Below are 57,671 nucleotides of genomic sequence, written 5' to 3'. Positions count from 1 at the left end.
GTAAACGCGGCAGAAATCCTAAGCAAAGTTGAGCACGTACAAATCGTGGCATGTGGTACGTCTTACAACGCAGGTATGACAGCACGTTACTGGTTCGAAGACATTGCTGGCGTAAGCTGTGACGTAGAAATCGCTTCTGAATTCCGTTACCGCAAGTTTGTGACGCGTCCAAACAGCCTATTGATCACGCTTTCTCAATCTGGTGAAACCGCAGATACGCTAGCAGCACTTCGCCTAGCAAAAGAGAAAGGTTACATGGCGGCAATGACCATCTGTAACGTAGCGGGTTCTTCTTTGGTTCGTGAGTCTGATTTCGCATTTATGACCCGTGCAGGTGTGGAAATCGGCGTGGCATCAACTAAAGCGTTCACGACTCAGCTTTCAGCACTACTGATGCTGGTAACTGCTCTTGGTAAGCAACAAAACCGCATCAGCAAAGAGAAAGAAAAAGAGATCGTAGAAGCGCTTCACGCTCTGCCAAAACAAATCAATGCAGCGCTATCTTTCGAAAAAGAAATCGAAGCACTAGCACCAGACTTTGCAGATAAGCACCACACTTTATTCCTAGGTCGTGGTGAATTCTACCCAATCGCGATGGAAGCGTCTCTAAAACTGAAAGAGATCTCTTACATTCACGCAGAAGCGTACGCAGCGGGTGAACTGAAACACGGTCCTCTAGCGTTGATCGATGCAGATATGCCAGTTGTGGTTGTTGCACCAAGCAACGATCTTCTAGAGAAACTGAAATCAAACGTTGAAGAAGTACGTGCTCGTGGTGGCCTGCTTTACGTATTCGCAGATGCTGATGCAGGCTTCGAAGGCGATGAGACCATGAAGATCATCACTATGCCACACGTTAGTGAAATCACGGCGGCGATCTACTACACCATCCCAATGCAGCTACTGTCTTACTACGTAGCGTTGATCAAAGGTACGGACGTAGACCAACCTCGTAACCTAGCGAAAGCAGTAACGGTAGAGTAATTACGCTTAACAGCAAAAATCCAAGCGGCACATGCGAGAGTATGTGCCGCTTTTTTATTTAAGCCCACTTTAAGGGGGTGAGTTATTGACCCAGTTGATGAGCGGTTAGAATAGCAGAGTAGACATTTTCTGCCGTCACTGGGAATGGCATATTGTGGATGGTTTCTCCCTCGGCCGTTGAAGCTTCGGCGACCTCGCGCAACTTAGCGTGATTAAGCTCTTTAACGCCCATATCAAATAAGTTGGTTGGTAGACCCACAGAGCGGCAGAAGGCGAGAACCGTATTAATCTCTTCCATCGCTGCGTTTTCTAACACCAATTGAACAAGCGTGCCGAACGCGACTTTCTCACCATGATAGAGATGGTGACACTCTTCGAGCTTGGTTAGGCCGTTATGAATAGCGTGAGCGCCTGCTAGGCCACTGCTTTCAAAACCGATACCGCTTAGGTATGTATTGGCTTCAATAATATTTTCTACCGCTTTGGTGCTCACACCATTTTCTACCGCAGCTTTGGCTTTTACACCATCTTCAAGCAAGGTTTCATAGCAAAGTTTCGCAAGCGCTTGTGCTGAACGCGTCGCTAACCCACCAGCCATTGTTACCTTACCAGAAGTCATGTTGGCACGAGCTTCAAAGTAGGTGGAAAGCGCGTCGCCCATCCCCGATACCAGTAGGCGAACAGGGGCTTTGGCGATGACTGATGTATCCATGATGACCATGTCTGGGTTTTTAGGGATCATCAAATATTCTGCAAACTCACCTTCAGGTGTGTATATCACCGCAAGAGCTGATGTCGGCGCATCAGTCGAGGCAATCGTAGGAACCACCACGACAGGAATTTTGGTGTAAAACGCAACAGCCTTTGCTGTATCTAAGGTTTTACCGCCACCAATACCGACAATGACATCGTGTTTTTGAGTCGCACAAATGTCCGTGATGCGTTCAATCTCAACGCGCGAACATTCGCCACCAAAAATGTTCATAGTGAGTGGAAGCTTTTCGTCAGCAAAACTTTGTTTGACGTCATCACCAACCAGGTTAGTCACGAACTCATCGGCAATGACTAACGGACGTTCACCCAATGTTTTCACATAGTGAGCGATAGATGTAAGTACTTGTTCACCTTGGACGTATTTGCTTGGGCTGATAATAATTTTGTCCATAATTCAAACCTTTAACCTTTTTTATGTGTGTTTTGGACTGCAATGAAAATCCATTGTAGCGATAAGGTTTATATTAGGTTTGGTGAGGTAAGTGGTGAAGGATATCTCTGGTTTTGTTCCATGCTTTTATGACCTCTGTGTCAAACCGACTGTCAGAAGTAATAAGCATCACCATGCTTTATGGCGCCGATCACTATTCAAGCGAATTCGTCGTTTTTCGTTTCATATTGAAACGAAAATACCGAAGTCGTTGTTTCAATATGAAACGTATTGATTTTTGTTGAGCACGTTTTTTCTCTGTTTAAGATGAATTCATACCCTACATAAAAATATAAATGGAATGAGATAGAACGATGAAAAAGTTAATTAACCAAGTCGATGATGTTGTATTGCAGCAAATGGAGGGCCTGGCATTGTCCCGCCCTGAGCTAAAAGCTAACTACGAACCTCGTTACATGTGGCATGAGGAAACGCCGGGGCAAGTGGCATTGGTTTCTGGTGGCGGCTGTGGTCATGAACCTTTGCACGCAGGTTTTATTGGTAAAGGCATGCTGACAGGCGCCTGCCCTGGTGAGGTATTTACTTCACCTACGCCTGATCAAATGTACGAATGTGGTAACCAAGTGAATACTGGTGAGGGCGTGCTGTTTATCATTAAAAACTACACCGGCGACGTGTTGAACTTTGAAACGGCCGTGGAGCTCCTTCATACCGATGGCATTAAAGTTGGGTCGGTGTTGGTGGATGACGATGTTGCAGTCAAAGACAGCCTGTATACCGCTGGTCGCCGTGGCGTCGCTGGAACGGTATTGGTTGAGAAGTTAGTTGGGGCTGCCGCGAACAAAGGTTATTCGTTGGAGCAATGTGAAGCACTGGCTCGTCGCGTTAATAATCACTGTCGTTCATTTGGCGTGGCGCTTAATGCTTGTGTTGTGCCAGCGGCGGGTAAACCATCTTTTGTTCTGGAAGATGATGAAGTGGAGTTTGGTGTTGGTATCCATGGTGAACCAGGTATCAAGCGAGTGAAATACACCGACGTCGATACGTTAGTGGATGAAATGTTTGCTGAAGTTGCTGAAAACACACCTTATCAGCGCACTTTGCGTATTTGGAATCGTGACGAAGGTGAATGGGATGAAGTGGAATCCAGCATTGAGCCTTTTGCTGCTGAACACGACTACATTGTGATGGTGAATGGTATGGGCGGTACGCCAACTTCAGAGCTTTACGGAGTGTACCGCCGTCTTGCTCATAACTGTGAGCAAGCAGGGTTCCGTATCGTGCGTAATATGGTTGGTAACTTCTGTACATCACTCGATATGGAAGGCGTTTCAATTACGTTGCTGAAGGCAGATAAAGAGATGTTGGAGCTGTTTGATGCTCCTGTCGATACGGCCGCGATCAAGTGGTAACAGGGGGGAGCAAACATGCAAATTGAAAAACAACATATCGTTCACTGGTTAGAGCTATGTGCAAAAACGTATCAAGAGAATCAAGATTTTCTGACCGACCTTGATCGTGATATTGGTGACGCAGACCATGGTCTCAATATGAACCGAGGCTTTAAAAAAGTCGCGGAAAAACTGCCGCAATTTGCGGACCAAAATATCGGCAGCATTCTCAAGAATACGGGCATGACCTTGCTTTCTAGTGTCGGTGGGGCAAGTGGCCCGCTGTATGGCACGCTGTTTATTCGCACGGCTGCCGCTGTCGGAACTCGAGAGCAACTAACGTTTGAAGAGTTGGTTGATGCACTAAAAAGCGGTGTGGATGGCGTGGTGTCTCGTGGTAAAGCGGAACTGGGTGATAAAACCATGTGTGATGTTTGGTTACCCGTTTTAGTTAGCGTGAAGGCGTCGTTAGAAAATGGCATGAGCGCTGACCATTTATTGAATGAAATGGTTGAGCTAGCAGAAACGAACGCGGTTTCCACGATTGAAATGTTGGCGAAAAAAGGGCGAGCAAGCTATTTGGGTGAACGTAGTATTGGTCACCAAGACCCCGGCGCAACCTCTTCTTTGTTAATGATTAAAGCACTACTGCAGGCAATAGCAGGTAATTAAGATGGTGGGAATTGTAGTTGTATCTCATAGTCGTCGCCTTGCGGAAGGGGTGGCCGAACTTGCCACCCAAATGACGCAAGGCAAAGCCAAGCTTGCGATTGCGGCTGGGATTGATGATCCAGAGAACCCGATCGGAACCGATGCCATAGCCGTGATGGAAGCGATTGAGCAGGTACATGATCAACAAGGGGTTGTTGTGTTGATGGATCTTGGCAGCGCGTTGCTTAGCACGGAAATGGCTCTGGATCTGATTGATGATCATGTGAGGGAAAATGTCACCCTTATCTCGGCACCTATTGTTGAAGGAACCATGGCGGCGTCGGTGGCTGCCGCCGCCGGACTGCCTTTATCGACGGTAGTCGAAGAGGCACAGAATGCGTTAAGCGTAAAACAAGAGCACCTTGGTGATCAGCCACTAACATCCGCTGAGATAGCGCCAGTATCAGAAAACTTTGAGCAAGAACGGACATTTGATTGGGTAGTGCAAAATCCGCATGGATTACATGCTCGTCCCGCTGCGGCCATTGTTGGTGCACTCGCGCCTTTCGACTGCCAATTATGGTTGAAAAAAGGCGAGCGCCGTGTGAACGCGAAAAGCTTGAACAGCATTGCGAAACTTGGCGTTCGTAGTCAAGAGACGATCACCTTATGCGCACTTGGACCTCAATCCAGTGAAGCAATCAAGGCATTTGAAGCCTTAGCTTATGAGCACTTCGGAGAAAAAGAGGCGGTTGAGCAAGGCATTATCGAACCTGAAGAAAGTTCAGATACTCTGCTCGATGGCATGGCCTCAAATCAGATTGAAGGTGCTGTTGTTGGTATTCGAGTCAATGACGGTATCGCTACTGCTCCTGCTGTCCTTTTTACTCATGAAATGCCAGCAGTGCCTGAACGTGATTTCCAAAGTGAACAAGATGAAATTGAACGGGTTAAGCGTGCGATAGGCGTGGTTGTTCAACATTTGCAGGAGCAAGCGAAGCAGCCGAAAGGGGAAATATTTGCTGCTCATAGCATGATGCTCAGTGACCCAGAATTATGGGCATCGGTCGAGTCGCGAATTCAAACGGGCATGATAGCCGAGCAAGCTTGGGTAGAATCACTGCAAACGTTGGCCGAAGAGTTTCGCCAGGCAGAAAGTCAGTACATGCGGGAACGCGAAGCAGATGTACATGATATCGCACGCCAAGTTATGGTCGAAATGACAGGCGTAACGCCTAATGCCATCGACATTCAGGAACCGAGTATTTTGTTGGCCCGCGACCTGATGCCTTCTGATGTGGCCGGGCTTGATAAATCGAAAGTGCTTGGTATCTGTTTGAGTGAGGGAGGGAAAACCTCTCACAGTGCGATTCTTGCTCGTGCGATGGGGATTCCTGCCATCGTTAAAGCTCAGGGCTGCCTTGATGCTGTGCGTGCTGGTCAAGTGGTGACTATTGATGGCTTCCGAGGGCATTTATGGTTCTCTCCTTCAGATGCCGTACAGCAGGAATTAGAAGCTCAGCAAATTGAGTGGCAAAGCATCCGACAACGTGCATTAGCGAGTGCTCAGCAAGCCGCAGTCACCTGTGATGGTGTCCATACTCCAGTATTCGCCAATATTGGTGGACCGAAAGATATTGATGATGCACTAACATCAGGAGCTGAGGGCGTTGGTCTATTTCGGACTGAGTTTCTATTTCAAAACAGTGATGAGTTGCCAACTGAGGAAGCGCAATACCAAGTGTATCGTGATATTGCCGCCGCACTTGGTGATAAGCCACTTACGATTCGTAGTCTAGATGTTGGCGGTGATAAGCCTTTAGCCGCTTATCCTATGCCAGCGGAAGATAATCCATTTTTAGGTTTGAGAGGGGTGCGGTTGTGCCTTCAACATGAGTCATTGTTTACCGCTCAACTTCGAGCCATTCTGAGAGCCTTTCACGAGCAACCGAATATTCAATTGATGATACCGATGGTGGCTCAGGTTGAAGAAGTGAGAAAAGTAAAAGCGCTGTTGGCGCATCAAGCAAACCAACTCGGCTTGGATGCGACTCATTTGCCCGTTGGTATTATGATTGAGGTGCCAGCCGCGGTATTAAATGCTGATGCGTTAGCCCAAGAAGTCGACTTTTTCTCTATTGGCACCAATGATTTGACTCAATATGTTATGGCCGCCGATCGAGGTAACGCTGCTGTTGCTGAATTGGTGAACTACTTTGAACCATCGGTACTAAAAGCCATTGAGCTCACGTGTGCAGCAGGCGATCGCGCGGGCATACCGGTTAGTATGTGTGGTGAGATGGCTGGCGATCCAAATGCCACAGAAACATTGCTCCGCGTGGGGTTGCGAAAATTCAGCGCCAGTTCGAGCATGCTACCGGGACTAAAAGCGCAGATTCGTCAGTTGTCTGTCGATGTTTAATCGATACCTTATCGTTAGTACACCTGTACCGGCGTGCTTACGCCGGTTTTACTTTTGTTATAGGAACGCCAATTCACGACTTAATACAGCTTCATTTGCTCCTGCAGCCCAAACTTATTAATTTTTCTCCATAAGGTCGTGCGGCCAATTTGCAATGCTTTCGCCATATAATGCATTTTGCCATCACACTGATTCCAAGCCTGAACAATCGCTCTTCTCTCGGCTTCTTCTAACGTGATTACTGGCGTATTTTCTGCGGTATGGCGAGAATTCAGTTTAATGTCTTCAGGAATATCGTTCAGCTTGATTAAGTTGGAACTGCGGTTAAGCAAAATTCGCTCAGTTCGATTTCTTAATTCGGAGTTATTGCCTGACCAACGAAAATTCATCAACGCTTCCAGTGCGACTGGCTCTATCGAGATCGTCACATTGTGGCGGCGTTCGTAATGGCTGATAAGCTGCTGGACGAGAAATTCAATGTCTTCTTTACGCTTTCGTAGTGGTGGAATATGCAGCTCGTTCGAGGAGATTTCATAATAAAGTTGCCGACCAAATGAGCGCTGAGTGACATACTCGCTGATCTCTGAAGCGGTGCTGGTAATAAGTTGAAAATCTACGGGGATCAATCGCAAACTGTCGCTGCGGCTGACGAGCCCAGTTTTTAACAACTTAAGTAGCACGGCTTGTAAATCGGGCGACAGATATTCCACCTTTTCTAAAAAGAGCGTACCGCCATGGGCGAGCTCAAACTTTGAAGGCATGCCTTGCCCTTCGTCGTACCCCAGGGTTTCTTTGACCAGTTGCTCTGTATTGATGGAGCGGCAGTTGAGCGTAATGAATGGTCCTTCTTTGTAGGCGCTTTCGTTATGAATCGCCATGGCGAGAGTGGCTTTTCCTACGCCTTCTTCACCTGTAATTAGAATCGGTGATTTTGACTTTATGGCCCGTTTTGCCACGGTAATGACATGCTTCATTTTTCGTGAAATGACGGGCAAAGTGCTGAACGTATAGCGCGCACTGCCACCTATTTGTTGTTGAGCAAGTTCGCGAATTTTATCGATAGGGTGCAAGAACAATAAGTGTGTGCCGTCGTTGAGTGGACGCAAGGTGATGATCGCCTCAACAAACTCGCCACGAACCTCTACCGTTGTGAGTTTACGGTTTATGCTCGCACCTGACTCAATACTAGTAAGGACATTCGGTGGGAAGCGCAAAACAGAAAAGACTTCTTTATCCAAGATCTGACTGGCTTCAATGTTTAACAAGCGCTCGGACTGGTGATTTACCATGGTTATACGGCTTTCTTCATCCCAGGCCAGAAGGCCGTCATCCATGCATTCTAACGTTGCGTTGTGCGCACAAGTAAGGCGGTTCATGTTTTCTTGTTCCGACTGAATGTGGATTTGCAAGCTGACTTCTTTCGCGCTCGACGCGATGATGACTAAGTCTTCTTTCTTATAGCTTTCCGCTTTTCTGAAAAGGCATGTTGTACCGCGTAATTTGCCAAATTGGTCGAAAACAGGCGCCGCTACAGAGGCATAAGAGTGCAAGTGGCGATTGAAATGTTCGGCAGCAAAAACTTCACACGGGATATGAGTGTTGATACAGAGATTGACTGCATTTGTGCCTATCTTTCCTTCGGAGAGAAAACAGCCTTGTTTTATGCCGAGCGCTTGCATCTCTTGTCGCATAGAGTCGTGCCCGACGGTGGAGAGAATACAGCCGTTGCCATCGGTTACCATCAATACCAGGTCTTCGTCACCAAGCATATCGTACGTATCTTCAAGTACGGTCGTGGCGCATTCGATGAGATGTTCGTTGCGCTTCATTAGAGATGAGAAGGTAAATCCAGAGGCAATATGTGGTTTTGACCAGGTGTAAGGGCTGCATTGCTTTATGCAACGCTCCCACGACTCGAGGACGGGAGTGCGGGAAAATTCTGGAGATACCCAGTGGTGTTTCTGGAAAAACTCCCACTTAGTTTTAGTGTCTTCGATTGAAAGCATGCGATACCGTTTCAATACTAGCGATAGATTGGTCTGATGTTACAGAGACATCGGAATATGGACTGTGATGGCTTTCACGCACGTTGTATAGAAGAATGTGCAAAAAGAGGGGCGAGTTGAGGAGGCTTCCTTGCCAGTTTTTCGATTAAAAAGGGCTGTCTTTGCCGAGCTCATTGCAAATCTCGACAATGGCAAGTGAGAGCCCTGACTTAATGATTTGTTGTTGACGTTGCAGTTGTAGCTGATAAAACTCAAGGTCGATGTCGTCATCTGGTTCGCTGACTTCCAGTTGTACCATGCCCATTTTCTTCACCAAGTGCAGTTTCTTAATTGGTTCTAGAATATTCGGGTCAGTGAATTCGTAATCTGAAGCGTCACTATTGAGTTGGTTTTTGAGTTTGATGATGTCTTCGATGTCGTGGTAAATGTCATCGGGGAGCACCCCCAAGCCAAACAATAACTTCAAACGAACAGACAGATCGCCCAGCGGTCCAGAGTCTTGTAGCAGCGGACCGACAACCGATTGAACAGCGAAGTTATCTTTACGAAAGATTCTTTGCACCAACCCGTCGATCGAATCGTTAAAAACGTCGACTGCTGCAATGAAAAAGCCTCGTACCGATGGGGCGCTGTTTAATCGCTCAATGATCTCGGTTTCGTTGATGTTATCTGCCATATACTGAATACATTTCTAATTATTAGCTATCCCAACTCTTCAAGCAGAGAAGGGCATAGAAGGGGAGCCGAGCTCCCCTAGGTAAATCAAAGTTGGTTGTAAAGTGTCTCGATTTGAGCCACTTCAGCACTGTCTTCTGCAAGACCTGTGTATGTCGCTAGCGTCTTCTTCACACCCACTTCTTTTAATGAGTTTTGTAGCTCTACGGCTTGTGGGTCAGTGTCGTTAGTGTACTTCAACGCAGCGGCAATGCCTTTCAAAAGTGTTTGATTTTCAGTGCCATACTCAATTGTACCGAGTAAAGGCTTCACTAATCTATCGTTTGCACCCAATTTTCTAATTGGTTGACGACCTACGCGATCCACCTCATCCACTAAGTATGGGTTGGCAAAGCGTCCTAAAATCTTCTCGATGTAGGCGTTGTGCATGTCACGGTCGAAGCCGTAACGTTTGATAAGCACTTCACCACTCTCTTGCATCGCCTGTTTTACTTCAGCGTGAATGCTTGGGTCTTCAATTGCTTCACGAATGGTACGATGGCCTTTCAAGCAACCTAGGTAAGCGGTAATGCAGTGGCCTGTATTGAGAGTGAATAGCTTGCGTTCTACGAATGCCATTAGGTTGTTGGTTCTTTCCATGCCAGCTATGTCAGGGATTTCGCCCTTGAATTGCTGCTCATCCACAATCCATTCGCTAAAGCTCTCTACCGTCACTTCTAGTGGGTCATCGTTCGCTGCTTCTGCTGGTGGCACGATGCGGTCTACCGCTGAATCGACAAAGCCAACCAATTCGTCTGCTTTCGCGTGCAATGATTCATCCAAGTGTTTGTACACTTCACCTTTTAGGTGTGTGGTGCCACGAACCATGTTTTCACACGCGATGATGTTCAATGGCTTATCGTTACCTGCTGCAAAGCGCTTAGCAATGCCGGTAGCGATGGTTTTTGCAATGATGTCCAGTACGTTAGGGCCAACCGCTGTTGTGACCAAGTCGGTTTTTACAATGCGGTCAATGACATCTTCACTGGCTGAGTTTACCGCGGTGACGTGAGTTACTGTGTCGATTTGGCACTCAGTACCGACCACTTTTACTTTGTATTCTTGCTTGTGACTCAGTTGGTCGACGAGTGGAGCGTCAACGTCTGCAAATGTGACCTCGACTTCTGCATCTGCTAAGAGTTTTCCGATGAAGCCACGACCAATGTTACCTGCGCCAAAATGAACTGCGTTTTTCATAATTCTTACCTACCAATGTCTAAAATGTTGACTTACGAAACTAGGGGGAGGCCAACCGCATTGGGGGTGACAGCTGACCTCATTTGCCTCAGGAGCAAATTAAAGGGGTAATTAAGCCGCTTGTTGACCGCCAAGGATGTTTAGAATCTCTTCCACATCGTTGGTGCTGGTTAGCTTCTCAATTGCCTCCGGCTCATCGAGCGCGTTCGTAATGGTGGTAATCACCTGGATGTGCTCATCGTTCTTAGCGGCAATGCCGATAACCAGTTTCGCTACATCATCGTCGTCTTCAGTAAATTGGATACCCGATGGGTATTGGCAGATTACAATGCCGGTTTTCTTCACGCGGTCTTTCGCTTCTACCGTGCCGTGAGGCACTGCGATAGATTCGCCTAGGTAAGTTGGAACCAATGCTTCACGCTCAAACATCGCGTCTACGTATTCTGGTTCTGCGTAGCCAAGTTCGACCAACTTGTTGCCTGCGAAGCGAATCGCTTCTTCTTTGTTGGCAGCTTTCAAACCTAGGTGAATGTTTTCACGCTGGATTTGGAACACCGACGTTTGCTGTGGCTCGAAGTTGTCGTCGTTTGCTGCCACGAGCGAAACTTTTACCATTTGGTCGTCATTGGCTGCGGATTGGTTTTGCGCTGCTAGTAGTTTGGTGACTAGCTGGTTGTACATCTCGCTGTCTAGGAAGTTAGTCAATGAAATGTGGTGTGCGTTTGGAGCATGCTTACGAGCACGATCCGTTAAGTCTTTATGAGTAATCACGATATCTGCACTCTCTGGTAAGCTGTTAATGGCAAGGTTGGTTACGTGGATGTTCAGACCTGCGTCTTGAACCTTTTTGCGTAGCATGCTCGCGCCCATTGCACTCGAGCCCATGCCCGCATCACAAGCGACAATGATGCTTTGTACTGTCGCTAGGTCTACGTCACCTTTGCTTTGGCTGTTTACCACCGCATCGTTTTTAGATGCAGATTTCATGTCTTTCATTTGTGATGTTGCTTTTTCTAGTGCTGCTTCATCACCGTCTTCTTCTGTGGACGTTTGTGTCTTCATTAGTAGTGCTGCTACCGCGAATGACACACCTGTTGCTGCTGCGATAGACGCTAGAACACCAACGATTGAGCCTTTCTGAGTCATCAACAAGATTGCAAAGATTGAACCTGGTGATGCTGGAGAAACGATACCTGCGTTAAAGATAGTTAGAACGAATACGCCAGTCATACCACCTGCGATAGCCGCAAGGATTAGGCGAGGGTTCATTAGGATGTATGGGAAGTAAATCTCGTGGATACCGCCGAAGAAGTGGATGATTGATGCACCACCTGCAGTTTGACGAGCCGTACCTTTACCAAACACCATGTAAGCTAGCAGGATACCTAGACCAGGACCTGGGTTTGCTTCGATTAGGAAGAAGATCGACTGACCTGTTTCAGACGCTTGTTGGATACCCAGTGGAGAGAAAATACCGTGGTTGATCGCATTGTTTAGGAACAGGATCTTCGCAGGTTCAACGAAGATTGAAGTCAGTGGTAGTAGGTGAGCAGAAACTAGGAAGTTAACGCCAGCCGCCAAGCCACCAGAAAGAATTTTTACGAATGGACCGATAAAGATGAAGGCAAGGATCGCACATAGCATGCCGATGATGCCCGCAGAGAAGTTGTTAACCAACATCTCGAAGCCACTTTTTACTTTACCATCGATGTAGTTATCGAATTTCTTGATAGCCCAGCCGCCCATTGGGCCGACCATCATTGCCCCCATAAACATTGGGATGTCTGTGCCGACAATCACACCCATTGTTGTGATTGCACCGACTACCGCACCACGATCGCCGCCAACTAATTTACCACCGGTGTAACCGATAAGTAGTGGCAGCAAGTAGGTAATCATTGGGCCAACCATAGAGGCTAACGTTTCGTTTGGTAGCCATCCAGTTGGGATAAATAGAGCAGTGATAAAGCCCCACGCGATAAACGCGCCGATGTTTGGCATTACCATGTTTGACAGAAAACGACCAAAATTTTGTATCTTGATCTTGGCATCTGGTGATATCATAACAATTCCCCGTTCGATGTTCTGATGAATCTTGTTGTAGTAAACGGTTCGCCAAAACCGTTTGTTTGATTGCTTAGTACCCAATCAATTTACCACACATTTTCCAATTGGAACTGACAACGGGTTTTTCGTGATCTACGCCCGCATTTCTTAGGCTGAGAAACGGTTTTTAAGTGACCAAGTTCAACTTATTAACTTGTAACTTAATAACAAAAAGCCACTTTCAAATCTGTCAATAAAAATCTTAGTGATCAATCCGATCTTCTGACAAATTTAAAATTAAAATACTTTGTGACTTTGATCACTTTTGATTTTTTTTGAAATTCGAATTAAATACTTGCGATGATCAATGTCACGTTTTGCGTTGAGTTGTGGTGGATTTAAAGTGTGACTTGGATCTGTTTTTTGTTTTTTGTGAAAGTTTGTGACGGAATTGGTGAGATAAATGCTATCTAGATCTTTCGATAGATTGTATCTATAAGAGTCTTTTCGGCGCACTTCACGGAGCACGCCTAATTAGTTGATGAAAGGGTAAATAAAGTGAGTCGCCACACGGTTCTTCTTGTGATTCCCAACTCTCTACTTAATCACTGTTCTTAATCATCGTTGCTATTAGTATGATAGACGAGGTAGTCATGAGCTTGCTCGCGTCCCATATACCTTGCCAACGTCTTGTCTTGAACATCGCGCAAATCCACCATAATCAATCCATCTAGAGCGTTATTGAATGCAGGGTCGACGTTGAAGCATACCAGCTTGCCATTGAGGCTTAAGTACTGACGCAGCAAAACGGGCACTCCTTTCCCTTCATCGATTCTGGCAATGACACGTGACAATAGCTGTAAATCACCCAGAGCAGTGAGCATGCTGGTGTTCCAGTCACGGTGGTGCTCAGGAAGTGGGTTAGAAGGTGTGACGTACTCTGCGCAATTGTTGTCGTAGTGGTGCAGTGTCATTGATTGAGCCAGTAATTGACGTGCAGTATCGCTATAATCGTTGCTAATGCTTACCGGACCAAATAGGTGAGTGTAATCTGGGTTTTGATGAACGAACGTTGCGATGCCTTTCCACAGCAGCAGTAGCGCGCTCATGCTCTTTTGATATTGCTGCGCAATCACTGAGCGCCCCATCTCGATGGATTTACCCATTTGGTCGATAAAGCGTTGGTCATAGTTAAACAACGTTCGTGAATACAGACCTGCTACGCCGCGCTTTTCAATCAGTTGATCAACCAGACCTAAACGATACGCGCCCACCAAGCATTGGTTCTCTCTGTCCCACACAAACAGATGCAGGTAATCATGATCGAAATGGTCAATGTCTATTGCTAGTCCCGTCCCTTCGCCAACTTGTCGAAAATTGAGCTCACGTAGGCGACCAATTTCATGCAGTAGGGAAGGGATATTCTGCGACTCCGTGCAGTAGACATCGAACTCACCACTTGTTAGCAGCTTGGACTCTTTTGGTAAGCCGTTCAGCTCTTCAAGCAATTCGCCTACGGGTAACCCTGCCGCTATTGGAGAGAGCAGTTCTGATGAAGAAGAAGGCTTAACTGATTGGGTTTCACGATTGAGCAAGTAAGTGTTGAGCCGCAAATAGTTCACCACTTGATCATCGTTAAGTGTGTTGAGCTCTTTGAATTTAATCGCTTGGCCAAAAGACAAGTTGATGGTTTGTGCATGTTTGTTCAGTAGCTCCCGCCCGAGCATTAGGGTACGCAAAAGTGGATGGATTTTCCCTGCCATATAGAAGCGTTTCGAGTTCTGACCACTGATGAATACTGGAACTGTCGTTGCTTTGTTTTTGCGGATCAGGCTACTTACGCTTCGACTCCACGCTTTGTCTTCCAAGCGTTGTTGTTTGGCATCGACTAACTGGGACACTTCACCGGCAGGAAAGACAAGTAATAAGCCGCCACTTGCTAGGTGTTTATTAGCCGCTCTGAGGGCCTTCATATTCGATTTGACGGCGTCTTTTCCTTCAAACACATCGACACCAATGAAGAGCTGATCTAACTCCGGCACGGTTTTCAGGTATTGATTGGCTAGAATTTGGATATCGTCTCGTACCATCAACAAGAGTTCGGCCAAGATGACGCCTTCCACACAACCAAGCGGGTGGTTCGCCACAATGACGGTAGCACCTTGTTTAGGCACTGAGTCGAGTGAACCATGAGCAATGCGATAATCGATACCTAAGATATCCAGCGTGAAGCGGAGAAAAGTTTTGGTATCGGCATTAACGGGGCGTTGGGCGTAGAACTTATCAAGTTGGTTTAAACCGGTTGCCCATTCAGCAACGTTTTCACCAATGCCAAACGGCGTTTTACGAGGGAGACGAAAAGGGGTTGAACTATCCATATTTACCTCAGCGTACAAGTTGCTGATTGGATAGTAGAAATTACAGATGACAGTTCAGAGGCAAAAGCATGAGCCTTTGGTGACAAACTAATGAAGCTTTATTGACTAAAGAAAACGGTATATCACTGTGCTATGAATCAAAACTCGCGTTATGTCTCCCTCTTAAAACAAGAGATAGGCTATCTTATTTAGAACAAAGATTAAGCTAAGTTGATATTTATCAGGGGGAAATAATGGAACGAGTTTCCAATAAAGCAGCACTTTGGATTGGGCTAAGTTTGATACTTGGTCTTGGCATCCTTGGCTATTTTATGCAGCAGACGGCGGTGAAATACCGAGCCTATGAAAGAGTCGTGACAGTAAAAGGTTTGTCGGAGCGTGAGTATCCTGCTGATACGGTGATTTGGCCGATTCAATTTACTCTAGCGAGTAATGATATGGGGGCCATGTTTGATGAAATTGACCAGCAAACCCGTTTGATTTTGGACTTTCTAAGTGCCAAAGGGCTTCCTGAAACCAGCGTTTCCCTTTCTTCCCCAGCGGTCATTGACAGAAAAGCACAGCAATATGGGAGCGAGCAAGACATTGAGTATCGTTATTTGGCCTCGCGAACCGTTACGGTTTACAGCCAGAGTGTTGATGTTGTTCGAGCGGCAATCAATGAAATAGGTGAGCTAGGAAAACAAGGCGTTTTGCTTAACCAAGATCCTTATGCAAATCGTGTTGAGTACAGCTTTACTAAGCTGAATGATGTGAAGCCAGACATGATCGAAGAAGCGACTAAGAATGCGCGTGAAGTGGCTGAGAAATTTGCGAAAGACTCACAGAGTTCACTGGGTAAGATCAAACGTGCAACTCAAGGGCAGTTCTCGATTTATGACCGAGACAGCAACACGCCTTACATTAAGAAAGTACGAGTGGTATCGACGGTTCAATATTACTTATCTGATTAAAGTTGCGCTCATATAGCCAATAGTTGGTCGTTCCATCACCCTCTGTTTGTAGAGGTATCTATGCTCTGTGATAGGGAAATCAGTCTTCGCTGACGCTATATACAAGTACTTTTTTATAAAACTAAGTTCTTAACAGTGATGAGGTGAGTTTGATAATAATCAAGCTCACTTGTTTCTTATGAGCGTAAGTTAGTATGACTTATTGCTAGAAGGAATTAGTATCATGGCATACAAGCACTTTGTTAGAGAACTACTGGGTTTAGCGATTGTTGTCTCTGTCGTCTTTGGTGTATTAGGCGTGATGTTAGAGCTCTTTGCACTGACGGCACTTTGGGAGCATCAGCAAACGATAGCCGATGTTTTCTTCCATGAATCTCTCTACTTCATCGTATTTTTAATCCCACCATACTTCCTCTGGAAGTTGATTAACCGCCCTGAATTGGTTTCTGCTGACCAAGCTTATTTGGCAATGAAGTTAGAAGCTGAAAGTCGACAATGAGTCAATTTAGTGAGTAATGAAAAGAAGAGGCTATGAGAAAACATTAGCCTCTTTCCTATCTGATTAGTGAGCAAAGTATTCGTTGCTTTATTGATTAAAAAGCTGCTTCTATTGTGCCTTTGAACGTACGATCGAGGTAATCACGAATTGCTTGAGATTGGTAAATAGAAACGAACTTTTTATACGCTTCATTATTTTTGTCTGCGTCACGAGTAGCGATGACCATGACGGCCAGCGGTGCGTCTTTTGCTTCAAGATAGATACTTTGTTTCTTCGGATCTAAACCAGAAGACATTACGTAGTTCATTGTAATCGCAGCCGCGTCCACATCATCTAATGTTCTTGGTAGCTGAGCGGCATCTACCTCGACAAATTCAAATGATTTTGCGTTTTTTGTGATATCAGTTAGGGCGGCTTTATGGCCAACACCCTGTTTCAGCTCAATTAAACCTGCATCGGCGAGTAGCAACAGACCACGACCACCGTTGGTAGGGTCATTTGGAAGCGCTATACGTGCATTGTTTGGAAGCTCTTGCAGTGAGCGATACTTATTAGAATAAAGCCCCATACGCATAAGAATGGACTGACCAATTGATACTAATTGGGCGTTATGGCTACTGTTGAAGTTGTCTAAAAATGGCTGGTGCTGATAGCTATTAATATCGATGCTACCATCGCTAAGAGCGGCATTAGGTGTCACGTAGTCAGAAAACTCAATGACTTCGACATTCAAACCTTGCTTCGCAGCCTCCTTCGCTACCGCCTCGACTACTTGTGCATGTGGTCCAACTGTCGCGCCCACTTTAATGACAGAGTCATCTTTTTCTCCACAAGCGCTTAAGCCGACTACTGCCGTGAGAATCAAAGCTAGTTTCTTTAAGTGACCAATACTTTTCATTGTAGCTCCATTTTTGCTTTAGACGTCCATACGTTTATATGTCCATCCTATCAGAAGTTGTCTGAGGGTCAATGGTTTAAATCACGAGCAGACATTTTGTTTCTATTGCTCGTATAGAAAGCCAGATAATAGTTAAAGAAGAGGGGAAGAGGAAAAGCTATTACGAGGTTAGTGACGAGTTACCGCAACTGTACCCAAAGATATAAGATACAAAAAAGGCGTAGTAGGTATTAACCTGCTACGCCTTTCGAAATATGGTGGCCCCTCGCAGACTTGAACTGCGGACCAATCGATTATGAGTCGACTGCTCTAACCACTGAGCTAAGGGGCCTTGATAGGACAACGATTATAGGGGAAGCGTTGCAAGGTGTCTAGATACCAACTAGGGCAATTGCGCTTAGTTTTTATCCACTTAGAACAGTAGATAATAAAAAAGGTGACCTAAAGTCACCTTTTTTGATTTCTAAAAGCTTATATGCGCTGCGATTATTCGTCTAGGAAGCTGCGCAGAGTCTCTGAGCGGCTTGGGTGACGAAGTTTACGTAGTGCTTTTGCTTCGATCTGACGGATACGTTCACGAGTAACGTCGAACTGCTTACCAACTTCTTCTAGAGTATGGTCAGTGTTCATGTCGATACCAAAGCGCATACGAAGTACTTTCGCTTCACGTGGCGTTAGACCTGCAAGCACGTCTTTTGTTGCCACTTTAAGGCTAGTTGCTGTTGCAGAATCTAGCGGAAGTTCTAGCGTTGTATCTTCGATAAAATCACCTAGATGCGAATCTTCGTCGTCACCGATTGGTGTCTCCATTGAGATAGGCTCTTTAGCGATTTTTAGAACTTTACGAATCTTGTCTTCTGGCATTTGCATGCGCTCTGCCAGTTCTTCCGGTAGTGGCTCGCGACCCATCTCTTGCAACATTTGACGAGAAATACGGTTTAGCTTGTTGATCGTTTCGATCATGTGTACCGGGATACGAATCGTACGTGCTTGGTCCGCGATTGAACGAGTGATTGCCTGACGGATCCACCACGTTGCGTAAGTCGAGAACTTGTAACCACGACGATATTCGAACTTATCTACCGCTTTCATCAGACCGATGTTACCTTCCTGGATCAGATCCAAGAACTGTAGGCCACGGTTGGTGTATTTCTTCGCGATAGAAATTACAAGACGCAAGTTCGCTTCAACCATCTCTTTCTTCGCACGGCGAGCTTTTGCTTCACCGATAGACATACGACGGCTGATGTCTTTAATGTTCTGTACGTTTAGAGAAGTCTCTTCTTCAATCATTTTTAGCTTAGCGATTGAACGACGGATTTCTTCTTCGTTACGTTTGATCTTTTCAGCGTATGGCTTGTCTGAAGCAAGAACTTCATCCAGCCAAGCTTCACTTGATTCATTACCAGTGAACAGCGCGATGAATGATTTCTTCGGCATTTTGCCGTATTCAACCACTGACTTCATGATCAGACGCTCTTGTGTACGAACGCGATCCATAGCAGTACGCAGTTCATTCACTAGGTGATCAAACTGTTTAGGCGTTAGACGAAACTCGCGGAATACGTCTAGCATCATTTCATTAGCAACGGTTGCTTTCGGGCTGTTATAGCCGTACTCGTTGATTGCTAATTGAAGATTTTGATAGGTGCTGCGTAGTTGGTTGAATTTCTCTAGCGCTAATTCAGGATCGATACCTACATCTTCTTCAGAATCATCTGAATCGTCATCGCTATCTTCGTCGTCATCAACGTCTTCATCGTCTTCTTCTTCTAACTGAGATTCAGTCAGTTCAGAACCGATGTGTGTTGCCGTTGGTGCAGCGGTGTCGTCAGCATCTGGATCTACAAAACCTGAAATTAGGTCTGTAAGACGTAGTTCTTCAGCTTGAACTTTGTCAAATTGCTCAAGAATGTACGGAATTGTGCCTGGGTATTCAGCAACAGACGATTGAACTTGGTTAATACCTTCTTCAATACGTTTTGCGATGTCGATTTCGCCTTCGCGAGTTAGAAGTTCGACAGTACCCATCTCACGCATGTACATACGTACTGGGTCTGTTGTACGACCAATCTCACTCTCTACGCTAGAAAGTGCAGCGGCTGCAGCTTCGGCTGCATCTTCATCGGTAATATTTGTGTCATCGTTCAGTGCTAAATCATCAGCATCAGGAGCAGTTTCTACTACCTTAATGCCCATGTCGTTGATCATCTGAATGATGTCTTCTACCTGTTCTGAATCTACGATTTCAGCAGGTAGGTGGTCATTTACTTCGGCGTAGGTCAGATAGCCTTGTTCCTTGCCTTTAATAACAAGTGACTTTAGCTGTGACTGCGGATTGTGATCCATAGACGGTATCCAACTTCGTAATCTGGTGAAGGAATCAGTATGCGAAATGCAAACCACTTACTATAACAAATTAAATCGTTGCTGACTAATTAAACAGGGTTACGCTTTTAAATCTAGCATAAGTGCTAGCAGCTCCCTTTTCTCTTCGGCTGATAAACCGACACTTCTTGCTTTGGCCTGCAGGTTTTCAATTTGTTTTTCTACGCACTGGGCAATAATTTTATCCAGTGAGTCTAAAAAGATTTCTTCTTGGTTGTCCTCATCGAGTGGAATGTCCCAACTCGCGAGACGAGACAGAAGGGTCTCATTTTGGCTGTTTCGCCAATGCTCTAATAATTGGCCTGTGTTGATATGGGGATGCGCTTGGCATTTATCAAGTACATCAACAAATAAACTTAGACCAGGAATGGGCAAATCTCTAACGCTAGTTAGATCTGGCACCATACTTACGTATTGTGGGTTTTGAATCAGTAACGCGATCACTTCTCGCATCGGCGTTCGCTTGATTTCTTTATGAGGTTGAGGCCTTTTATCCTCTTTACCTTGTTTTGAAATTAGCTGCTGTAGTTGGCGTTCATCAACCAAACCCAAACGGCGGCCAAGCAATTCTCTCAAGTATAGTCTTAAAGTGCCGCCAGGGACTTTATCAATGAGAGGAACCGCAAGAGTACTCAGTTTTGCCATGCCTTCTTTCGTGCTCATATCGACCTGCTGAGTCAATGAGCTGAACATGAATTCAGACAAGGGCATCGCATTAGACACTTGCTGCTCAAATGCTTGTTTTCCGTTTTGTCGGATATAAGAGTCGGGATCTTCTCCATCCGGCAAAAACATGAATTTTAACTGGCGACCATCCGTTAGGTAAGGCAATGCATTTTCCATGGCACGCCACGCGGCTTCACGGCCTGCGCGGTCACCGTCATAACAACACACGACGGTGCTTGTTTGCCTGAATAACACTTGCAAGTGATCGCCCGTTGTCGAGGTTCCCAATGAGGCAACGGAATAATCTACGCCATATTGAGCAAGTGCGACAACATCCATATAGCCTTCAACCACTAAAATTTGTGGTGGCTCACGGTACGCTTGTAGTACTTCATAAAGGCCATACAACTCTTTACCTTTATGAAATATCGGGGTTTCGGGTGAGTTGAGATATTTTGGTGTCCCATCACCTAATACTCGACCACCAAAGCCTATTACTCGACCGCGTCTGTCTCGAATAGGAAACATCACTCGACCACGGAATCGGTCGTAGCGGTTGCCTTTATCGTTTTCAATCAACATGCCGCCAGTGACGAGCATGTCTTGGTTTTCTTTATTCTGGCCAAAGTTCTTACGAACTAAATCCCATTCATCAGCCACATAGCCGATGCCAAACTTCTGGACGATTTCACCAGACAGGCCACGATCTTTTAGATACTCAATCGCCACCTTACTTGCTGGCTGTTTGAGTTGGTTACGATAAAATTGAGCAATGCTGCCCATTAAGTCGTATAGGTTACGTTTTTCACTGCTGCTTGCTTGTGGGCCTGATTGAAACGAACCATTACCGCCGCTACGTTGTTCGCGAGGAACATCTAAACCCAAGTATGAAGCGAGTTCTTCAATGGCTTCGACGAATTCTAGTCGGTCGAATTCCATCAAAAAATCGATGGCATTTCCATGCGCGCCACAACCAAAACAATGGTAGAACTGCTTTTCTTGACTGACACTGAATGAGGGTGTCTTTTCGTTGTGGAACGGGCAGCATGCGCCGTAGTTTTTGCCTTTTTTCTTAAGTTTCACACGTGCGTCGATGATATCGACAATATCAAGTCGAGCTAGAAGGTCATCGATAAAACTGCGAGGGATGTGTCCAGCCATAAAACCTAACAAAAAAAGAAGATGATGAGTGGAGTGAATGCCTTCAAAGAATGAGCGTATTGCCCATTGATTTCATTCCATCCATCCAGATACAAACAAGCCGTGCGCTCCAAAGGATAGCACGGCTTGCTGCAATTGGGTGGGGTACCTTAAGCCAATTTAGCGCGAACTAAACCGCTTACTTTACCCATATCTGCACGCCCTTGAATTTGCGGTTTCAGAACGCCCATTACTTTGCCCATGTCTTGCATGCCAGCTGCGCCAGATTCAGCAATCGCGTTCTCGATGAGAGCTGCTACTTCTTCGTCTGTCAGTGGTTGAGGCATAAAGTCCTCAAGAACGGTAATTTCTGCTTGTTCCGCATCAGCAAGATCTTGACGACCCGCTGCTTCAAACTGCGCTACAGAATCGCGACGTTGTTTAACCATCTTGGTCAATACTGCAAGAATGTCGTCATCGTTCAGAGTAATCTGTTCGTCAACTTCACGTTGCTTGATTGCTGATAGGGCTAAACGAATAGTACCAAGGCGCAATTTGTCCTTGGCTTTCATCGCTAATTTTTGCTCTTCTTTGAGTTGATCAATCAGAGCCATAACTAAATTCCTTTTGGAGCTCAGTTATTAGTACAGGCGAACGCGACGAGCGTTTTCGCGAGCTAGCTTCTTAGCGTGACGCTTTTGAGCTGCTGCTTTAGCGCGTTTGCGAACTGTAGTTGGTTTTTCGTAGTGCTCACGACGACGCACTTCAGAAAGGATACCTGCTTTTTCGCAAGAGCGCTTAAAACGACGTAGAGCAACGTCGAACGGTTCGTTTTCACGTACTTTAACTACTGGCATATGCCTTTCACCTCAGGGGTTATTCGTTAACGCTGGTATTCAACAGACCAAATCACAATTGTTAGGTCTCTTACCAGCTTGATCAAAAATGGTGCGGAATTTTAATCCGATCACAACTACTTTGTAAAGCCTTTTGTCGATTATTGTCTGTACAAAATTTGTTTGCAGCACCAAGGCGAGGTAATATGACGCCCAAATTTCCTCTATACAGAAAGCATACTGAGAAAACCATGCGCATTATTGGTATTGAAACCTCTTGTGACGAGACTGGCATCGCAATTTATGACGATGAAAACGGTCTCTTGTCACACAAGCTATACAGCCAAGTAAAACTGCACGCAGATTACGGCGGTGTGGTGCCTGAGTTGGCTTCACGTGACCACGTAAAGAAAACCATTCCTCTTATTAAAGAGGCACTAAAAGAAGCGAACTTAACTTCAAAAGACATCGATGGTGTCGCGTATACCGCGGGGCCTGGTCTTGTTGGGGCGCTATTAGTGGGTGCGACTATCGGTCGCAGTATTGCTTATGCTTGGGGAGTGCCAGCGGTACCTGTTCATCATATGGAAGGTCACCTATTGGCCCCAATGTTGGAAGATAACCCTCCACCGTTCCCGTTTGTGGCGGTATTAGTATCGGGCGGTCACTCTATGATGGTGGAAGTGAGAGGCATCGGTGAGTACAAAATTCTAGGTGAGTCGATTGATGATGCGGCGGGCGAAGCGTTTGATAAAACAGCGAAGCTAATGGGTTTGGATTACCCAGGCGGTCCACTATTATCTAAACTGGCGGAAAAAGGTACACCGGGCCGCTTTAAGTTCCCGCGCCCAATGACGAATGTGCCAGGTTTGGACATGAGTTTCTCTGGTCTAAAAACCTTTACGGCTAACACGATTGCTGCAAACGGTGATGACGAGCAAACCCGCGCGGACATCGCATTGGCATTTGAAGAGGCTGTGTGTGCTACGTTGGCTATTAAATGTAAGCGCGCGCTTGAGCAAACAGGCATGAAACGCATTGTTATTGCTGGTGGTGTGAGTGCTAACCGTCGTTTGCGAGCTGAGTTAGAGAAGTTAGCGAAGAAAGTTGGCGGCGAAGTTTACTACCCACGTACTGAGTTCTGTACAGATAACGGTGCGATGATCGCTTACGCAGGCATGCAGCGCTTGAAGAATGGCGAAGTGGCTGATATGTCAGTAGAGGCTCGTCCACGTTGGCCAATTGATCAACTAACACCTGTCGCTTAGTCAAATTTATGCGGTAGGTTTGAAACCGGTTCTTTGTAATAAAGGTCTCTGCTCCTCAGAGGCCTTTATTTTTAATTATTCAATGAACCGCCTCGTTTTACATTCTGACTGATGCGATCAGTTCGCGATTGTTTCAGTGCTAGGATGACGTGGAAGAATAAGAAATGGATATAACAATGAATAAGTTTGAAATTGAAGGTCAGCAACTTGCTTATCTAGATAAAGGTGAGGGCCCTGTGCTTCTATTTGGTCATAGTTACCTTTGGGATAGCCAAATGTGGGCGCCACAAGTTGAGGTTTTAAGCCAGTCATTCCGTTGTATTGTGCCAGATCTTTGGGCACATGGTGAATCGGACGCTGCACCTGCATCGACACAGTCATTGGCCGACTATGCACAACATATGTTGGCATTGATGGATCATTTAGATATCGAAGAATTCTCGATAGTGGGCTTATCTGTTGGCGGCATGTGGGGAGCTGAGCTAACGGCTCAAGCGCCGCAACGTGTTAAGTCACTGGTATTGATGGATACCTTCATTGGCTGGGAGCCAGAAGTTACGTATAAAAAGTATTTTGCAATGCTTGATACCATCAGCCAAGTCCAAGCAGTGCCTGCGCCAATTATTGAAGCCGTTGTGCCGCTGTTCTTTGCCAACAACGTCAATCAGGATAACCCTAAACTTGTCGCTTCATTCAAACGCAGTTTAGAAGAGCTGAACGGTGAGCGTGCGGTGGAAGTAGCTCGCATGGGGCGCATGGTGTTTGGTCGCCGTGATGTGATTGAAGATTCGGAAAAATTCGCTCTGCCGACGTTAATTGCGGTGGGCTGTGAAGATAAGCCTCGCCCGGTTTTCGAATCGTATTTAATGAAAGACTGTATCACGGGCAGTGAGTTGGTAGAAATTCCGCAAGCGGGACACATCAGTTGTTTAGAACAGCCGGAGTTCGTCAACCAAATGTTGTTGAACTTCCTGAATCGAGTTCATGCGTAACCAATGCATCCCTCTTTAAACGAAAAACTCGGCATTAAGCCGAGTTTTTTTGTGTCAGTTTCTTCTCGCCGATTTTTGGCTCGTCGCCAGACAAAAGCCGACGAATATTTTGATGATGCTTAAATACGATTAAGCAACACAGCATAGCAACAGGTAACGTGTATTGCGGTTTAAACATCCAAGTATAAAACGGAGTGACCAAAACCGTGACGAGAGCCGCTAAGGATGAATAGCGGAATAGCGCGGCTACTGACAGCCAAGTTAACATCACCAATCCTGTTAAGTCCAAACCAATCGGAGCGATAGCGCCAAGCGCGGTTGCGACACCTTTTCCGCCTTTAAAGTGGAAAAAGATGGGGTACATGTGGCCAAGACAGGCAGCAATGGCGATGACGCCAAGAATGATAGGGTCGATACCAAGAAAGTATCCGCCCCACACGGGGATAGTGCCTTTGAGCATATCGCACAACAAGACTGAAACAGCGGCTCCTCGTCCGCCAATACGCAATACGTTCGTTGCTCCAGGATTGTTAGATCCCACACTGCGTGGGTCTGGCAGTTTTAAGAGTCGACAGATCAAAACCGCACTGGAAACCGAACCTAATAAATAGGCGGCCATTGTCATTATCAGTGCCAGTGCGTCCATAGAAGTCCTTGATGGATTGGAATTTAATGCTCGGTTCCCGCGTAGTTGCTATCATACCCCGAATTTACATAATGCAGAAATCCTCACTGTGATAGAGCTTGCATTATGTGATTTCTTGTATATAAAGATGCTTTCGCAGTTTATACCTAAGTAACATTGTGATGACCAAAGTAAATGTTACTTAGGTATAGAATACTACGATCAAATTACCCCTCACGGGTATCCGACCTCTGTAATAGAAGGACATAAGATGGCTCTGGATAAAGTTTTTATTGAACAGTTAGAAGTAATCACCACAATTGGCGTGTACGACTGGGAGCAACAAATCAAACAAAAGTTGGTTCTAGATATTGAAATGGCACACGATAATAAACCTGCGGGCAAAAGTGATGATGTGCAAGATGCACTGGATTATTCGCAGGTGAGTGAGGCGGTACTTAACCACATTGAAAATGGTCGTTTCTTACTGGTCGAGCGCGTGGCTGAAGAAGTAGCAGAGCTTATCATGCTGCGTTTCTCAGTGCCTTGGGTGAAAATCCGCCTAGCGAAGCCTGGCGCCGTGCCGCAAGCACGTGCTGTTGGTGTGGTAATTGAGCGAGGCCGAGCATGATCACCACCTATATCGGTGTTGGGACGAACGTAGAAAGAGAGCAACATGTGCTTGCTGCGTATCAGGAGCTGCAACGGCTTGGAGAAAATCTCCTCGTATCACCGATATATGAATGCGAACCTATTGGTTTTAGCAGCAAGAATTTCTACAACTTTGTCGTTGCAATGCGTACCGAGTTGTCATTAGAAGAGTTGAGCCATCAACTACGCGAGATTGAATTTAAGTGGGGACGCGAAGAAAACGCGCAAAAGTATCAGGATCGAACACTGGATCTCGATATAGTGTTGTTCGGTGAGCGCGTCTCCAAGAAAAAACCTGAGCTACCTCGCAGTGATATCTACAAATATCCTTTTGTCACAAAGCCGCTGTATGATCTCGAACCGCAATTAGTGATCCCAGGCGATGGACGCACAGTCGCAGACATTTGGCATGCTATGCAGCCAGTCGATTCGCTCAAACCCGTTTCCTTTCATTTTTAATTTGAGTTGTTTACATGAGTTATTTTGAAGCCTTTATTTTGGCTCTGATTCAGGGGCTGACAGAGTTTTTGCCTATCTCAAGCTCTGCCCATTTGATCCTGCCTTCCGCTATTTTAGGATGGGAAGATCAAGGTCTGGCCTTTGATGTTGCTGTTCACGTCGGTACATTAATGGCTGTCGTGATCTATTTTCGTCATGAAGTAATCACTTTGTTTCAAGCGTTATTTGCTTCGATCTTTAAAGGAGATCGCAGTAAAGAAGCTAAATTGGCTTGGATGATCGTGATTGCGACGATTCCAGCTTGTGTGTTCGGCTTATTGATGAAAGACATCATTGAAGTGTATCTACGTAGCGCTTACGTTATCGCGACTACTACGATCGTATTTGGCCTGTTGCTATGGTGGGTAGACAAAAACGCTAAACTCGTTGCCGATGAATACCAAACGGGTTGGAAGAAAGCTGTATTTATCGGTATTGCTCAAGCCTTAGCGATGATTCCTGGAACTTCACGTTCAGGGGCGACCATCACAGCAGCGCTTTACCTTGGCTTTACTCGAGAAGCGGCTGCCCGATTTTCGTTTTTAATGTCGATCCCAATCATTACATTAGCTGGTAGCTACTTAGGCATGAAGTTAGTGACCAGTGGTGAACCTGTCCATGTTGGTTTCTTAATGACTGGCATTATCACATCGTTTATCAGTGCGTACATCTGTATCCACTTCTTCTTGAAGATGATTTCACGAATGGGCATGACACCGTTTGTGATTTACCGTCTCATTTTGGGCGTCGGTTTGTTCGCTTTTCTATTAAGTGCATAATTGATGTTAACGAAAAACGCCCGCGAAATCCGCGGGCGTTTTTGTTTGTTCGTTACTTCTTAAGTGCTGCTTTCACTGCTTCAATACGTCGTTTTTCTTGCTCGTCACGAATCGCAGGGCCTTTAAAGCCCTCTTTGATAATGGCTTGAACGTCAACTGCCGCTGCTGCTTGGTAGGCTTGCCTAAAAATATCCGCCTGTGGATATGGTTGCGTTTCCAGTCCTTTACGACCAGCGTGATCCGCTTGGCAGCAAAGCAAGATATCTTGCAGACGTTCGGACTTACGCCACACATCAAGTTTATTGAGTATTTTAATTATGGTTTGTGGTTTAAGTTCAGCCGCGCGATGAATATTGGAGTGCTGTTCGCACACCATCAAGGCTAAATCACGAAACTCATTTGGTACCCGGACACGTTCGCACAGCTTTTTGATCAGTTTTAATCCTGTATGGCAATGCATTTTGTGGCTTGGCCATTCGCTCTCTGGCGTCACGCCCTTACCCAAGTCATGCACTTGGGCGGCAAACCTGACGGGGAGTGAGTTACTCAATTTTGCGGCTTGCTCTGCCACCATCAAAGTATGGATGCCAGTATCGATTTCTGGATGCCACTTCTCAGGTTGAGGTACGCCAAATAGTGCATCAATTTCAGGTAACACCACGGTTAATGCACCACAGTCTCGTAGAACCGATAAGAAAATATCAGGGCGAGGAGTAGAGAGAGATTTATGCCATTCTTGCCAAACACGCTCGGGAGTCAGTGTGCTCAGCTCTCCGGACTCTGCCATGTGACGCATTAACCGCATGGTTTCGTCGGCAACCGTAAAGTTTAGATCAGCAAGCTTCGCTGCGAAGCGAGCGACACGTAAAACGCGTAGAGGGTCTTCAATAAAGGCGTCTGATACATGGCGTAGCAGTTTATCGTTGAGATCTTGCTGGCCACCATATGGGTCATGGATCGTGCCATCACTCTCCATTGCCATCGCGTTAATGGTTAAATCACGACGTATCAAATCTTCTTCTAAGGTGACGTTTTGATCGAAGAAACATTCAAAACCAGTGTAACCAGAACCTGACTTTCTCTCTGCTCGTGCAAGGGCATATTCTTCTTTACTTTTGGGATGCAGAAATACAGGAAAGTCTTTACCAACGGCGGTGTATCCTTGGGACAGCATCATCTCGGGCGTCGCGCCTACGACCACCCAGTCGTTGTCATAACTATCAATTCCGAGCAATTTATCTCGAACTGCGCCACCTACTAAATAAACTTGCACGAATTACCTCTTAATTTATGGATATGCCGTTGGACATTGTAGCAAGCAATGGTACTTTTCTTTACTCCTAAGAATAGAAGAAGAGCGTTTATACCATGTCTGACTATTCCCAGGTGGTTTTTTAGCTGGAGAGCCTAATGTATAAGGACTTTTTTGGGTTTGTCGAACAACCATTTTCGATTGTTCCAAACTCACGTTATTTGTATTTAAGCCAACGTCACAAAGAGGCAATCACACATCTCCAAGCTGGGCTAGGCGATGGCGGTGGCTTTGCTATGCTTACTGGCGAAGTAGGTACAGGCAAAACGACCGTCGCAAAAGCGATGCTGGCGAATTTGGGTGATAACACCAAAGCGGGTCTTATTCTCAATCCCACGTTTTCGAGTAGAGACTTGCTCGAAGCCATTTGCGATGAGTTCAAAATCACCTATCCGCCAGATGCAAACCTCAAACAGCTAAACCAGGTTATCCATCAATATTTGCTGCGTAATTATCGTTCAGGCTGGCAGACATTGCTGGTCATTGATGAGGCTCAACACCTTGCCGCCGACGTTCTAGAGCAGTTGCGCTTGTTGACCAACTTGGAAACCGATACCAGAAAATTGCTCAAAGTGTTGTTGGTCGGGCAGCCTGAATTGCAGCGGTTATTACAAACAACACAACTACGCCAACTTGCCCAGCGTATTACCGGGCGTTATCACCTGTTGCCGTTGGATGAAAAAGAGACAGAAGATTACATCGCATTTCGACTACATACAGCAGGTGGCGACCAGCAACTGTTTAATCGTGCTTCTTGTAAACTTATAGCCAAATACAGTCACGGTATACCGCGGCTCATCAACCTTATCTGTGACAAATCCCTCAACATTAGTTATCACCAGGGTAATGTGGTGGTGGATAAGCAAACCGTTCAGCAGGCCTGTGAAGAGGTGATGCAGTTTCAGGCAGATATTTATCAGCAAGATAAAAAAGAGCGCCGGACTTTCCGTTGGCCTGCTTGGGGCTCTGTCACGGTAGGCCTTATTGCTGCATTAAGTACGGGGTGGGCGGTCGTGAATTATATGCCAGCTCAAGCGACGTCAGTGTTGACACAAGTGACGGAGCCAAGAGTAGAGCCAACACCAACCGTCGTCAGCCAACAGTTAACGGATGAGCAGCGTGCTTTATTGTTAACACAAAAACAGTCGAACCTCGCTGTAAATGATTTGTATCGTTTGTGGGGGTATCAAGCATCGGTTCGCGATAACCTTTGTTTGTCAGAACCGCAGTCGACTATGCGTTGTGAGCGTAAAATGGCGACTTGGCCGCTGTTGATGCAACAAAATCGCCCTGTGATCTTGGAGTTGAATTATCAAGGTGATGTTGGGTATGTCATTCTATATGCCGTCGGTAATGACCAAGCTGAAGTGCTCAATGGTAAGCAGCGTCTCCGTCTGCCAATTTCATGGTTAAAGCCGTTGTGGCAGGGCAATATTATCGAACTGTGGCATGCTCCGCTGAATGAAACATTACGTTTAGACATGGAAGGCCCTGCGATTGAAGTATTAGACCGATTATTAGCAGAAGCGGTGAGTGAGCCACTGCTTGAAACGTCTATTTTTGATGGTGCGATGAAAGAGCGAGTCGAGTTATTTCAACGCTGGCAAGGAATTGGTGTCGATGGTATTGCAGGTAAGCGAACGCTAGACCGACTTCAGCAAAATGTTCAGCCAGATGCGCCTCAACTGGCGAGAATAGAGAAGGAGGACGCATAATGTCAGCTGTGAAACATATAGGTCTGTTCTTGCTGCCAATCACTGCTTCTGCTATTGGAGTCGCTTGGTACTTAGATCTCTTTGCACCGAGTGTTGAAGTAGATACAACGTCCCCGATAGAAAAGGTCGAAGTGGTATCACCTTTCAAAGTATTAGACTATCCAGAGAACACCCAGTTGGCCCAATTGCCAAGAGAGTGGCCAAGTGCAGAGCTATCGCGTGATTTTGGTACATTTACCACCCCCGATGAATACACGAGCCATACACCAAGCAGAGATGAAACACGCAACTCAGCATCAACCCAAACGACTTCTCCTGCTGAAGAGGACCTCGGGTTGTCTTTGGATGATCTGGATTTATCCTCATTATCTCCTGATTTAGCTAGGAAGGTCGAAAATGCCTTATCCCGAGATGATGACAACTCTTCATCACAAACGGCACGCGTGAACGATTTAGAGCGCAACGCTCACCAGTGGCAAGGGCGTCTACCTGCGCTTAATTTGCAAACCCATATGTACGCTAGTGATGAAAATCGCCGTTGGGTGAAAATTAACAATGTTGAGTATCATCAAGGGGATGTCGTTGATGATCAGGTCACTCTAAGAGAAATACAACCGCAAGCTGTGATTGTTGAGTTCCAAGGTGAGCAAATTCGTATACCAGCGTTGTATGAGTGGAAAGGCTAACTCTTGTAGAAACACATCAAGCCAGCGAAATCATATCGCTGGCTTTTTATTTTTCAGAGCATCTTTTGCATCTATTCTGGTGATGATTTTTAGATACTCAAACAAGCAAAATATAGCTTTTCTCAGTCGTTTAAATAGCACCAATATCATTCATCTATTGATAGCGCGATTCCAGTCAGCGTTGTGTAAAAAGACACCATTTTCACGAACTTCGGAGTAATGACTTGGTCCACGTTAGACCCCATCACATAATAGGAGTCTAAACAGAGACACATGCGTATTCTGATTTTTTCTTTAAGCATTGTTGCATCGACAAGCTATGCAGCAAAGCCAGACCCATTCCCAGTTACACCAGATAGTCGCGGGCAAGATTTCATGGTCAGTGCGACGAATCCTTACGTGAGCAGTACCGGTTACTCAATATTGAAAGAAGGCGGTAACGCTGTTGATGCCATGGTCGCGATGCAGATGGTGATGTCTGTCGTTGAGCCAGATATGACCGGAATTGGCGGCGGGACTTTCGCGCTGTTTTATCAACATGACGAGAAAAAATTTCTGGCCCTTGATGGTCGAGATGAAGCGCCCTCTAGCGCGAACCCTGAAATGTTTGTTGAGAATGGGGAAGTACTCAGTCGCAACGAAATATTAGGCCCTCGTTCTGTTGCGGTTCCGGGCACGTTGCGGTTGCTTTACACCACTCATGAACAATACGGCAAGTTGCCATGGGCAGAGCTGATTAAGCCGGCGATTACATTGGCGAGCAATGGGTACGCGATGAACAGCTACACCTACGACATCGTAGTAAGAGAGCAAAGCCGACTTGAGCAAGATCCGGAAGTGAAAGCCTTGTATTGGCAAGGGGACGATATTAAGCCGACGGGAACCTTGATGAAGAACCCTAAGATGGCTGAGACGCTGAGGAAGATCGCGCAACAAGGCGATAGTTACCTTTATGGTGGTGAGCTTGGTCAGCACATCGTAGAGACGGTTAATAGTCGTATTGACGACCAACACGAGAAGTTGTCTTTAGAAGATTTTAAACATTACCAAGTGAAGCAGCGTGACATCATTGAGAGCGACTACCGTGGGAATAAAATCGTCTCTTTTGGTTACCCAGCTTCGGGCGGTGTGATGGTCGCTCAGAGTCTTGAACTGCTTGCACCCTATGACATTGCCCATATGGCGAAAACGGATGTGGAACCTTGGCGTCTCATGACTGAAGCGATGCGAATTGCAAAAGCCGATCGTATTGCGTATGCCGGAGATCCGGATTATGTGGAAGCGCCAGTTGAACAGTTGTTGTCTAAAGCCTATCTAGATCAGAGACGTGATTTAATCCCCGATAATGGCACTTCAAAAGAGGATCCAAAAGCAGGACAGATAACGCAAACTCAGTATGCGCAATATCAAGGCTTCGAGAGCAAAGATACAGGGCATATTTCTATCGTCGATAGAGATGGAAATGCAATAGCAATGACTAGTACGGTAGGAACGGGTATGGGCTCGGGTGTGATGGTCGATGGCGTTATCTTGAACGCGCAGATGGCTAACTTCTCACCTCTGCCAACGGTTAACGGCAAACCTACGCAAAACTCAATTGAAGCGGGCAAGCGTCCACGTTCGGCTATTACGCCATTAATGGTGATGGACAGTGATGATAATTTGCGTTTGGTGGTTGGGTCACCAGGTAGTTCACAAATCCCGGGGTATGTACTAAAAACCGTGGTTGGGGTGCTGGATTGGAACTTATCAGCGCAAGAGGCTATTGACTTACCAAACATCCAGTATGGCACTAAGATAGACCGCACCAAGTCTTATGACCCGACTGGTTTGCTGGTGGAAAAGAAAACGTTCGCAGAAATGTTGGTGCCTGAGTTTATGGAGCTTGGCTACCCAGTGCACGTTATTCCAGTGGTAAGCGGTTTGAATGCAATTGAGCTAAAAGATGGCAAGCTTTATGGCGCAACGGATCGTCGTCGAGCCTCTAGTTCAATGGGGGAGTAGTACTCACTTCTATCAAACGAAGCAAACTAAAAAGCCAGTCAATATCGACTGGCTTTTGCGTTCTTTTTAAAGATAAAAGCGTAAGGGTTTATGCCCAACCCGCAGGAGAGCGCTTTCTACGAGGCATGACATGCGGAAGAATCAAACCAAATAGTAAACCTAAACCTGCGACACCGCCGCCATAAGTGAAGTACTTAAGCAGCATGTCATCTTTTTGTGTATCCAGTTTTGCGCGTAGCTCGCGGTTTTCTGTTTCAACAGAAGTAAGCTGATCACTGATCTCAGAGTATTTATTTTCTAGATCTGAAATTTGTTGGTTACGTGTTTCGAGAGAGGTAACAAGACCGGCTTTCTCTGCATCAGAAGTTTGACGAGCATTAGCAAGCTGCTCTTTTACTTCGGCTAGCTCTTTCTCAATGCGAGGAAGGCGAATTGCCATGCTCTCTTGGTTTGTCACAAACTTGCTTTGTACCCAACCAGTGCGACCACGGTCATCACGAACTTGCGTATAGCCAGTATCTCGGTTGGTTTTAATCAGTTGTACTTTAGAACCGGCGTTAACACTACCGATAATACGGTAGGTGTTATTTGGACCTGAGTGCATAAAAGTGAAGAGGTCATCAGAAATATAACGGTCTGCTGCTAGGGCCGCTGGCGCTGCTAGCAAAGTAAACAAAACCGTGATGATTAGTTTTTTCACAGTAAATCCCTTAACGATTTTTCTTGGAGACAGCGTTGGCACCGAATGATTGGAGCCGGAAATAGACGAATAGTATGCAGTTTCAAACCTCGGTGCAACAAAGAAGGGAGGCAAAGCCTCCCTTTCTGTGCGTTTGAGTCAATAATGACAAAGCGCTTACATTCTATTGACGAGTGTCTTAAGCGAACATCGCTTGAAGTCCGTAGAAGAATACTACGGCCAATAACGCACCCGCTGGTAGTGTAACGATCCATGATGCCACGATGTTACGAACTACGCCTAGGTTCAGTGCTGCGATACCACGAGCAAAGCCAACACCGAGAACCGCACCAACCAATGTTTGAGTGGTTGAAATTGGCAGGCCTGTACCAGACGCTAGAACTACCGTACATGCTGTTGCTAGCTGTGCTGCAAAACCGCGGCTAGGCGTTAGCTCAGTGATGCCTGTACCAACGGTTGCCATTACTTTGTGACCCAGTGTTGCAAGACCGACCACGATACCAATACCACCAAGAGGTAGAATCCACCAAGCGATGGCGCTTTTCGTGCTGATTTCGCCCATGTGTTCAACAGTCGATACGACAGCAGACAGTGGACCAATGGCGTTTGCAACGTCGTTTGAACCGTGTGCAAATGCCATCGCACAAGCGGTGATAACCATCAGAACGCTGAAGATACCTTCCACGCCAGAAAAGCTGCGGTCCTCTTCGCGATTAGCGAATTTTTTCTGGATGTATACGTAGCCGCCAATCATCACAAGTGCTGAAACTGCTGCTGCCCACATCCAGGCTTCACCATTGGTCAGGTGAAGACCAACGTGTTTTAGACCTTTTTTGATGGTTACAAGTGCAATCACCATTGTTGTGATGAACATGTAAACAGGTACAAAACGTTTCGCGTTAAACAGAGGGTTCTCAGTATCAAAAATCAGGCGCTGTGCGCTGACAAAGATAACGTAAGCAAAGAAACCTGAAATCACTGGCGTAATAATCCAGCTACCAACAATGCCTTGAACGCTGCCCCAGTCAACCGCTTCAGTACCTACTGATACGCATGCAAAACCAATGATTGCACCGATGATTGAGTGAGTCGTTGATACTGGCCAGCCCATGTAAGAAGCAAGAAGCAGCCATGTACCTGCTGCTAAAAGCGCAGACATCATGCCGTAGACAAGAACATCTGGTTGACTAGCAAATAAAGAAGTTTCGATTACACCTTTACGGATAGTGTCGGTTACTTCACCGCCTGCAAGGTAAGCACCTGCAAATTCGAAGATCATCGCAATGATGATAGCTTGTTTTACAGTTAGCGCTTTTGAACCTACAGATGTACCCATCGCATTAGCAACGTCGTTCGCGCCAATACCAATCGCCATCATGAAACCAAAAATCGCTGCAACAATAATCAGGACAGTGCCGTAGTTCGCAAGGATATCCATCGTAATACCTAGTTGTTTTATAACAAGCGGAACAAAATTTTACGCGCGCCAAACCATAAGACGATGAAAATAGTCATCGTCCCTATGACACGTGTTAATTATGCTCTTCGTTATGTCGTTAACTTTATGTTTTAAGATCGAGATAGCATGACTTCCAAACGAGCACCTACGCGCTGCGCTTGGTCGGCAATACCACCTACCCATTCAAGAATCTTGTACAGGAACATGACATCGATAGGGTTCATGTCAGCTTCAATCACCATCAACTGTTGGCGAAGTTCAATCTGCATGGCATCGGTATCATCTTCGATAACGTCTAATTGATGAATCATTTCAGCGACGAGCGTCACTTCACGGCCTTTGAAGCCGGTTTCTAGCAATTCATCAAGTTCATTGATTACCTTTTGCGCCTGATCGGCAGCATCAAGACAACGTTGAACGTAAGCGAGGAAGTTTGGTTGGAGAGCCTCAGGGATGACAAGTTGACGACCATATACACGGCCAGCAATGTCTTTTGCCAGGTTTGCAAGTTTGTCCTGTTGAGTCAAAAGCTCAAGCATGTCAGTACGGTCGACTGGCATGAACAAACCGCGAGGCAGTTTTAGACGGATTTCACGTTTCAGCACATCCGCTTCTTTCTCTAGGTGAGAAATTTGTGCACGGATTTCTGCTGCTTTTTCCCAATCACCCTTTGAAGATACTTCAAAGAATTTCACCAAGTGTGAACAACATTCGTTGACACACACAACGTGGCGTTGCAAAGGCTTAATTGGGGACTTTGCAAATAACCCCATAATTGTATTTACTGGCATGGTCATTCAACCTAATAACTATAACCTTAAAAAAACATACACCATTTCTGAGTGCTTGGCGAAATGTTGAACGATGGCTATAAAGGCGCGCATGGTAACGCATTAAATCGCTCATTAAAACTGTTTTAGATCATCAATCCGGCGATATTTCTCTCTTGCCGTGTGAGAAATTACGCAATATCCTGTTTCTATCTGCTTTGAAAGGTATAGCTATGGAAACCGAAATAGAACTGAAGTTTTTTGTTTCTCCTGAATTTTCAGAAACTTTAAAAGAAAAAATTTCTGAGACAAAAGTACTTCAGCATAGTTGTCGTGACTTGGGTAACACCTATTTTGATACTGCCGATAAATGGCTTCGAAAGCACGACATTGGTTTAAGAATTCGCCGTTTTGATGATGTATTCGTCCAAACCGTAAAGACAGCAGGACGCGTCGTCGCAGGCTTACATCAAAGACCAGAATACAATGCTGAGCACACTAGCGACGAGCCTAATCTGTCGCTTCATCCTCTAGATATTTGGCCTCCAGGTAAAGATGCAGAAACGCTGCAATCCGAGCTTATGCCATTATTCTCGACCAACTTCACACGTGAACAATGGCTGATTGGCATGCCCGATGGCAGTCAGATTGAAGTTGCCTTTGACCAAGGCTTAGTTGTAGCCAAAGGTGAAGACGAAGAAGAGAAGCAAGAGCCGATTTGCGAAGTTGAACTGGAACTTAAGTCAGGCCAAACCGAAGCTTTATTCACGCTGGCACGCAGCTTTTGCGAGCAAGGCGGTATGCGTTTGGGTAACTTGAGCAAAGCGGCGAAAGGTTATCGACTTGCAAGCGGTTATGCGGGTGATGAAGTAAAATCATTGGCACTTGTGGACAGTAGTCCGACGGATACCGTTGAATTTTGCTTGATCAACTCTTTAGAGCACGCTTTGTCTCATTGGCATTATCACGAGCAAATTTATGCTGAGCGTGACAGCGTGGAAGCACTGCGTGAAATCAGTAATGCCATTCGTTTCATTCGTCAAACATTGACTATTTTTGGCGGGATTGTCCCTCGTCGCGCGAGTGCGATTCTGCGCCAAGAGCTTAAATGGTTGGAAGAAGAACTGAGTTGGTTAGATGAGCATGCACACCTTGAAGAGCTCTTAGATGACAAAGGCAATGTGCTGCGTAAGTTGGATGCGCGTAAGTTCTTAGTATCTGAGCTGACTCAGCAGTTACAAGAGTTGCCAAGCCGTGAAGAAGTGCTAGGGTTGCTCAATTCCGCGCGTTACACAGGGTTACTGCTGGATCTAAGCCGCTGGATCTTAGCACGCGGTTGGCAGCCATTTCTTGATGAAAAAGCACGTGAAAAAATGGCAAGTAACATCATGCCGTTTTCAGTTACTCAGCTCGATCGCACTTGGGCTGAGCTAATGGAAGCTTTCCCAGCAGAGCGCGATTTGACGGCGCAAGAGTACGTTGATCAGCGTTATCGCTTATTGCGTAACCTCTATACTGGTATTGGTTTCGCGAGTTTGTATAACTCGGATGAGCGTAACAGCTTCCGTTTACCATGGGCGGATCTAGTGCATGGTATCGATGATCTGCTAATGCTGAACCACTTACTCCCGTTGGTTGATATGCTGGAAGACGCAGAAAAAGAGCAGTTAGAACGCTGGTTGCACCGTCAAGAGCGCTCAATTTTGCATGCAATGGATCAAACCCGAGCGATCAGTGTGGAAGTTCAGCCTTATTGGCGTGAATGATCGTTCTGGTGATAAGAACAAAAAAATAGGACCGCATGGTCCTATTTTTTTGTCTCTGTTTTACGTTGTTGTAGCTCTTTTTCCATGAAATCGAGTCGTTCTAGTATTTGCGCTTGTTGGCTTAGGAGCTGCTCGAGCATACGTTCTTTATTGATTGAACTGTGCGTCTGTTGTTTCGTTGGGGCAGTAAGGATAGAGGTGATAAGACCCGAGATCATACCAAAGATACCCACCCCGCAAACAATGATGATGACAGCCAAAAACTTTCCTATGGAGGTCACTGGATAATGATCGCCGTAACCAACCGTTGAGATTGTTACAAATACCCACCACAAAGCATCGGCGCCAGTACGAATATTCGCTTCTGGGTTTTTCGCTTCGATAAACAGCATTGCACTAGAACCGAGTGTTATGAGGATAACCATCAATAGCAGTATAGAGGCGACCGTGGTTTCGCGGCGGTTTTCTTTGAGCTGATGCAAAATGAACTTTGACGAACGCAGTACTAATACCACTCGCATAATATGAAAAATACGAGCAAAGCGCAGGGGCTCTATCAATGGGATGCTCGCTACGAAATCTATCCAATGACGTTTAAGGAATAACCAGCGATCTGTGGACCGGATCAAATCAATGGTGAGCTGTAGTAGAAAAATACTACAGATTATGAAATCCAGACCGATAAGAACTTGACGGGTTTCGTGATCGATCGGGAAAAACAACAAGCCAGAGATCACAAATAGTGCCATAAAAGACAATATTAGTGACAACAGGCCCATCGGTCGTGTGCTGTCTTTGATATCATTGTTTTTCATACGAAGCTCAAAATAAATCGCGTAACCACGCAAAGCGCGAACATAACTATAAGTAATATAAAGATTATAGATAAAGACTATATAAGACTCGGTGGAGAACTGACAATGGAAAAGCTGGCATTTAAGCCATGGGAAAGGGTCATATCCGACATTCGACTGGTGCCTAAAATGGTCATGTTGATGGTCTTCAGTACTGTCCTGATCGTGGCAAAACAACTGTGGGACGCAAACACTTTTTACGACTCACTTTTAGCGGCGACACAAAACGCGCAAGTTGCCCAACAGCATTATGAAGCATATTTAACGCAAGTTGCTTGGCAAACCGCCTTATTGATTGTGGTTTTTGTCGTGCTCTTATTAGCGGCGGCTAGAGTGATGTTGCGTCAAACACAGTATCTGAGCGACGCGATCAAACTGATGGCGAGCAAGAACCTCTCTGTTCCATTTGGTATGGATTGTAAAGATGAATACGGAGACGTGGCACGTGAATTAGAAAAGACACGTCGACAATTGCACGATGTGATTCAAATGCAAATTAATGCGTCTGATGAATTATCAACGCTCACCGAAGTCATGACGCTGAGCATGTCGGAAACGAAGGAATCGGCGCAAGAAGAGTTTAACGAAATTGATCAACTTGCTACGGCGATGAGTGAAATGTCGTCGACGGTCCAAACGGTTGCGGAACATGCCCAGACGGCATCTTCTCTAACAGAGCAAGCTTCCGCACAAGCAATTTCTGGTCAGCAGTTCTTGCAAAGTACAATGGCGAAAATGAGTGAACTTTCGTCGGATATCGCTTCATCGGCACAAGCGGTTAACCAAGTTGAAGAACGTGTTGAAGCCATTGGTAGCGTTGTAGGGACGATTCAAGGCATTTCTGAACAAACCAACCTGCTTGCACTGAATGCGGCGATTGAAGCGGCGCGAGCTGGCGAGGCTGGGCGGGGTTTTGCTGTGGTTGCAGATGAAGTTCGTAACCTTGCCCAACGTACACAACAAGCGACGGTAGAAATTCAAGAGATGATCGCACAGCTGCAAACCAGTGCTGAATCTGCGGTAGAACTCATGGAAAAAAGCGTTGTAGAAGCGGCAGATGGAAACGAGCTGGTTTCTAATGCTGGATCTGAGCTCGATGGTATTGTTGGGCAAGTGACGCAAATCAATGACATGAACTTCCAGATCGCGACGGCGTCTGGTCAGCAAAGCAGTGTTGCAGAAGAGATGAGCCAAAACCTCACCAATGTACGTGAGTTGGTTGAAGCCTCAGTTGTTGTTGTTACCGAGCTGCTAGAAACCTCTGAAATGATGCAAAATAATGCAGGTGAGCTAGACAAGAAGATCAAATCTTTCCAAGTTTAATATTCGATCCCGAACTTTTGATAAAACGCCCACAAACCTTTTGTGGGCGTTTTTATTTGCTTTCAGTCTGGTATAAAGAATGAGTTACCGTGCTTTTCAAACAAGGAAGAAAAATGCAGCTGCCTTCGCCACTGATTTCTATCGCTGAATCTGCCGTACAAAACGCCCAAGACGCAGGTTATTTTCCCCTTTGGCCCGATGAGGTTGCGCAGCAATTTCGTTATGTGGCGGGCTTAAGCCAGTTTATAACTGAAGCCATTCATCGCGATGAAGTCCTAGCCCGTGAGTTGCCAAGTATGTTAGCGCAGCCAAGTCGTCAGGAGTCTTACCGCTCACGCCTTGCTGAACTGTTGGAACAATGTCCTGATGAGATGTCTGGTCATCGCGTATTGCGTCAGTTTCGCAATCGAGAAATGGTGTACATTGCGTGGAAGGATTTCACGCATGCATGGTCTCTAGAGACGTCTTTAAGCCACTTATCTGAGTTGGCAGAAGCGATGATTTTTGAAACCTATCAATGGCAATATCAAGTGTGTTGTCAGGAGTGGGGCACGCCAACAAGTGAGGACGGTGAAGTGCAGCCGATGTTAATTATCGGCATGGGGAAACTGGGTGGTGGCGAGCTAAACTTTTCTTCCGATATTGATCTAATTTTCACGTACCCAGAGAATGGCGAAACCCAAGGCGCACGCCGAAGCATTGCCAATGCCCAGTTCTTTACTCGTCTTGGTCAACGCATCATCAAAGCGCTCGACCAACAAACCTTCGATGGTTTTTGCTACCGCGTCGACATGCGACTTCGCCCATTTGGAGAAAGTGGCCCCTTGGTAATGAGCTATGCCGCACTTGAAGATTATTACCAAGAACAGGGGCGAGATTGGGAACGCTACGCGATGATCAAAGCTCGGGTGATGGGATGTGAGATGTACCCGCAGTATCAAGAGCTACGCCAAATGCTGCGCCCTTTTGTTTTTCGTCGTTATATTGATTTCAGTGCGATTCAATCTTTGCGACGAATGAAGTCGATGATCAGTAGCGAGGTTCGCCGCCGAGGGTTGAATAACAACATTAAGCTAGGTGCGGGTGGCATCCGAGAAATTGAATTTATCGCTCAAGTTTTTCAATTAATTCGAGGTGGTCGAGAGCCTTCTTTGCGTAATCGAGGGCTGTTGGAAACGCTGCAAGGCATTGAAGAGCTGGCATTGCTTACTCCACAAGAAGTCAGCGATCTAGAAGCCGCATACAAGTACTTGCGTCAATTAGAAAACTTGTTGCAAGCAATGGCGGATAAGCAAACCCAGACGCTGCCTGATTGCGAAACCGAACGCTTAAAGCTCGCCACCGCGATGAAAATGAGCTGTTGGGAGCAATTAATTGAGCAAACCCAGCAGCATATGGCAAATGTTCACCAAGTTTTTGAATCACTAATTGGTGATGATGAAGAAGACGAGGGGACTACCGTTGCTCGTCATTTTCATGAGCTATGGGATATGGCCGACAAACAAGACGTTCTTGAGCATATCTTGCAGCAGGATATTCAGATTGAAGACTTTGCTTCATGCGCGAAAACCATCATCAACTTTAAAACCGATCTGGCCAAAAAAACGTTAGGCCCACGTGGACGCGAAGTGCTCAATCGTTTGATGCCGAAAGTGTTTGATGCGGTCTTTGCCCATCCTGATGCACAGTTTGGTTTATCTCGTGTACTTCATTTGCTACACAACATCTGCACTCGCACAACTTACTTGGAATTATTGGATGAGCATCCAGCGGCTCTGGTGCAGCTCGTACGTTTGTGTACCGCAAGCCCAATGATTTCAGAGCAGCTGTCTCGTTATCCTATCTTGCTTGATGAGTTAATCGACCCTGCGCAGCTGTACAATCCCATTCCATTAGACAGTTACCGTACAGAGCTGCGTGATTATTTGGCGCGTATTCCTGAAGATGATATGGAACAGCAAATGGAAGCGTTGCGTCAGTTTAAGCAAATTTGTATTTTGCGTATTGCAGCGGCAGATATTGCTGGCGCATTGCCAGTGATGAAAGTGAGTGACCATTTAACTTATTTAGCGGAAGCTATCGTGGATGCGGTGATCTGTCAGGCTTGGTTGCAAGTATCTGAAAAGTATGGCGAGCCAACGCATGTGAAAGATCGTGAAGGCAAAGGCTTTGCTGTAATTGGCTATGGTAAAGTCGGAGGGTGGGAGCTCGGCTATAACTCCGACTTGGATATTGTCTTCATGCATGACTGCCCAGTCAATGTCTACACTGACGGCAAAAAAGAGATTGATGGTCGTCAGTTCTACCTTCGTTTAGCACAGCGTATCATTCATATTTTCTCCACTCGCACCGCTTCCGGTATTTTATACGAGGTCGATACCCGATTGCGTCCGTCCGGTGCATCGGGTTTGTTGGTTAGCCCAACGGACGCGTTCGACGACTATCAACATCAAGACGCGTGGACATGGGAGCATCAAGCACTTGTCCGCGCGCGCATGATTTATGGTGATGAACCACTGGCGATCGCATTTCACAATACGCGGCATGATGTGTTGTGCAAAGCACGCGATCAAGCTGAACTGAAAAAAGACGTTGTCGAAATGAGAGAAAAAATGCGCGGTCATCTTGGGGGGAAAAAGCCAGGCCGCTTTATGCTCAAGCAAGATGTGGGTGGGATTACCGATATCGAATTTCTCGCTCAGTACCTAGTGCTCAACTATAGTCACGATAAGCCGAAATTGACGCGTTGGTGTGATAATGTGCGCATCTTTGAAACGCTCATTGCGCAAAATGTCATGGACGAAGACCAAGCAATGCAGTTGATACGTGCTTACACGACAATGCGCAACGAAATACACCGACGAAATCTACTCAATTTAGACGCTGATGTGGTGGAAGACAAGTTTGTTGCCGAAAGGGAGTGGGTAAAACAGGCTTGGAATCAGTGGTTCAGTTAAGACCATATATTTAGCCTCGATAAGGGCTGTGATAAACTCACTTCGATTTAATTTTTGGAGACCAACAATGAAACCAATTCTACCTGATTACAACAGCGCTGGTGTGCTCATCATCGGTGATGTCATGCTAGATCGTTACTGGTATGGCCCAACCGGGCGCATTTCTCCTGAAGCGCCGGTTCCTGTTGTAAAAGTAGAAAACAATGAAGAGCGTCCTGGTGGTGCTGCGAACGTTGCGATGAACATCGCATCACTAGGTGGCCATGCTCACATTGTTGGTCTAACTGGGGAAGATGAGCCTGCAAAAGTGCTGACGGAGACGCTGAGCTCACTCGATGTGAAGTGCGATTTCGTTGCACTGCCTGATTACCCAACGATTACGAAGCTTCGCGTAATGAGCCGTGGACAACAGCTTATTCGTCTCGACTTCGAAGACAAGTTTGAAAACACAGATTCTGCACCTGTGCTATCACGTATGGATGCCGCACTGCCAAACGTTAAAGCCGTGATTATGTCTGACTACGCAAAAGGTTCGTTAGAGCATGTTCAGGCATACATTCAAAAAGCGCGCGCAGCAAATATTCCGGTTTTCATTGACCCGAAAGGTGCGGATTTTGAACGCTACCGTGGCGCAACACTTCTTACGCCAAACATGAAAGAGTTCGAAGACGTTGTAGGTAAAGTGAAATCTGACCAAGAGCTAGTAGAGAAAGCACTGGCTTTGGTTGAAGAGTTTGAATTTGAAGCGCTTTTAGTGACACGCAGCGAAAACGGAATGACCTTGATTCGTCGTGGCCAGGAACCGTTCCACCTTCCAACTCAAGCGAAAGAAGTGTACGACGTGACAGGTGCGGGCGACACGGTTATCTCTGTATTGGCAGCGTCTGTTGCCGCAGGCAAATCATTTGAAGAAGCGTGTGCACTAGCAAACGCAGCGGCAGGTGTTGTGGTTGGTAAACTAGGCACGTCAACGCTTTCTGAGATTGAATTAGCAGAAGCGGTACATGGCAGCCAAGACACGGATTACGGTGTTATTTCAGAAAAAGCACTGATCGAAGCGGTGAAAAAAGCACGTGCTCGTGGCGAGAAAGTCGTTATGACAAATGGCTGCTTTGATATTCTACACGCTGGCCATGTGTCTTACTTAAACCATGCTGCTGAACTGGGCGATCGCCTAATCGTTGCGGTAAATACCGATGAGTCAGTAAAACGCCTTAAAGGCCCTGGTCGTCCGGTAAACCCAACCGATCGCCGCATGGCGGTGTTGGCAGGTTTGGGCGCTGTGGATTGGGTTGTACCATTTAGTGAAGATACGCCGCAGCGTTTGATCTCAGAAGTTCTACCAAGCTTGCTAGTAAAAGGCGGTGACTACAAACCAGAAGATATTGCTGGTGGTAAAGAAGTCATTGCGGCGGGTGGTGAAGTTCGTGTATTGAACTTTGAAGATGGCTGCTCGACCAGTGAAATCATTAATGCAATCAAAGGCGGTAAGGGCTAAGCCTGCTGTTTGTTAGCATTGAAATGCTATTTGCTCATAAAGGTCGCTAAGTGCGGCCTTTATGATACTTGATGCTAAGAGACACTTTTAGGCTCTGAACTACAAGTAATAAAAAACGCCAGCTGATAACTCAACTGGCGTTTTTATTTATTAAGACCTGAAGTATTCAATTCGCGGTTATTTTGCCGCTTTCAAACCTGCATCAACGTCTAAGATGTCTTGTTCGCTTAGCGTACCAACTGCTTGGCGTAGCTGAAGAACACTTAAAATGTAGTCGTAACGAGCGTTCGATAGGTTTTTGTTCGCATCGTATAGACGACGAGTCGCGTCCAGTACATCAACGATAGTACGAGTACCTACATCAAAGCCAGCTTCTGTTGCTTCTAGTGCAGAGCGTGCAGAAATAACCGCTTGCTCATACGCACGTAATGCGCCGATAGAGGCGTTAATGTTGTTGTTTTGTGCGCGAACATCTTTGACTACGCTACGGTACTGTGCTTCAAGATCTTCGCTTGCTGCCACGTATGCGTATTCAGCTTGTTTGGTTTGAGAGGTTACGTTACCACCTGTATATAGCGGTACAGCAAGGTTCACACCGATATTGAAGTTGTCACTAGTACGGTCACTATTGGCATTGCGGTTTAGGCCACTATTGAATGTGTTGTCCGTTCCTGAGTAATCTCCGTAATTGTAACCACCATCTAGAGAGAGCGTTGGTAAGTGGCCAGAGCTTGCTAGTGAAATATTGTCACGCGCGATGTCTTGAAGAATACGTGAAGATAGCAAGGTCAGGTTTTTGGTTTTTGCTTCATCAATGAGTGATTCAGCTGGTACGGTCGATGGGCTAGCGGTGAAGCGGCCAGTATCCAAAATGTTGAGATCTTTGTGCTCTTGGCCTGTAATTTCACGCAGTGACTCGTAGCTATTAGTTAGCGCGTTTTCTGCCAACACTTCGTCCGCTAGCACTTGGTCGTACTGAGCTTGTGCGTCATGCACGTCAGTGATTGCAGACAAACCTACTTCAAAACGCTGTTTAGTTTGCTCTAATTGACGACCCACTGCGGCTTTTTCTGCTCGTACGAAAACAAGATTATCTTGCGCGCGTAGAACTTCAAAATATGCTTGTGACACGCGAAGGATCAGTGCCTGTTGCGTCGCTGCGTAAGTCGCGTCTGCTTGGCGAGCGCTTTTCTCAGCAGTATCTAGAGAGATCCAAGATGCGCGATTGTATAGAGTTTGTGAGAAACTTACCCCAGCAGTTAGAGCATCTTGATCATTCGATGATTTGCCCAGAGCGCCATCGTTATAATCGTTGTCACCACGAGTTAAATTGTAACCCGCAGTAAGGTTAATTTGTGGTAATAGAGCACTACGGCTTGAGGTGATTGCTTCGAAAGCTTGGTCACGTTGTGCTGCTACACTGAGCAATTGTGGATCATTTTGTTTTGCCAAGTCGTAGATTTCAGCCAAAGAGTCTGCGAACGCAGACGTACTCATGCTACCTAGCGCTGCACTGATAAATAGTGGAAGCAATTTTTTCATTTTCTATTCCCGCGGTCCATAGATTGGTTAATTCTCAGTAGTTTAACTCAATTTGCACGATATTTACTCTAAAGTTTGCACTTTTTTACACGTAATTATCCACTTGTGCAATAAATTTTTAGCAAAGACTTAAATTAATTTGTAACTATTATACAAAAAGTTGAGCCAAGTCCTTTGAGCAAGCGAATAACAATGAGTAAACTACAGGATTCACTCAGAGAGGTGTTGAATGCAACAGCGTGACAAACAACAACAAGATTTTACTTCGCGAGATGTAAAAGTCATCTCGAAAGAAACCTTATTTGAAGGTTTTTTCAAAATGGTGAAATACCGCTTTCAGCATAGGCTATTTGCTGGTGGTTGGAGTGGAGTTGTTGAACGAGAAATGTTCGAGCGTGGTCACGCAGCAGCGATGCTTCCTTATGATCCAAAGACGGACCAGGTCGTAATCATTGAACAGATTCGTATTGGCGCGTTGGAACATGAACACCCTTGGCAGCTAGAAATTGTCGCCGGTATGATTGACCGCGATGAATCTGCTGAAGCCGTAATTCGTCGAGAGGCTGTCGAAGAAGCGGGGATTCAGGTGGGGCGCGTTATACCTGTCACTTCTTATTATCCTTCGGCTGGTGGTTGCTCGGAAAAGCTAGACGTCTTTGTTGGTGAAGTGGATGCGTCTAAAGCGCACGGCATTCATGGTTTAGACTATGAGAATGAAGATATCCGCGTTCATGTCATGAGTCGTGAAACGGCGTATCAATGGGTGAAGGACGGAAAATTTGAAAATGGTGCGTCGATTATTGCGTTGCAATGGCTGCAATTACACCATCAAGAGTTAAAGTCAGAATGGGGACTATCCCAAACGGTGGAGAGTGAGTAATGGCACAATTGGCTGAAAAACAACAATATCATGTTGATTTAGCTGGTCTTATGAGAACGTATGAGACCAACTACGCTAAGTTGAACGCCTTATTGCCTGCTTCTGCCGAAGTTGGGGATGTACGTTGCTACCAAGCGGCGAACATGGTTTACCAATTGACCGTGAATGAAATCACAAAATACACCACAGTTGTTGAGATATGTCAGAGTGATGAAACGCCAGTGTTTCCTTTACCGACGATGTCTGTCAGGCTTTATCATGATGCGAGAGTAGCCGAAGTATGCTCAAGCGGAGAGTTCTCTCGCATAAAAGCTAAGTATGATTATCCCAATGACCAACTGATGCAGAAAGATGAAAAGCATCAATTAAACACATTCCTCGGTGAATGGCTGACGTTTTGTTTACGAAGTGGTATCAGTAGAACACCACTTGCCTTCAATTGATCGTCACGTCACTAAAGGAAAATAACAAATAACGATATAGTGGACGAATCAGGTTTTCATTTTGCAATCATCTAGTGACAGCATCAAACTTTTACAAATTACGGATACTCATCTGTTTGCTACCGATGAGGGAAGTTTGCTAAGCGTAAAAACAGTCGATAGCTTCAATGCTGTTGTTGCTGATGTTTTACGCCGCAACGTGGCGTTTGATTACATTTTAGCGACGGGCGATATTTCCCAAGACCATAGTGCAGAATCTTATCAGCGCTTTGCCAACGGCATTGAACCGCTAGAGAAAGACTGCTTTTGGCTACCTGGTAATCATGATTACAAGCCTAATATGGGCAGTGTTTTGCCTTCGCCACAAATCAAAGCCGCAGAGCATGTGTTGCTTGGCGAGCATTGGCAGTTAATTCTTTTAGACTCGCAAGTTGTTGGCGTTCCTCATGGGCGCTTGAGTGATCAGCAATTAACGCTACTCGAAGAAAAGCTAGCCGAACACCCAGAAAGACACACACTTGTTTTGTTGCATCATCACCCGTTACTGGTGGGAAGCGCGTGGCTTGATCAACATACTTTAAAAGATGCCGAAGCGTTTTGGCAGGTTGTCGAGCGTTTTGATAACGTGAAAGGCATTCTCTGTGGCCATGTTCATCAAGATATGAATGTGCTTCACAAGGGTATTCGAGTGATGGCAACACCCTCAACTTGTGTTCAGTTTAAGCCTAACTCGGATGATTTTGCCCTTGATACCACTTCGCCTGGTTGGCGGGAGCTGCAACTACACGCTTGTGGCGATATTACGACCCAAGTAGGTCGGCTTCCTGATGGCCAGTTCCAACCAGACTTCTCTTCTAACGGCTACTAACGCGCCCGAGCTCTCTGTTCGGGCTCGCTTTTTTGTGCGAGATATCTATGAGTAAACCTTCACTTCTTCTCTATATCCATGGCTTTAATAGCTCTCCACTCTCCATGAAAGCGAATGTGATGAGAGCCTACTGCGAGCAACATAGGCCTGATATTAAGGTGATTGTTCCCCAGTTACCTTGTTATCCTCAGCAAGCGGCGAAAATGTTGTTGGATATTATCGAGCAATATAAAGACGACTATAAAATTGGTCTAGTGGGCAGCTCATTAGGCGGTTTTATGTCAACGTGGCTAAATGACAAGTTTGGGTTTAAAGCGGTAGTGGTCAACCCCGCAGTCAAGCCTTATGAGTTGCTAGTAGATTATTTGGGTAAGCAAACTAACCCATATACGCATGAAACCTATACACTTGAAGCTTGTCATATTGACGAGTTAAAAGCTCTTGATGTACAAAGCATCGCGTCGCCACATTCTTTTTGGTTATTGCAACAAACAGAAGATGAGGTTTTAGACTATCGACAAGCGGTAGATAAGTTTGCAGACGCTAAGCAAACAGTAGAACAAGGCGGTGATCACAGTTTTGTAGGCTTTGAGCGTTATCCTGCACAGATTATCGAATTTCTAGAACTGTAATTCGAAAGCGATTGGAAAAGGCTCATAGTTTTTATTGATATATCCAACCGTTTCTTGACATGGGCGGTATGCTTTCCGACTATGTTTTGCCAAAAGATCTTAAGGGTCGAGGACCCTGGCTACTTTGTTATGCATCATGTTTACAAACTCTTAGTGATGTGAACAGGGTGGCTTTTTCGTTTCCTGAGTATGGGTACGCCCATTGGTGATACTCAGGCAACAAGTAAACTTTGAGAATAATTCCGTATTATGACTGAACAATATAATGCTGGTGCCATTGAAGTACTGAATGGCTTAGAGCCAGTACGTCGCCGACCAGGGATGTATACGGATACAGCGCGCCCAAACCATTTGGGCCAAGAAGTTATCGACAACAGTGTCGATGAAGCGCTAGCCGGACATGCCTCAAAAGTACAAGTCATCCTACATGCTGACCAATCACTCGAAGTGATCGATGATGGTCGAGGCATGCCTGTTGATATCCACCCAGAAGAGAAAGTATCAGGCGTAGAGCTAATTCTATGTAAGCTACATGCGGGTGGTAAGTTCTCTAACAAAAACTACCAATTCTCTGGTGGTTTGCACGGGGTAGGTATATCTGTAGTAAACGCGTTGTCAAAACGCGTTGAAGTAACAGTTCGTCGTGATGGTCAAGTGTATGAAATTGCATTTGAACACGGCGAGAAAGTGTCTGATCTGACCGTAACTGGCACATGTGGTCGTCGCAATCGCGGTACCAGCGTACATTTCTGGCCTGATGCGAAGTACTTCGATTCGGCTAACTTCTCTGTGACGCGCTTAGTCAACAACCTGCGCGCAAAAGCGGTTTTGTGTCCGGGCTTAGAAATCACATTAACCGACAAAGTTAATGGCAAAGACTATAAGTGGTACTACGAAGACGGTCTTAAAGACTATCTTGCGGAAGGTGTAAAAGGCTATCCAGTTATTCCTGAAGAACCATTTACTGGTGAGTTCTTGGCGGATACTGAAGCGGCAAACTGGGCGGTAATTTGGCAGCCAGAAGGCGGTGAAATGATCACCGAAAGCTACGTTAACCTAATCCCAACCGCTCAAGGTGGTACGCACGTTAATGGTTTACGCCAAGGCTTGTTGGAAGCGATGCGCGAATTCTGTGAGTTCCGTAATCTATTACCTCGTGGTGTGAAGCTAACGGGTGATGACGTTTTCGACCGCTGTTCTTACGTGCTGTCGGTTAAAATTCAAGATCCACAATTTGCAGGCCAGACCAAGGAACGTCTCTCTTCTCGTCAAACCGCGGCATTTGTCTCTGGCGTTGTAAAAGATGCGTTCAGTCTTTGGTTGAACGAAAAGCCTCAGCTCGCAGAGCAATTGGCAGAAGTCTGTATCGCTAACGCGCATCGTCGTATGCGAGCGGCGAAAAAAGTCGTACGTAAGAAAGTGGCTTCTGGCCCGGCACTGCCAGGTAAGTTGACCGACTGTTCTGCACAGGACTTAAGTCGCACGGAAATCTTCTTTGTGGAGGGTGACTCTGCGGGTGGCTCGGCAAAACAGGCACGTGACCGTGAATTCCAAGCCGTGATGCCACTGCGTGGTAAGATCTTGAACACTTGGGAAGTCTCTGCCGATCAAGTTCTTGCGTCTCAAGAAGTACACGATATCTCCGTTGCTTTGGGTATTGACCCAGATAGCGACAACCTCGAGAGTCTTCGTTACGGTAAGATCTGTATCCTTGCCGATGCGGACTCGGATGGTCTTCACATCGCAACGCTGCTTTGTGCTCTATTTACTCGTCACTTCCGCGCACTAGTGGAAGCGGGTCATATCTATGTGGCGATGCCGCCTCTGTATCGAATCGACTGCGGGAAAGAAGTGTTCTACGCCCTCGATGATGATGAAAAAGATGGCATTTTAGAGCGCTTGTCGAAGAAGAAAGCCAAAATCAACGTGCAACGATTCAAAGGTCTGGGTGAGATGAACCCACTTCAGTTGCGTGAAACCACCATGGATCCGAACACGCGTCGCTTAGTGCAGTTAACCATTGACGACTCTACGGCGACCATGGAAATGATGGACATGCTGCTAGGTAAAAAGCGTGCAGATGACCGTCGTTCTTGGCTACAAAACAACGGCGACTTGGCAGAGGTGTAACGGATGTCTACAGAAATTACCTACGATGGCGTCGAACAATTGCCAATGCGCAAGTTCACTGAAGACGCTTATCTGAACTACTCGATGTACGTAATCATGGACCGCGCCTTGCCATACATTGGTGATGGCTTAAAGCCGGTTCAACGACGCATCATTTATGCGATGTCAGAGCTTGGTCTCTCTGCATCAGCAAAATACAAAAAATCTGCACGTACCGTTGGTGACGTGCTAGGTAAATACCATCCGCACGGTGATTCAGCGTGTTACGAAGCGATGGTATTGATGGCTCAGCCATTCTCTTACCGCTATCCATTAGTGGATGGTCAAGGTAACTGGGGTGCGCCAGATGATCCGAAATCATTTGCGGCAATGCGTTATACCGAAGCAAAACTGTCTAAGTTTGCTGAAGTATTGCTTGGCGAACTTGGCCAGGGAACGGTTGAATGGCAACCTAACTTTGATGGCACAATGAAAGAGCCACAAATGTTGCCAGCACGTCTGCCTCACATCCTGCTCAACGGTGTAACCGGCATTGCCGTTGGTATGGCAACAGACATCCCACCGCACAACGTTCGTGAAATCGCAGATGCGACTATTCATTTGATCGACAACCCGAAAGCAGAACTGCCGGACGTGATGCAGTATGTCAAAGGTCCGGATTACCCAACAGAAGCAGAAATTATCTCGCCGCAAGCGGATATCGAGAAGATTTACCGCAACGGTCGTGGCAGCATCAAAATGCGCGCGGTTTGGCATAAAGAAGGTTCTGATATTGTTATCACTTCTTTGCCTCACCAAGTATCGGGTGCCAAACTGCTTGAGCAAATCGCTAACCAGATGCGTGCGAAGAAGCTGCCAATGGTTGACGATCTTCGCGATGAATCGGATCACGAGAACCCAACGCGTATCGTTGTGGTGCCTAAGTCAAACCGCGTCGATTGTGATTTGTTGATGAACCACTTGTTCGCATCAACGGATCTTGAGCGCAGTTACCGCGTTAACTTGAACATGATTGGTTTGGATAACCGTCCTCAAGTTAAAGGTCTGGTGCAAATTCTGTCTGAGTGGATCGAGTTCCGTCGTACGACTGTGCGTCGTCGTCTACAACACCGCCTAGACAAAGTCATGGCTCGTCTACACATCTTGGAAGGTTTGTTGGTTGCTTACCTCAACCTAGATGAAGTGATTGAGATCATCCGTACTGAAGACGATCCAAAAGCGGTGCTGATGGAACGCTTTGGTATTACCGATATCCAAGCGGATGCAATTTTAGATACCAAACTTCGTCATCTAGCAAAACTAGAAGAGATGAAGATCCGTGGTGAGCAAGATGAGCTAGAGAAAGAGCGTGAGAAGCTAGAACAGCTACTCGGTTCTGAGCGTCGTCTGAACACACTACTGAAAAAAGAAATCAAAGCAGACGCAGAGAAATACGGTGATGACCGTCGCTCTCCAATGGTTGAGCGTGCAGAAGCAAAAGCGCTGACTGAACGTGACCTCGTACCAAGTGAGCCAATCACGGTTGTGCTTTCTGAGAAAGGTTGGATTCGTCACGCGAAAGGCCATGACGTGGATGCCGAAGGCTTAAACTATAAGTCGGGTGATAAGTATTTAGCGCATGCTCGAGGTAAGAGTAATCAGCCTGCGGTATTCCTAGGTAGTGACGGTCGAAGTTACTCTCTGGAATCGCACTCACTGCCTTCTGCTCGTAGTCAAGGTGAGCCGATTACCGGTCGCTTGAATATTACGGCTGGTAGCAGTATTCGCCAAGTCATCATGAGTGAAGAAGATCAGCTGTGGCTGGTGGGCTCAGATGCAGGTTACGGCTTTGTATGTAAAGGCGCGGACTTGCTGTCTAAAAACCGCAGTGGTAAAGCGCTCGTCACTTTACCTGCCAACTCTGAGATCATGACGCCAAAAGAGATTGAAGATTTAGACTCTGATGAAATCTTAGCAATCACTAACCAAGGTCGCATGCTGCTGTTCCCAATCAAAGACTTGCCACAACTGGCGAAAGGTAAGGGGAATAAGATCATCAACATTCCTGCTGCTAAAGCAAAAGAGCGAGAAGAAGTACTATCTCACTTAATGTCTTTACCAAAAGGTGCATCGTTAACGCTGTACGCGGGTAAGCGAAAGTTGGGTCTTAAACCGTCTGACCTTGATAACTTCCGTGGCGAACGTGGTCGCCGAGGCGGGCTACTACCGAGAGGTTTGCAGCGAGTCACTCGCATTGAAGTTGAGCTAGATGATTCCGATACGACGGAAACACCGAGCGATAGCGAGTAACGCACAAATAAAAATCCCAGCCAATGGCTGGGATTTTTTATGCTTCTTGCTTGTCTTCGGCAATGGTGACTTTCAAGGTCATCTCTTTTCCTTTGCGAATGATACCGACGTCCACGGTGGTGCCAGGACGTAAATCGGTAACGATATCCATAACGCTCTGACGCCCTTGCACTTTATTGCCATCAATGCTGATAATGATGTCCTGCTTTTGGAAGCCTGCCGCATTGGCTGGACCATTTGGATCAATACCAAGTACGACAATACCACCTATGTGTTCATTTCCAAGTAGGCGAGCAGTGACCGCATTAATGTCTTGGCCGTCGATTCCAATATAACCACGAATCACGCGGCCATCAGCGATGATTTTCTGCATGATCTTACTGGCTAGCGGCGCAGGGATCGCAAAAGAAATACCGTAAGTTTCTAAGTCTGTCGCTTGCTGAAAAGAGGCGGTGTTAATGCCGACGAGCTCGCCTTGTGTGTTCACTAGGGCTCCACCAGAGTTACCTTCATTGATGGCGGCATCGGTTTGAATGAATGCTTGACGACCATCGCTAATAGATGAACGACCTGTGGCAGAAATAATGCCGAACGTTGTGGTTTGTCCAAGGTTGTATGGGTTACCGATGGCTAGTACTACATCGCCCACTTGTGGTTTGTAATTAGAGTTCAGAGGGATTACGGGCAAATTCGAACCTTCGACACGCAGCACGGCTATATCAGTACGTTTATCTGTCCCTACGAGCTGAGCCGCTGCGGCTCTGCCGTCTTGTAATGCCACAACAATTTGATCAGCTTGAGCAACCACATGATAGTTAGTAATGATGTAGCCTTTCTCACTAACAATGACACCTGACCCCAGACCTTGAGTCGAGAGTTTACTGCGATCATTCTCAACATACTTACGGCTGTAGATGTTTACCACTGCAGGCGCTGCTCTTCGGACCGCTTGATTAAACGTCAACTCGACTGATGCGATATTAACAGGTTGAGGATCAAGCGCGGCAGGAATTACGTTGTTGCGCAAAGATGGAACCGCCAGTAATACCACTGCGGCAGTAGCCAAGCCTAAAAAGACAGAACGTAATAAAAAGCTGAGCATATCCTCTCCATGCGTGAGCGCCAAAATGGCATCGAAGATGAAGAATAGCATTACATTGAAAAATAACAAAAGGGCAGCACGTCATCGCGCTGCCCTTTTCATTAGTTATTGAGCGATAAGGAAAAGTGATCGAGCCTTATCACTCAGCACTATGCATCGAAAACCTTATTTTCTATCACTTTGAAAGTGGTTAACGAATGACAAGATAAATAGTACGTTCACCACGTTGAATATTAAGAGCCAGTACACCTTTGTGTTTCTCTACGATTGTACGAAGCTCGGCAAGGTTTTTCACTCGTTGACGGTTCACACCGATAATAATGTCACCTTGTTGTAATTGATATTGAGCTGCTGGAGAGTTATCTGCAACGCTCGATACTTTAACACCTTGGATTACATCACTTGGTGTTGTATTGCTTAACTCCGCACCTTTGAGTCCCTCATGTAATGTCTCCGCTTTAGCTTTCATATTCGTAGATTCGCCAAGCGTTACATCAAAGGTTTTATTCTTACCATCTCGAACCACACCTAATGTGATTTCTTTACCTGCGCCCAGTGTTGCCACTTTTGCGCGGAGCTCTGAGAAAGTATTAATCGCTTTGCCGTTCACCGATACAATTACGTCACCGGCTTTTAACCCTGCTTTATCGGCTGCGCTGTCCGGTACGACTTGACCAATAAAGGCCCCTTTACTCGACTCGTAACCCAATGCATCAGCTAGCTCAGAGGTTACTTCGCCACCTTGCACACCCAACATGCCGCGTTTGACTTCACCAAACTCTAGAATTTGATCAGTGAGGTTTTTCATCATGTTTGATGGAATCGCAAAGCCAATACCCACATTACCGCCGTTAGGGCCTAAAATCGCAGTATTAATACCGATCAGCTCACCATTAAGGTTGACCAATGCACCACCAGAGTTACCGCTGTTAATTGCGGCATCGGTTTGGATGAAGTTTTCGAAGTTTTCAACGTTTAAGCCACTGCGGCCAAGGGCTGAAACAATACCCGAAGTTACGGTTTGACCGAGCCCAAATGGGTTACCAATCGCAACCGTAAAGTCACCGACACGCAGTTTGTCGGAATCCGCGACTTTAATCTGCGTTAAGTTTTTCGCTTTCTCTAATTTAAGTAACGCAACATCGGCCATTTCATCACCGCCAACGAGCGTAGCGTCATACTCGCGCCCGTCAAAGAGGCGAACTCGAATCTCATCTGCGCCCTTGATCACATGGTAGTTAGTGACAATATGGCCTTTCTTCGCATCAATAATGACACCAGACCCTAAACCTCTGAACGGGCGCTCTCGCCTTTGTTCCATAGGAAAATCTGGGCCAAAGAAAAATTGAAATTGCTCGGGAATGCGGCTGGTTTGTACTTGTTTACCTTCTACAGCAATACTCACAACAGCTGGGGTCACCTTCTCAAGCATTGGTGCCAAGCTAGGTAACTGTTGGCCATCCACATTCAAAGGTAATGCGGCAGTGGCTTGAACTGGGGCAATAATCGAACCCAAACTCAGAGATAGAACGGTGAGCGCAAGCAGTGGTTTTTTCATCCAATAACTCCTCTTGAAACATGTCTGCCAAAAAGAAATATCCGAACGGTTAGTTCACTTTGTTAATAACTAATATAGGGTCTAGTTCGGACAATCAAAAGGGGAGGCAGTGCACACCCAAGTTAGAGCGAAGGTGAGGGGAAAAAGTTCAAAAAAGGGCCGATACAAATGTATCGGCCCTAGATAGAAGTAAGAGAGGATTATGATGCTTTTGCGGTTACCGCTTCGGGAGCATTAATGATTTCTTTCTCTTGATCCTTCAAAAGACCGGTGGCGCCATTAGCGTAGTCTTTTGGTTGTTCGTTAAACTCTGGTTGATCTTCTGCAATGGTTTCAGACGACATTGCCGTTTTCTTATCAAACGGGTTGTCTTGTTCTGGTAAGTTTGGCAAAAGCTCAGAAGAGGTCTTGGCCATATGTTGGTATAGCTTGGTGTAATCTTTACCTAGGGTGTCCAACATTTCTGCGGTTTGTGCAAAGTGATCGACGAGCTCTTGACGTTGTTGCTCTAATTCAAACTTGGCCGCTTCAAGTTCTTTCTGCACAGACTTTTGTTTCTTGTATTCAGGGGTGGTTAGTCTACTAATGACTACGCCTACGATTGTACCGACCAGCAAACCCACAATGGCATAAATCCAAGGCATAACTGCTCCTTATAGTTGTTTTAACAAGTCTTTTACTACTTAGTTACACGCGGTGCTCGTCCATGTTACTATGGCTTGAACAGCCGATAAAGAAAAATAGCAGTATGTCTTCGGGGACTGATAACTACTTCTCTCTATTCTCAAAGTTGACCCCGAGGTAACCCTTTTCTCTATACCTCTATACGACTTAATACGATGACACCACTACAACAATATCAAAAAGACATAGCAGAACACGGGTTTCAGCGTGATGAAGCTCAGTATCAAGCGGTCGTTGCATTAGACAAGCTTTACCATGCTATCGTTGAATTTCAGTCAGCGCCTGTTCCTCAGCTTTCCAAATGGCAAAAGCTAATGGGGAAAAAAATCGACAAGCCTGAACCACCAAAAGGCCTTTACTTTTGGGGTGGGGTAGGTCGCGGTAAAACCTACCTTATGGATGCATTTTTTGATGCTTTACCGACCCAAAGAAAAATGCGCGTCCACTTCCATCGATTTATGTATCGAGTACATGATGAGTTGAAGCTGTTAGGTGATGTCGAAAATCCGCTATCAAAAGTGGCGGATAAATTTAAAGAAGAAGCCGATGTGGTTTGCTTTGATGAATTTTTTGTTTCCGACATTACTGATGCGATGATCCTTGCAACGCTACTTCAAGAAATGTTCAAGCGGCAGATGATCCTAGTCGCGACTTCAAACATTGAGCCGCAGAACTTATATCGTAACGGTTTGCAAAGAGCGCGCTTTTTGCCCGCGATCGATATGATTTTGGCACGTTGTGAAGTGTTGAATGTCGATAGTGGCGTTGATTATCGCTTAAGAACGTTAGAACAGGCTGAAATATACCATTACCCGCTTGATGAGCAGGCTAGCATAAACCTTAACAAATATTATCAGCAGCTGACTGGAGAGCGTCAGTTTGTTGCTCATCAAATCGAAGTTAACCACCGTCAACTAGCGGTGATTGAAGCAAGCGACGGGGTGCTGCATGCGTCGTTTGCTCAGTTGTGTCAAACTGCTCGCAGTCAAAATGACTACATTGAATTGTCTCGTATTTACCACACGGTATTACTGGCAGATGTTCAACAAATGAACCGAAAAATAGATGATGCGGCGAGACGCTTTATCGCGCTGGTCGATGAGTTTTACGAGCGCAATGTTAAGTTGATTATTTCTGCTGAAGTGCCAATGGCCGATTTATATACTGACGGGCAGTTAGAGTTCGAATTTAAGCGCTGTTTGTCTCGGCTTACTGAGATGCAAAGTCATGAGTATCTCGCGCGTGAACATTTGGCCTAGATCCAATGGGTTCTTAAAAAAGTGAAGAAAAAATTAGTGATTTGGCGCAAAAAAAGGTGATTTTTTCTTCGCTCTTCTCTATAATCCTGCGAC

The 57,671-nt window shown here is 46.0% G+C and carries 46 protein-coding genes and 1 tRNA gene (1 of these 47 running past the window's edge); 25 read left to right on the top strand and 22 right to left on the bottom strand.

Annotated elements, in window-relative coordinates; genetic code table 11:
* Window positions 1–984: the 3' portion of a glutamine--fructose-6-phosphate transaminase (isomerizing) gene (gene glmS / locus R8269_RS17820; protein WP_005437406.1), read on the top strand. Its footprint begins 849 nt before the window's first position; 984 of the gene's 1,833 nt are visible here — the last part of the coding sequence; its start codon lies off the left edge, out of view; it ends in the stop codon at window positions 982–984.
* A gap of 82 nt (window positions 985–1,066) precedes the next feature.
* Here the strand turns inward: glmS and R8269_RS17815 are convergent, their stop codons facing one another.
* On the bottom strand, window positions 1,067–2,149 hold the full coding sequence (locus R8269_RS17815; protein ID WP_318222603.1) for a glycerol dehydrogenase: 1,083 nt from the start codon (window positions 2,147–2,149) through the stop codon (window positions 1,067–1,069).
* Window positions 2,150–2,502: 353 nt separating this feature from the next.
* Here R8269_RS17815 and dhaK point away from each other — a divergent pair, with 353 nt between their 5' ends.
* From dhaK to ptsP, 3 genes are read left to right on the top strand one after another with little or no spacing between them, the layout of a single operon-like run.
* Window positions 2,503–3,561, top strand: coding sequence for a dihydroxyacetone kinase subunit DhaK (dhaK, locus tag R8269_RS17810; RefSeq protein ID WP_005383055.1), 1,059 nt, complete (start codon window positions 2,503–2,505; stop codon window positions 3,559–3,561).
* Window positions 3,562–3,576: 15 nt separating this feature from the next.
* Window positions 3,577–4,212, top strand: coding sequence for a dihydroxyacetone kinase subunit DhaL (gene dhaL, locus R8269_RS17805; protein WP_318222602.1), 636 nt, complete (start codon window positions 3,577–3,579; stop codon window positions 4,210–4,212).
* Between the two features lies 1 nt (window position 4,213).
* Window positions 4,214–6,613: a phosphoenolpyruvate--protein phosphotransferase gene (gene ptsP, locus R8269_RS17800; RefSeq protein WP_318222601.1), complete on the top strand. Its 2,400-nt coding sequence runs from the start codon at window positions 4,214–4,216 to the stop codon at window positions 6,611–6,613.
* A gap of 80 nt (window positions 6,614–6,693) precedes the next feature.
* Here ptsP and dhaR read toward each other — a convergent pair whose 3' ends face one another.
* The 5 genes from dhaR to R8269_RS17775 all read right to left on the bottom strand — a co-directional run bounded on the left by dhaR (window position 6,694) and on the right by R8269_RS17775 (window position 14,954).
* The gene (gene dhaR / locus R8269_RS17795) at window positions 6,694–8,619 is read right to left on the bottom strand and encodes a dihydroxyacetone kinase operon transcriptional regulator DhaR (RefSeq protein ID WP_215810557.1); all 1,926 of its coding nucleotides are present in this window, start codon (window positions 8,617–8,619) and stop codon (window positions 6,694–6,696) included.
* Window positions 8,620–8,764: 145 nt separating this feature from the next.
* On the bottom strand, window positions 8,765–9,295 hold the full coding sequence (locus tag R8269_RS17790) for an MltR family transcriptional regulator (protein WP_005379708.1): 531 nt from the start codon (window positions 9,293–9,295) through the stop codon (window positions 8,765–8,767).
* Between the two features lie 86 nt (window positions 9,296–9,381).
* A complete protein-coding gene (locus tag R8269_RS17785; RefSeq protein ID WP_062730758.1) occupies window positions 9,382–10,530 on the bottom strand; it encodes a mannitol-1-phosphate 5-dehydrogenase in 1,149 nt (382 codons plus the stop codon).
* 111 nt (window positions 10,531–10,641) lie between these two features.
* Window positions 10,642–12,594 carry a PTS mannitol transporter subunit IICBA gene (locus R8269_RS17780; protein ID WP_005379710.1) on the bottom strand — a complete coding sequence of 651 codons (1,953 nt, stop codon included), beginning with the start codon at window positions 12,592–12,594 and terminating at the stop codon, window positions 10,642–10,644.
* Between the two features lie 596 nt (window positions 12,595–13,190).
* Complete coding sequence (locus R8269_RS17775) at window positions 13,191–14,954, bottom strand: lysophospholipid acyltransferase family protein (RefSeq protein ID WP_213965511.1); 1,764 nt, start codon at window positions 14,952–14,954, stop codon at window positions 13,191–13,193.
* 233 nt (window positions 14,955–15,187) lie between these two features.
* On the opposite strand from R8269_RS17775, the gene R8269_RS17770 reads away from it, so the two are divergent.
* Together R8269_RS17770 and R8269_RS17765 are read left to right on the top strand one after the other, a co-directional pair.
* Window positions 15,188–15,907, top strand: coding sequence for an SIMPL domain-containing protein (locus R8269_RS17770; RefSeq protein ID WP_005379714.1), 720 nt, complete (start codon window positions 15,188–15,190; stop codon window positions 15,905–15,907).
* Between the two features lie 223 nt (window positions 15,908–16,130).
* Window positions 16,131–16,406 (top strand): hypothetical protein, encoded by a 276-nt coding sequence (locus R8269_RS17765; protein ID WP_005379716.1) that lies wholly within the window; start codon window positions 16,131–16,133, stop codon window positions 16,404–16,406.
* 94 nt (window positions 16,407–16,500) lie between these two features.
* Here R8269_RS17765 and R8269_RS17760 read toward each other — a convergent pair whose 3' ends face one another.
* From R8269_RS17760 to rpsU, 6 genes are all read right to left on the bottom strand, one after another.
* Window positions 16,501–17,304, bottom strand: coding sequence for a MetQ/NlpA family ABC transporter substrate-binding protein (locus R8269_RS17760; protein WP_017633488.1), 804 nt, complete (start codon window positions 17,302–17,304; stop codon window positions 16,501–16,503).
* Between the two features lie 255 nt (window positions 17,305–17,559).
* Window positions 17,560–17,635, bottom strand: a tRNA-Ile gene (locus R8269_RS17755).
* A 155-nt stretch (window positions 17,636–17,790) separates the two neighbouring features.
* The gene (rpoD, locus tag R8269_RS17750; RefSeq protein WP_005395986.1) at window positions 17,791–19,653 is read right to left on the bottom strand and encodes an RNA polymerase sigma factor RpoD; all 1,863 of its coding nucleotides are present in this window, start codon (window positions 19,651–19,653) and stop codon (window positions 17,791–17,793) included.
* Window positions 19,654–19,752: 99 nt separating this feature from the next.
* Window positions 19,753–21,519, bottom strand: a complete 1,767-nt coding sequence (dnaG, locus tag R8269_RS17745) for a DNA primase (RefSeq protein WP_005379719.1) — start codon at window positions 21,517–21,519, stop codon at window positions 19,753–19,755.
* A 149-nt stretch (window positions 21,520–21,668) separates the two neighbouring features.
* Window positions 21,669–22,112 carry a GatB/YqeY domain-containing protein gene (locus tag R8269_RS17740; protein ID WP_005379720.1) on the bottom strand — a complete coding sequence of 148 codons (444 nt, stop codon included), beginning with the start codon at window positions 22,110–22,112 and terminating at the stop codon, window positions 21,669–21,671.
* A gap of 27 nt (window positions 22,113–22,139) precedes the next feature.
* The gene (gene rpsU, locus R8269_RS17735) at window positions 22,140–22,355 is read right to left on the bottom strand and encodes a 30S ribosomal protein S21 (RefSeq protein WP_001145625.1); all 216 of its coding nucleotides are present in this window, start codon (window positions 22,353–22,355) and stop codon (window positions 22,140–22,142) included.
* 230 nt (window positions 22,356–22,585) lie between these two features.
* Between rpsU and tsaD the strand changes: the two genes are divergently transcribed.
* Both tsaD and R8269_RS17725 read left to right on the top strand, forming a co-directional pair.
* Complete coding sequence (gene tsaD / locus R8269_RS17730; RefSeq protein ID WP_005379854.1) at window positions 22,586–23,602, top strand: tRNA (adenosine(37)-N6)-threonylcarbamoyltransferase complex transferase subunit TsaD; 1,017 nt, start codon at window positions 22,586–22,588, stop codon at window positions 23,600–23,602.
* Between the two features lie 176 nt (window positions 23,603–23,778).
* Complete coding sequence (locus tag R8269_RS17725) at window positions 23,779–24,594, top strand: alpha/beta fold hydrolase (RefSeq protein ID WP_005379855.1); 816 nt, start codon at window positions 23,779–23,781, stop codon at window positions 24,592–24,594.
* Between the two features lie 34 nt (window positions 24,595–24,628).
* On the opposite strand, the gene plsY is transcribed toward R8269_RS17725, so the two are convergent.
* On the bottom strand, window positions 24,629–25,240 hold the full coding sequence (gene plsY, locus R8269_RS17720) for a glycerol-3-phosphate 1-O-acyltransferase PlsY (protein ID WP_005379857.1): 612 nt from the start codon (window positions 25,238–25,240) through the stop codon (window positions 24,629–24,631).
* A 250-nt stretch (window positions 25,241–25,490) separates the two neighbouring features.
* Here plsY and folB point away from each other — a divergent pair, with 250 nt between their 5' ends.
* Genes folB through R8269_RS17705 form a run of 3 tightly spaced genes read left to right on the top strand, consistent with a single transcriptional unit; the run spans window position 25,491 to window position 27,147 of the window.
* Window positions 25,491–25,850, top strand: coding sequence for a bifunctional dihydroneopterin aldolase/7,8-dihydroneopterin epimerase (gene folB / locus R8269_RS17715; protein WP_005379859.1), 360 nt, complete (start codon window positions 25,491–25,493; stop codon window positions 25,848–25,850).
* Entirely contained in the window at window positions 25,847–26,329 is a 483-nt protein-coding gene (gene folK / locus R8269_RS17710; protein WP_005387457.1) for a 2-amino-4-hydroxy-6-hydroxymethyldihydropteridine diphosphokinase, read from the top strand. Before folB ends, folK begins: the two co-directional genes overlap by 4 nt.
* A gap of 14 nt (window positions 26,330–26,343) precedes the next feature.
* Window positions 26,344–27,147, top strand: coding sequence for an undecaprenyl-diphosphate phosphatase (locus tag R8269_RS17705; protein WP_017820255.1), 804 nt, complete (start codon window positions 26,344–26,346; stop codon window positions 27,145–27,147).
* Between the two features lie 52 nt (window positions 27,148–27,199).
* Here R8269_RS17705 and R8269_RS17700 read toward each other — a convergent pair whose 3' ends face one another.
* Window positions 27,200–28,420, bottom strand: coding sequence for a multifunctional CCA addition/repair protein (locus tag R8269_RS17700; protein ID WP_258476716.1), 1,221 nt, complete (start codon window positions 28,418–28,420; stop codon window positions 27,200–27,202).
* Between the two features lie 137 nt (window positions 28,421–28,557).
* Here R8269_RS17700 and R8269_RS17695 point away from each other — a divergent pair, with 137 nt between their 5' ends.
* From R8269_RS17695 to ggt, 3 genes are all read left to right on the top strand, one after another.
* The gene (locus R8269_RS17695; protein ID WP_017820254.1) at window positions 28,558–30,174 is read left to right on the top strand and encodes an ExeA family protein; all 1,617 of its coding nucleotides are present in this window, start codon (window positions 28,558–28,560) and stop codon (window positions 30,172–30,174) included.
* Window positions 30,174–30,860, top strand: a complete 687-nt coding sequence (locus R8269_RS17690) for a general secretion pathway protein GspB (RefSeq protein ID WP_017820253.1) — start codon at window positions 30,174–30,176, stop codon at window positions 30,858–30,860. The genes R8269_RS17695 and R8269_RS17690 overlap by 1 nt, the downstream gene beginning before the upstream one ends.
* A 273-nt stretch (window positions 30,861–31,133) precedes the next feature.
* Window positions 31,134–32,864, top strand: a complete 1,731-nt coding sequence (gene ggt, locus R8269_RS17685) for a gamma-glutamyltransferase (RefSeq protein WP_203345692.1) — start codon at window positions 31,134–31,136, stop codon at window positions 32,862–32,864.
* Between the two features lie 88 nt (window positions 32,865–32,952).
* On the opposite strand, the gene R8269_RS17680 is transcribed toward ggt, so the two are convergent.
* The 3 genes from R8269_RS17680 to R8269_RS17670 all read right to left on the bottom strand — a co-directional run bounded on the left by R8269_RS17680 (window position 32,953) and on the right by R8269_RS17670 (window position 35,814).
* Window positions 32,953–33,564: a TIGR04211 family SH3 domain-containing protein gene (locus R8269_RS17680; protein ID WP_005379900.1), complete on the bottom strand. Its 612-nt coding sequence runs from the start codon at window positions 33,562–33,564 to the stop codon at window positions 32,953–32,955.
* Window positions 33,565–33,742: 178 nt separating this feature from the next.
* Entirely contained in the window at window positions 33,743–35,002 is a 1,260-nt protein-coding gene (locus R8269_RS17675; RefSeq protein WP_017820251.1) for an inorganic phosphate transporter, read from the bottom strand.
* A 131-nt stretch (window positions 35,003–35,133) separates the two neighbouring features.
* Window positions 35,134–35,814, bottom strand: a complete 681-nt coding sequence (locus R8269_RS17670; protein WP_005379896.1) for a TIGR00153 family protein — start codon at window positions 35,812–35,814, stop codon at window positions 35,134–35,136.
* A gap of 212 nt (window positions 35,815–36,026) precedes the next feature.
* On the opposite strand from R8269_RS17670, the gene R8269_RS17665 reads away from it, so the two are divergent.
* Window positions 36,027–37,559, top strand: a complete 1,533-nt coding sequence (locus tag R8269_RS17665) for an inorganic triphosphatase (protein ID WP_005379894.1) — start codon at window positions 36,027–36,029, stop codon at window positions 37,557–37,559.
* A 41-nt stretch (window positions 37,560–37,600) separates the two neighbouring features.
* Here R8269_RS17665 and R8269_RS17660 read toward each other — a convergent pair whose 3' ends face one another.
* Window positions 37,601–38,374, bottom strand: coding sequence for a potassium channel family protein (locus R8269_RS17660; protein WP_005387432.1), 774 nt, complete (start codon window positions 38,372–38,374; stop codon window positions 37,601–37,603).
* A gap of 105 nt (window positions 38,375–38,479) precedes the next feature.
* On the opposite strand from R8269_RS17660, the gene R8269_RS17655 reads away from it, so the two are divergent.
* From R8269_RS17655 to hldE, 3 genes are all read left to right on the top strand, one after another.
* Window positions 38,480–39,736, top strand: coding sequence for a methyl-accepting chemotaxis protein (locus R8269_RS17655; protein WP_005379890.1), 1,257 nt, complete (start codon window positions 38,480–38,482; stop codon window positions 39,734–39,736).
* Between the two features lie 113 nt (window positions 39,737–39,849).
* Window positions 39,850–42,693 carry a bifunctional [glutamate--ammonia ligase]-adenylyl-L-tyrosine phosphorylase/[glutamate--ammonia-ligase] adenylyltransferase gene (gene glnE / locus R8269_RS17650; protein WP_149192029.1) on the top strand — a complete coding sequence of 948 codons (2,844 nt, stop codon included), beginning with the start codon at window positions 39,850–39,852 and terminating at the stop codon, window positions 42,691–42,693.
* 67 nt (window positions 42,694–42,760) lie between these two features.
* Complete coding sequence (gene hldE / locus R8269_RS17645; protein ID WP_258476713.1) at window positions 42,761–44,191, top strand: bifunctional D-glycero-beta-D-manno-heptose-7-phosphate kinase/D-glycero-beta-D-manno-heptose 1-phosphate adenylyltransferase HldE; 1,431 nt, start codon at window positions 42,761–42,763, stop codon at window positions 44,189–44,191.
* 177 nt (window positions 44,192–44,368) lie between these two features.
* On the opposite strand, the gene tolC is transcribed toward hldE, so the two are convergent.
* The gene (gene tolC, locus R8269_RS17640; RefSeq protein WP_017820248.1) at window positions 44,369–45,733 is read right to left on the bottom strand and encodes an outer membrane channel protein TolC; all 1,365 of its coding nucleotides are present in this window, start codon (window positions 45,731–45,733) and stop codon (window positions 44,369–44,371) included.
* A 229-nt stretch (window positions 45,734–45,962) separates the two neighbouring features.
* Between tolC and nudF the strand changes: the two genes are divergently transcribed.
* The 6 genes from nudF (at window position 45,963) to parC (ending at window position 52,975) form a co-directional block, all read left to right on the top strand.
* The gene (nudF, locus tag R8269_RS17635) at window positions 45,963–46,613 is read left to right on the top strand and encodes an ADP-ribose diphosphatase (protein ID WP_005379881.1); all 651 of its coding nucleotides are present in this window, start codon (window positions 45,963–45,965) and stop codon (window positions 46,611–46,613) included.
* On the top strand, window positions 46,613–47,056 hold the full coding sequence (locus R8269_RS17630) for a DUF1249 family protein (RefSeq protein ID WP_017633603.1): 444 nt from the start codon (window positions 46,613–46,615) through the stop codon (window positions 47,054–47,056). Before nudF ends, R8269_RS17630 begins: the two co-directional genes overlap by 1 nt.
* Window positions 47,057–47,117: 61 nt before the next feature.
* Window positions 47,118–47,924, top strand: a complete 807-nt coding sequence (cpdA, locus tag R8269_RS17625) for a 3',5'-cyclic-AMP phosphodiesterase (RefSeq protein ID WP_167415010.1) — start codon at window positions 47,118–47,120, stop codon at window positions 47,922–47,924.
* Between the two features lie 47 nt (window positions 47,925–47,971).
* Window positions 47,972–48,556: an esterase YqiA gene (gene yqiA, locus R8269_RS17620; RefSeq protein ID WP_017820245.1), complete on the top strand. Its 585-nt coding sequence runs from the start codon at window positions 47,972–47,974 to the stop codon at window positions 48,554–48,556.
* A 249-nt stretch (window positions 48,557–48,805) separates the two neighbouring features.
* Window positions 48,806–50,686 (top strand): DNA topoisomerase IV subunit B, encoded by a 1,881-nt coding sequence (parE, locus tag R8269_RS17615; RefSeq protein ID WP_005387417.1) that lies wholly within the window; start codon window positions 48,806–48,808, stop codon window positions 50,684–50,686.
* 3 nt (window positions 50,687–50,689) lie between these two features.
* Window positions 50,690–52,975, top strand: coding sequence for a DNA topoisomerase IV subunit A (gene parC / locus R8269_RS17610; RefSeq protein ID WP_017633605.1), 2,286 nt, complete (start codon window positions 50,690–50,692; stop codon window positions 52,973–52,975).
* 37 nt (window positions 52,976–53,012) lie between these two features.
* On the opposite strand, the gene degS is transcribed toward parC, so the two are convergent.
* The 3 genes from degS to zapG all read right to left on the bottom strand — a co-directional run bounded on the left by degS (window position 53,013) and on the right by zapG (window position 56,279).
* Complete coding sequence (degS, locus tag R8269_RS17605; protein ID WP_017633606.1) at window positions 53,013–54,077, bottom strand: outer membrane-stress sensor serine endopeptidase DegS; 1,065 nt, start codon at window positions 54,075–54,077, stop codon at window positions 53,013–53,015.
* Between the two features lie 190 nt (window positions 54,078–54,267).
* Window positions 54,268–55,635, bottom strand: coding sequence for a Do family serine endopeptidase (locus R8269_RS17600; RefSeq protein ID WP_025768400.1), 1,368 nt, complete (start codon window positions 55,633–55,635; stop codon window positions 54,268–54,270).
* Window positions 55,636–55,835: 200 nt separating this feature from the next.
* Window positions 55,836–56,279: a Z-ring associated protein ZapG gene (gene zapG / locus R8269_RS17595; protein ID WP_005379861.1), complete on the bottom strand. Its 444-nt coding sequence runs from the start codon at window positions 56,277–56,279 to the stop codon at window positions 55,836–55,838.
* A 195-nt stretch (window positions 56,280–56,474) separates the two neighbouring features.
* On the opposite strand from zapG, the gene zapE reads away from it, so the two are divergent.
* Complete coding sequence (gene zapE / locus R8269_RS17590) at window positions 56,475–57,578, top strand: cell division protein ZapE (RefSeq protein ID WP_005387411.1); 1,104 nt, start codon at window positions 56,475–56,477, stop codon at window positions 57,576–57,578.
* Window positions 57,579–57,671: the final 93 nt, after the last annotated feature.

The organism is Vibrio sp. Vb0667 (assembly GCF_033391095.1).
The sequence above is the reverse complement of the archived record's forward strand: the minus strand, read 5'-3'. Positions and strand labels throughout refer to the sequence as shown.

Coding starts and splice junctions, on each gene's coding strand:
- ptsP (WP_318222601.1), top strand. CDS start 4,214: ATGGTGGGAATTGTAGTTGTATCTCATAGTCGTCGCCTTGCGGAAGGG.
- R8269_RS17785 (WP_062730758.1), bottom strand. CDS start 10,530: ATGAAAAACGCAGTTCATTTTGGCGCAGGTAACATTGGTCGTGGCTTC.
- degS (WP_017633606.1), bottom strand. CDS start 54,077: ATGCTCAGCTTTTTATTACGTTCTGTCTTTTTAGGCTTGGCTACTGCC.
- parE (WP_005387417.1), top strand. CDS start 48,806: ATGACTGAACAATATAATGCTGGTGCCATTGAAGTACTGAATGGCTTA.
- R8269_RS17740 (WP_005379720.1), bottom strand. CDS start 22,112: ATGGCTCTGATTGATCAACTCAAAGAAGAGCAAAAATTAGCGATGAAA.
- folB (WP_005379859.1), top strand. CDS start 25,491: ATGGCTCTGGATAAAGTTTTTATTGAACAGTTAGAAGTAATCACCACA.
- R8269_RS17630 (WP_017633603.1), top strand. CDS start 46,613: ATGGCACAATTGGCTGAAAAACAACAATATCATGTTGATTTAGCTGGT.
- tsaD (WP_005379854.1), top strand. CDS start 22,586: ATGCGCATTATTGGTATTGAAACCTCTTGTGACGAGACTGGCATCGCA.
- folK (WP_005387457.1), top strand. CDS start 25,847: ATGATCACCACCTATATCGGTGTTGGGACGAACGTAGAAAGAGAGCAA.
- glnE (WP_149192029.1), top strand. CDS start 39,850: ATGCAGCTGCCTTCGCCACTGATTTCTATCGCTGAATCTGCCGTACAA.
- dnaG (WP_005379719.1), bottom strand. CDS start 21,519: ATGGCTGGACACATCCCTCGCAGTTTTATCGATGACCTTCTAGCTCGA.
- dhaL (WP_318222602.1), top strand. CDS start 3,577: ATGCAAATTGAAAAACAACATATCGTTCACTGGTTAGAGCTATGTGCA.
- R8269_RS17670 (WP_005379896.1), bottom strand. CDS start 35,814: ATGCCAGTAAATACAATTATGGGGTTATTTGCAAAGTCCCCAATTAAG.
- yqiA (WP_017820245.1), top strand. CDS start 47,972: ATGAGTAAACCTTCACTTCTTCTCTATATCCATGGCTTTAATAGCTCT.
- R8269_RS17775 (WP_213965511.1), bottom strand. CDS start 14,954: ATGGATAGTTCAACCCCTTTTCGTCTCCCTCGTAAAACGCCGTTTGGC.
- ggt (WP_203345692.1), top strand. CDS start 31,134: ATGCGTATTCTGATTTTTTCTTTAAGCATTGTTGCATCGACAAGCTAT.
- R8269_RS17725 (WP_005379855.1), top strand. CDS start 23,779: ATGAATAAGTTTGAAATTGAAGGTCAGCAACTTGCTTATCTAGATAAA.
- hldE (WP_258476713.1), top strand. CDS start 42,761: ATGAAACCAATTCTACCTGATTACAACAGCGCTGGTGTGCTCATCATC.
- dhaR (WP_215810557.1), bottom strand. CDS start 8,619: ATGCTTTCAATCGAAGACACTAAAACTAAGTGGGAGTTTTTCCAGAAA.
- rpsU (WP_001145625.1), bottom strand. CDS start 22,355: ATGCCAGTAGTTAAAGTACGTGAAAACGAACCGTTCGACGTTGCTCTA.
- nudF (WP_005379881.1), top strand. CDS start 45,963: ATGCAACAGCGTGACAAACAACAACAAGATTTTACTTCGCGAGATGTA.
- R8269_RS17815 (WP_318222603.1), bottom strand. CDS start 2,149: ATGGACAAAATTATTATCAGCCCAAGCAAATACGTCCAAGGTGAACAA.
- R8269_RS17655 (WP_005379890.1), top strand. CDS start 38,480: ATGGAAAAGCTGGCATTTAAGCCATGGGAAAGGGTCATATCCGACATT.
- R8269_RS17705 (WP_017820255.1), top strand. CDS start 26,344: ATGAGTTATTTTGAAGCCTTTATTTTGGCTCTGATTCAGGGGCTGACA.
- plsY (WP_005379857.1), bottom strand. CDS start 25,240: ATGGACGCACTGGCACTGATAATGACAATGGCCGCCTATTTATTAGGT.
- R8269_RS17690 (WP_017820253.1), top strand. CDS start 30,174: ATGTCAGCTGTGAAACATATAGGTCTGTTCTTGCTGCCAATCACTGCT.
- R8269_RS17760 (WP_017633488.1), bottom strand. CDS start 17,304: ATGAAAAGTATTGGTCACTTAAAGAAACTAGCTTTGATTCTCACGGCA.
- tolC (WP_017820248.1), bottom strand. CDS start 45,733: ATGAAAAAATTGCTTCCACTATTTATCAGTGCAGCGCTAGGTAGCATG.
- parC (WP_017633605.1), top strand. CDS start 50,690: ATGTCTACAGAAATTACCTACGATGGCGTCGAACAATTGCCAATGCGC.
- zapE (WP_005387411.1), top strand. CDS start 56,475: ATGACACCACTACAACAATATCAAAAAGACATAGCAGAACACGGGTTT.
- R8269_RS17770 (WP_005379714.1), top strand. CDS start 15,188: ATGGAACGAGTTTCCAATAAAGCAGCACTTTGGATTGGGCTAAGTTTG.
- R8269_RS17665 (WP_005379894.1), top strand. CDS start 36,027: ATGGAAACCGAAATAGAACTGAAGTTTTTTGTTTCTCCTGAATTTTCA.
- rpoD (WP_005395986.1), bottom strand. CDS start 19,653: ATGGATCACAATCCGCAGTCACAGCTAAAGTCACTTGTTATTAAAGGC.
- R8269_RS17780 (WP_005379710.1), bottom strand. CDS start 12,594: ATGATATCACCAGATGCCAAGATCAAGATACAAAATTTTGGTCGTTTT.
- R8269_RS17675 (WP_017820251.1), bottom strand. CDS start 35,002: ATGGATATCCTTGCGAACTACGGCACTGTCCTGATTATTGTTGCAGCG.
- R8269_RS17765 (WP_005379716.1), top strand. CDS start 16,131: ATGGCATACAAGCACTTTGTTAGAGAACTACTGGGTTTAGCGATTGTT.
- R8269_RS17600 (WP_025768400.1), bottom strand. CDS start 55,635: ATGAAAAAACCACTGCTTGCGCTCACCGTTCTATCTCTGAGTTTGGGT.
- R8269_RS17695 (WP_017820254.1), top strand. CDS start 28,558: ATGTATAAGGACTTTTTTGGGTTTGTCGAACAACCATTTTCGATTGTT.
- R8269_RS17660 (WP_005387432.1), bottom strand. CDS start 38,374: ATGAAAAACAATGATATCAAAGACAGCACACGACCGATGGGCCTGTTG.
- zapG (WP_005379861.1), bottom strand. CDS start 56,279: ATGCCTTGGATTTATGCCATTGTGGGTTTGCTGGTCGGTACAATCGTA.
- R8269_RS17790 (WP_005379708.1), bottom strand. CDS start 9,295: ATGGCAGATAACATCAACGAAACCGAGATCATTGAGCGATTAAACAGC.
- dhaK (WP_005383055.1), top strand. CDS start 2,503: ATGAAAAAGTTAATTAACCAAGTCGATGATGTTGTATTGCAGCAAATG.